This is a genomic window from Microbacterium mangrovi, assembly GCF_000802305.1.
GTDB classification, from domain to species: Bacteria; Actinomycetota; Actinomycetes; order Actinomycetales; family Microbacteriaceae; genus Microbacterium; species Microbacterium mangrovi.
This window is the reverse complement of record NZ_JTDK01000001.1, coordinates 169,526-227,196: the sequence shown is the minus strand read 5'-3', so window position 1 is coordinate 227,196 and position 57,671 is coordinate 169,526. Positions and strand designations below refer to the sequence as shown.

General features: G+C 70.7%; 49 protein-coding genes and 1 tRNA gene (2 of these 50 running past the window's edge). 21 read left to right on the top strand and 29 right to left on the bottom strand.

The features are described from left to right. On the bottom strand, nt 1–2,254 hold the 5' portion of the coding sequence (locus LK09_RS20445) for a VaFE repeat-containing surface-anchored protein (protein ID WP_197060938.1). Its footprint begins 602 nt before the window's first position; only the first 2,254 of its 2,856 coding nucleotides appear in the window; its start codon is at nt 2,252–2,254; its stop codon lies off the left edge, out of view. Between the two features lie 328 nt (nt 2,255–2,582). On the opposite strand from LK09_RS20445, the gene LK09_RS01040 reads away from it, so the two are divergent. Next, a complete protein-coding gene (locus LK09_RS01040; RefSeq protein ID WP_039394447.1) occupies nt 2,583–3,326 on the top strand; it encodes a sulfite exporter TauE/SafE family protein in 744 nt (247 codons plus the stop codon). Nucleotides 3,327–3,332: 6 nt separating this feature from the next. On the opposite strand, the gene LK09_RS01035 is transcribed toward LK09_RS01040, so the two are convergent. Continuing rightward, nucleotides 3,333–4,466, bottom strand: a complete 1,134-nt coding sequence (locus tag LK09_RS01035; RefSeq protein ID WP_039394444.1) for a peptidoglycan-binding domain-containing protein — start codon at nt 4,464–4,466, stop codon at nt 3,333–3,335. 127 nt (nt 4,467–4,593) lie between these two features. Here LK09_RS01035 and LK09_RS01030 point away from each other — a divergent pair, with 127 nt between their 5' ends. After that, on the top strand, nt 4,594–5,250 hold the full coding sequence (locus tag LK09_RS01030; RefSeq protein ID WP_039394441.1) for a DUF2461 domain-containing protein: 657 nt from the start codon (nt 4,594–4,596) through the stop codon (nt 5,248–5,250). A 75-nt stretch (nt 5,251–5,325) separates the two neighbouring features. Then, nucleotides 5,326–6,234, top strand: a complete 909-nt coding sequence (locus LK09_RS01025; protein WP_052226254.1) for an alpha/beta fold hydrolase — start codon at nt 5,326–5,328, stop codon at nt 6,232–6,234. 28 nt (nt 6,235–6,262) lie between these two features. Here the strand turns inward: LK09_RS01025 and LK09_RS01020 are convergent, their stop codons facing one another. Further along, nucleotides 6,263–7,108, bottom strand: coding sequence for an NAD-dependent epimerase/dehydratase family protein (locus tag LK09_RS01020; protein WP_039394436.1), 846 nt, complete (start codon nt 7,106–7,108; stop codon nt 6,263–6,265). Between the two features lie 100 nt (nt 7,109–7,208). On the opposite strand from LK09_RS01020, the gene LK09_RS01015 reads away from it, so the two are divergent. Beyond that, nucleotides 7,209–14,057, top strand: a complete 6,849-nt coding sequence (locus LK09_RS01015) for a hypothetical protein (protein ID WP_156138595.1) — start codon at nt 7,209–7,211, stop codon at nt 14,055–14,057. Then, entirely contained in the window at nt 14,057–17,773 is a 3,717-nt protein-coding gene (locus tag LK09_RS01010; protein ID WP_039394431.1) for a hypothetical protein, read from the top strand. Before LK09_RS01015 ends, LK09_RS01010 begins: the two co-directional genes overlap by 1 nt. Nucleotides 17,774–18,022: 249 nt before the next feature. Here LK09_RS01010 and LK09_RS01005 read toward each other — a convergent pair whose 3' ends face one another. Both LK09_RS01005 and LK09_RS01000 read right to left on the bottom strand, forming a co-directional pair. Beyond that, complete coding sequence (locus LK09_RS01005; RefSeq protein ID WP_039394426.1) at nt 18,023–18,667, bottom strand: SDR family oxidoreductase; 645 nt, start codon at nt 18,665–18,667, stop codon at nt 18,023–18,025. Nucleotides 18,668–18,705: 38 nt separating this feature from the next. Continuing rightward, nucleotides 18,706–19,020 (bottom strand): hypothetical protein, encoded by a 315-nt coding sequence (locus LK09_RS01000; protein WP_039394422.1) that lies wholly within the window; start codon nt 19,018–19,020, stop codon nt 18,706–18,708. A 255-nt stretch (nt 19,021–19,275) separates the two neighbouring features. Here LK09_RS01000 and LK09_RS00995 point away from each other — a divergent pair, with 255 nt between their 5' ends. Both LK09_RS00995 and LK09_RS00990 read left to right on the top strand, forming a co-directional pair. Further along, complete coding sequence (locus LK09_RS00995; protein WP_039394419.1) at nt 19,276–20,178, top strand: ABC transporter ATP-binding protein; 903 nt, start codon at nt 19,276–19,278, stop codon at nt 20,176–20,178. Next, a complete protein-coding gene (locus LK09_RS00990; RefSeq protein ID WP_052226253.1) occupies nt 20,175–20,894 on the top strand; it encodes a beta/alpha barrel domain-containing protein in 720 nt (239 codons plus the stop codon). The genes LK09_RS00995 and LK09_RS00990 overlap by 4 nt, the downstream gene beginning before the upstream one ends. Nucleotides 20,895–20,900: 6 nt before the next feature. Here LK09_RS00990 and LK09_RS22090 read toward each other — a convergent pair whose 3' ends face one another. From LK09_RS22090 to LK09_RS00965, 5 genes are all read right to left on the bottom strand, one after another. After that, nucleotides 20,901–21,734, bottom strand: coding sequence for a hypothetical protein (locus tag LK09_RS22090; protein ID WP_039394416.1), 834 nt, complete (start codon nt 21,732–21,734; stop codon nt 20,901–20,903). A 127-nt stretch (nt 21,735–21,861) separates the two neighbouring features. Further along, nucleotides 21,862–22,248 carry a group I truncated hemoglobin gene (locus tag LK09_RS00980; protein ID WP_039394413.1) on the bottom strand — a complete coding sequence of 129 codons (387 nt, stop codon included), beginning with the start codon at nt 22,246–22,248 and terminating at the stop codon, nt 21,862–21,864. A gap of 92 nt (nt 22,249–22,340) precedes the next feature. After that, nucleotides 22,341–22,958 (bottom strand): DivIVA domain-containing protein, encoded by a 618-nt coding sequence (locus LK09_RS00975; RefSeq protein WP_039394409.1) that lies wholly within the window; start codon nt 22,956–22,958, stop codon nt 22,341–22,343. Nucleotides 22,959–22,976: 18 nt separating this feature from the next. Further along, nucleotides 22,977–24,188, bottom strand: a complete 1,212-nt coding sequence (locus LK09_RS00970; protein ID WP_231562917.1) for a globin domain-containing protein — start codon at nt 24,186–24,188, stop codon at nt 22,977–22,979. Nucleotides 24,189–24,325: 137 nt separating this feature from the next. Continuing rightward, nucleotides 24,326–25,729 carry a GDSL-type esterase/lipase family protein gene (locus LK09_RS00965; RefSeq protein ID WP_052226252.1) on the bottom strand — a complete coding sequence of 468 codons (1,404 nt, stop codon included), beginning with the start codon at nt 25,727–25,729 and terminating at the stop codon, nt 24,326–24,328. 181 nt (nt 25,730–25,910) lie between these two features. Between LK09_RS00965 and LK09_RS00960 the strand changes: the two genes are divergently transcribed. From LK09_RS00960 to LK09_RS00950, 3 genes are all read left to right on the top strand, one after another. Then, nucleotides 25,911–26,318: a hypothetical protein gene (locus LK09_RS00960; protein WP_052226251.1), complete on the top strand. Its 408-nt coding sequence runs from the start codon at nt 25,911–25,913 to the stop codon at nt 26,316–26,318. Between the two features lie 122 nt (nt 26,319–26,440). Continuing rightward, the gene (gene aceB, locus LK09_RS00955) at nt 26,441–28,063 is read left to right on the top strand and encodes a malate synthase A (protein WP_039394405.1); all 1,623 of its coding nucleotides are present in this window, start codon (nt 26,441–26,443) and stop codon (nt 28,061–28,063) included. 71 nt (nt 28,064–28,134) lie between these two features. Continuing rightward, nucleotides 28,135–28,527 carry a YccF domain-containing protein gene (locus LK09_RS00950; protein ID WP_039394402.1) on the top strand — a complete coding sequence of 131 codons (393 nt, stop codon included), beginning with the start codon at nt 28,135–28,137 and terminating at the stop codon, nt 28,525–28,527. Between the two features lie 9 nt (nt 28,528–28,536). Here LK09_RS00950 and LK09_RS00945 read toward each other — a convergent pair whose 3' ends face one another. Further along, nucleotides 28,537–29,451, bottom strand: coding sequence for a hypothetical protein (locus LK09_RS00945; protein ID WP_156138594.1), 915 nt, complete (start codon nt 29,449–29,451; stop codon nt 28,537–28,539). 118 nt (nt 29,452–29,569) lie between these two features. Between LK09_RS00945 and LK09_RS21315 the strand changes: the two genes are divergently transcribed. Further along, nucleotides 29,570–29,645: transfer RNA gene (locus LK09_RS21315), tRNA-OTHER, on the top strand. A gap of 76 nt (nt 29,646–29,721) precedes the next feature. Here LK09_RS21315 and LK09_RS00940 read toward each other — a convergent pair. Continuing rightward, nucleotides 29,722–30,549, bottom strand: coding sequence for a carbon-nitrogen hydrolase family protein (locus LK09_RS00940; RefSeq protein WP_039394396.1), 828 nt, complete (start codon nt 30,547–30,549; stop codon nt 29,722–29,724). A 148-nt stretch (nt 30,550–30,697) separates the two neighbouring features. Here LK09_RS00940 and LK09_RS00935 point away from each other — a divergent pair, with 148 nt between their 5' ends. The 4 genes from LK09_RS00935 (at nt 30,698) to LK09_RS00920 (ending at nt 35,714) form a co-directional block, all read left to right on the top strand. Continuing rightward, nucleotides 30,698–31,690, top strand: coding sequence for a magnesium and cobalt transport protein CorA (locus LK09_RS00935; protein ID WP_039394389.1), 993 nt, complete (start codon nt 30,698–30,700; stop codon nt 31,688–31,690). A gap of 48 nt (nt 31,691–31,738) precedes the next feature. Further along, nucleotides 31,739–32,815, top strand: coding sequence for a HoxN/HupN/NixA family nickel/cobalt transporter (locus LK09_RS00930; RefSeq protein ID WP_231562915.1), 1,077 nt, complete (start codon nt 31,739–31,741; stop codon nt 32,813–32,815). Nucleotides 32,816–32,901: 86 nt separating this feature from the next. Then, complete coding sequence (locus tag LK09_RS00925) at nt 32,902–35,256, top strand: molybdopterin oxidoreductase family protein (protein WP_231562914.1); 2,355 nt, start codon at nt 32,902–32,904, stop codon at nt 35,254–35,256. Then, the gene (locus tag LK09_RS00920) at nt 35,253–35,714 is read left to right on the top strand and encodes a hypothetical protein (protein ID WP_039394386.1); all 462 of its coding nucleotides are present in this window, start codon (nt 35,253–35,255) and stop codon (nt 35,712–35,714) included. Before LK09_RS00925 ends, LK09_RS00920 begins: the two co-directional genes overlap by 4 nt. Nucleotides 35,715–35,808: 94 nt before the next feature. Here LK09_RS00920 and LK09_RS00915 read toward each other — a convergent pair whose 3' ends face one another. The 4 genes from LK09_RS00915 to LK09_RS00900 form a co-directional block, all read right to left on the bottom strand. After that, nucleotides 35,809–36,252, bottom strand: a complete 444-nt coding sequence (locus LK09_RS00915; RefSeq protein ID WP_039394381.1) for a GlcG/HbpS family heme-binding protein — start codon at nt 36,250–36,252, stop codon at nt 35,809–35,811. Further along, entirely contained in the window at nt 36,252–37,712 is a 1,461-nt protein-coding gene (locus tag LK09_RS00910) for an APC family permease (protein ID WP_039394379.1), read from the bottom strand. Before LK09_RS00910 ends, LK09_RS00915 begins: the two co-directional genes overlap by 1 nt. Nucleotides 37,713–37,893: 181 nt before the next feature. Next, a complete protein-coding gene (locus LK09_RS00905; RefSeq protein ID WP_039394376.1) occupies nt 37,894–38,364 on the bottom strand; it encodes a MarR family winged helix-turn-helix transcriptional regulator in 471 nt (156 codons plus the stop codon). 3 nt (nt 38,365–38,367) lie between these two features. Then, complete coding sequence (locus LK09_RS00900; RefSeq protein ID WP_039394373.1) at nt 38,368–39,234, bottom strand: MBL fold metallo-hydrolase; 867 nt, start codon at nt 39,232–39,234, stop codon at nt 38,368–38,370. 133 nt (nt 39,235–39,367) lie between these two features. On the opposite strand from LK09_RS00900, the gene LK09_RS00895 reads away from it, so the two are divergent. From LK09_RS00895 to LK09_RS00885, 3 genes are all read left to right on the top strand, one after another. Continuing rightward, nucleotides 39,368–39,892: a hypothetical protein gene (locus tag LK09_RS00895; RefSeq protein WP_039394370.1), complete on the top strand. Its 525-nt coding sequence runs from the start codon at nt 39,368–39,370 to the stop codon at nt 39,890–39,892. A 102-nt stretch (nt 39,893–39,994) separates the two neighbouring features. Next, complete coding sequence (locus LK09_RS00890; RefSeq protein ID WP_156138593.1) at nt 39,995–40,279, top strand: hypothetical protein; 285 nt, start codon at nt 39,995–39,997, stop codon at nt 40,277–40,279. 33 nt (nt 40,280–40,312) lie between these two features. Next, the gene (locus tag LK09_RS00885) at nt 40,313–40,942 is read left to right on the top strand and encodes a DUF1684 domain-containing protein (protein ID WP_039394365.1); all 630 of its coding nucleotides are present in this window, start codon (nt 40,313–40,315) and stop codon (nt 40,940–40,942) included. Between the two features lie 53 nt (nt 40,943–40,995). Here the strand turns inward: LK09_RS00885 and LK09_RS00880 are convergent, their stop codons facing one another. Next, nucleotides 40,996–43,011 carry a hypothetical protein gene (locus LK09_RS00880; RefSeq protein ID WP_156138592.1) on the bottom strand — a complete coding sequence of 672 codons (2,016 nt, stop codon included), beginning with the start codon at nt 43,009–43,011 and terminating at the stop codon, nt 40,996–40,998. A 281-nt stretch (nt 43,012–43,292) separates the two neighbouring features. Between LK09_RS00880 and LK09_RS00875 the strand changes: the two genes are divergently transcribed. Beyond that, nucleotides 43,293–45,104 (top strand): alkaline phosphatase family protein, encoded by a 1,812-nt coding sequence (locus LK09_RS00875; RefSeq protein WP_052226249.1) that lies wholly within the window; start codon nt 43,293–43,295, stop codon nt 45,102–45,104. A 135-nt stretch (nt 45,105–45,239) separates the two neighbouring features. Next, a complete protein-coding gene (locus LK09_RS00870; protein WP_052226248.1) occupies nt 45,240–46,142 on the top strand; it encodes a Rieske 2Fe-2S domain-containing protein in 903 nt (300 codons plus the stop codon). Between the two features lie 24 nt (nt 46,143–46,166). On the opposite strand, the gene LK09_RS00865 is transcribed toward LK09_RS00870, so the two are convergent. The 8 genes from LK09_RS00865 to LK09_RS00835 all read right to left on the bottom strand — a co-directional run bounded on the left by LK09_RS00865 (nt 46,167) and on the right by LK09_RS00835 (nt 52,178). Then, a complete protein-coding gene (locus LK09_RS00865; protein ID WP_052226247.1) occupies nt 46,167–46,667 on the bottom strand; it encodes a hypothetical protein in 501 nt (166 codons plus the stop codon). Between the two features lie 140 nt (nt 46,668–46,807). Then, nucleotides 46,808–47,983 carry a non-hydrolyzing UDP-N-acetylglucosamine 2-epimerase gene (gene wecB, locus LK09_RS00860; RefSeq protein WP_039394356.1) on the bottom strand — a complete coding sequence of 392 codons (1,176 nt, stop codon included), beginning with the start codon at nt 47,981–47,983 and terminating at the stop codon, nt 46,808–46,810. A gap of 48 nt (nt 47,984–48,031) precedes the next feature. Then, a complete protein-coding gene (locus LK09_RS00855; protein WP_156138591.1) occupies nt 48,032–48,712 on the bottom strand; it encodes a hypothetical protein in 681 nt (226 codons plus the stop codon). Further along, a complete protein-coding gene (locus tag LK09_RS00850; RefSeq protein WP_039394351.1) occupies nt 48,705–49,322 on the bottom strand; it encodes an exosortase/archaeosortase family protein in 618 nt (205 codons plus the stop codon). Before LK09_RS00850 ends, LK09_RS00855 begins: the two co-directional genes overlap by 8 nt. After that, the gene (locus LK09_RS00845) at nt 49,322–50,674 is read right to left on the bottom strand and encodes a glycosyltransferase family 2 protein (RefSeq protein WP_039394348.1); all 1,353 of its coding nucleotides are present in this window, start codon (nt 50,672–50,674) and stop codon (nt 49,322–49,324) included. Before LK09_RS00845 ends, LK09_RS00850 begins: the two co-directional genes overlap by 1 nt. A gap of 116 nt (nt 50,675–50,790) precedes the next feature. Then, the gene (locus LK09_RS21870; RefSeq protein WP_231562913.1) at nt 50,791–50,964 is read right to left on the bottom strand and encodes a hypothetical protein; all 174 of its coding nucleotides are present in this window, start codon (nt 50,962–50,964) and stop codon (nt 50,791–50,793) included. A 78-nt stretch (nt 50,965–51,042) separates the two neighbouring features. Continuing rightward, nucleotides 51,043–51,714, bottom strand: coding sequence for a hypothetical protein (locus tag LK09_RS00840; protein WP_039394345.1), 672 nt, complete (start codon nt 51,712–51,714; stop codon nt 51,043–51,045). Between the two features lie 167 nt (nt 51,715–51,881). Then, nucleotides 51,882–52,178 (bottom strand): hypothetical protein, encoded by a 297-nt coding sequence (locus tag LK09_RS00835; RefSeq protein WP_039394342.1) that lies wholly within the window; start codon nt 52,176–52,178, stop codon nt 51,882–51,884. A 323-nt stretch (nt 52,179–52,501) separates the two neighbouring features. Here LK09_RS00835 and LK09_RS00830 point away from each other — a divergent pair, with 323 nt between their 5' ends. After that, a complete protein-coding gene (locus LK09_RS00830; RefSeq protein ID WP_039394339.1) occupies nt 52,502–53,425 on the top strand; it encodes a hypothetical protein in 924 nt (307 codons plus the stop codon). Here LK09_RS00830 and LK09_RS20440 read toward each other — a convergent pair. From LK09_RS20440 to LK09_RS00805, 4 genes are all read right to left on the bottom strand, one after another. Further along, on the bottom strand, nt 53,422–55,944 hold the full coding sequence (locus LK09_RS20440; protein ID WP_231562924.1) for a helix-turn-helix transcriptional regulator: 2,523 nt from the start codon (nt 55,942–55,944) through the stop codon (nt 53,422–53,424). The two genes, LK09_RS00830 and LK09_RS20440, sit on opposite strands and share 4 nt — an antisense overlap. A gap of 89 nt (nt 55,945–56,033) precedes the next feature. Next, nucleotides 56,034–56,714 (bottom strand): class F sortase, encoded by a 681-nt coding sequence (locus LK09_RS00815; RefSeq protein WP_052226245.1) that lies wholly within the window; start codon nt 56,712–56,714, stop codon nt 56,034–56,036. Nucleotides 56,715–56,919: 205 nt separating this feature from the next. Next, entirely contained in the window at nt 56,920–57,171 is a 252-nt protein-coding gene (locus LK09_RS00810; protein ID WP_039394333.1) for a hypothetical protein, read from the bottom strand. 333 nt (nt 57,172–57,504) lie between these two features. Further along, a protein-coding gene (locus LK09_RS00805) for a transglycosylase domain-containing protein (RefSeq protein WP_082007960.1) crosses the window boundary here: on the bottom strand, nt 57,505–57,671 show its 3' portion. The gene runs 2,740 nt beyond the window's last position; only the last 167 of its 2,907 coding nucleotides appear in the window; its start codon lies beyond the right edge, outside the window; it ends in the stop codon at nt 57,505–57,507.

Genomic DNA, 57,671 nt, shown 5'->3' with positions numbered 1-57,671 from the left:
TCGCGTCCGAGATGTCCTGGAACGCGACCAGGTCCTTGTCCGCGTACCCGGCAGGAACCGTGAACTCGACAACCACCGAACCGTCAGCCTTGGTCGGGGTGAACGTGGTCGACCCCTTGATCCCGGTCGGCTTACCGGTGGCCTTGTCGACCTCTTCACCATTCGCGGTGTACTTCACACCCGGCGTCAGACCCGTGTACTCGATCAGGTCACCGACCACGCCACCACGGAAGTCGAGGGACTTGTCCCCATCAGCCTTGTCGGTCGCGTTCGTGTTCACCGTCGGGGTGGCGTTCACGTGCACCGTCTCGGCAGCATCGTTCACGTTCTCGTGCTTGGCGACGATCCCGTTGGCGTCCGAGATGTCCTGGAACGCGACCAGGTCCTTGTCCGCGTACCCGGCCGGAACCGTGAAGTCCACCTCAACCGAACCGTTGGCACTGGTCGGCGTGAAGGTCTTCGACCCCTTGATCCCGGTGCGCTTGCCAGTGGCCTTGTCGACCTCTTCACCGTTCGCGGTGTACTTCACACCCGGCGTCAGACCCGTGTACTCGATCAGGTCACCGACCACGCCACCACGGAAGTCGAGGGACTTGTCCCCATCAGCCTTGTCCGTCGCGTTCGTGTTCACCGTCGGAGCCGGGGCAGCATCCACATGCACCGTCTCGGCAGCATCGTTCACATCCTCATGCTTCACGACGATCCCGTTCGCGTCCGAGATGTCCTGGAACGCGACCAGGTCCTTGTCCGCGTACCCGGCCGGAACCGTGAAGTCCACCTCAACCGAACCGTTGGCACTGGTCGGGGTGAAGGTCTTCGACCCCTTGATCCCGGTGCGCTTGCCAGTGGCCTTGTCGACCTCTTCACCGTTCGCGGTGTACTTCACACCCGGCGTCAGACCCGTGTAGTTGATCACGTCACCGATCACGCCACCACCGGACGCCAGGTTCTTGTCACCGTCGGCCTTGTCCGTCGCGTTCGTGTTCACCGTCGGAGCCGGCGGCGTCGGCGCGGCATCCACGTGCACCGTCTCGGCGGCGTCGTTGATGTCTTCGTGCTTCACGACGATCCCGTTGGCGTCCGAGATGTCCTGGAACGCGACCAGGTCCTTGTCGGCGTACCCGGCAGGAACCGTGAAGTCCACCTCAACCGAACCGTCGGCACTGGTCGGCGTGAAGGTCTTCGACCCCTTGATCCCGGTGCGCTTGCCAGTGGCCTTGTCGACCTCTTCACCGTTCGCGGTGTACTTCACACCCGGCGTCAGGCCCGTGTAGTTGATCACGTCACCGATCACGCCACCACCGGACGCCAGGGTCTTATCCCCATCAGCCTTGTCCGTCGCGTTCGTGTTCACCGTCGGAGCCGGCGGAGCCGGGGTGTCATCGACGGTGATCGAGCCGTTGACCTCAGTGACCTTCTGATCCTGGGTTGAGACGGCCTGGCGCCCGGGGTGGGTGTTGTCCACCTGGAGGTTTCCGGACTGCTGCACGTTCACGCCATACGCGCTCAGCGTCGTCTTGCCACCGTTCGGTGTGTCCAACCACACCTGGTCACCGTTCTTCGCGTTCACCACCGCGTTGCCGGCTTGATCCACCACGGTGGCGCCGTTGGACGCCGACAGCGACACGACCGACACGTTCGTCGTGTGCACCACGAACGGCCCTGTCTTCCCGCCCGTGTTGTGAGCAAAACCAGCGGCCTTCGTGAACGACACCGCCCCACCCGGTGCATCCGACATCGGGCCGTCGTTCGCGTGATCGACGAGCCACGCGCCCAGGCCGCTCGGCTTCTGATCGGTGAAGCCCGACACGTACCAGAGCGCGATCTGCGTCCAGCCGGACAGGCCCTTGTCGTCGTACGGGCTCAGGTCGATGCCGGTGAGCTTGGACAACTGAGCGTTGGAGAGCGCGGGGAACGAATGTGCGAGGATCCACCCCTCCTTGGCAGTCACACCGCCTGACTTCTCCGTGTACTGGTCACCCGTGATCGGGCCACCATCGTTGTGAACGAGGCAGTACACGAGGCTGCCGTCGGACATCCGGAATGGTGCCTGCGCCTCGCCGTTGAAATCGAGTTCGGGGCTATAGGCACTGTCGACGACGTACCGGACCTGCCCGGTCGAAGCGTTGGCCGCCGCCGCACCGCCGAAGGCGGCGCCGGCGATCGCGACGACCGTCGCGGCTGCGATCACCGAGCGGCGGGCGCGCTTGTGGTTCTTGGTGCGCAGGCTGCATTCAGAAGCAGCAGCGCTCATGCTCTGACGCGGGTCTCGCGCCGACTTTCTTGCACTCATGTGGAGTCGTCCTTGCAGATCGGGGAATCGTAATCTCGGCGGGACTGGGACCGCCGTAGTCTCGGCGGGACTGGGACCGCGCCGACCGATTCACACTCTCGAACGAACACCACCTGGACCCGCTATCTTCGCGACATTGAGTAGTGACCGCAGCAAATTGAGTAGTGATCTGAAAAATCTGTGCACGGGCCCCTCGCCCGAAACGGCGATCGTGGCGGCCCCGCGCAACCGCGACCCGGGCGTCGCCGTAGGATCGATCCGAGGCACCGTCGAAAGGGCGAAGAGTGGCATGATCGACCTCGCCCCGTGGGCGTGGGTGCTGCTCGCCCTCGCCGCCGCCGTCATCGGCGTGTCCAAGACCGCACTGCCGGGCGCCAACACGCTCTCGATCGCGATCTTCGCGGCGTTCCTGCCGGCGCGCACCTCGACGGCGGCGATGCTGCTCCTCCTCATCGTGGGCGACATGTTCGCCCTGCTCACCTACCGCCGCCACGCGCACTGGCCGACCCTCATCCGGCTCGCCCCGGCCGTGATCGGCGGCCTCATCCTCGGTGCCGTGTTCCTCGCCTACGCCAGCAACGCGGTGGTGCGGCCGGTGATCGGCGGCATCCTGCTGGCGATGGTCGCGATCACCCTGTGGCGGCGCCGGTCGGCATCCTCCGACACGATCACCCACGCGCACCTCGGGGCGACGATCGGCTATGGCACACTCGGCGGGTTCACCACGATGGTCGCGAACGCGGGCGGCCCGGTGATGTCGATGTACCTCCTGGCGATGCGCACGCCCGTGAAGGTGTTCCTCGGCACGGCCGCGTGGTTCTTCGCGATCGTGAACCTGGTGAAGCTCCCGGTGCTCGCCGCGCTCGGGCTGTTCACCGTGCCGGTGCTGCTCATGGACCTCGTGCTCGTGCCGCTCGTGGTCGTCGGCGCCCTCGTGGGCCGGTGGCTGATCCCCCGCATCCACCAGCGGCTGTTCGACCGGATCGTGATGATCCTCACGATCGTCGGAGCCGCCTACCTGCTGATCCCGTAGCCCGGGTCAGGGGGTCGCGGACGGGGTGGGGGATGCCGTCGGCGTCGGCGCGGGGGTCGCCTGCCCCTGCTGGGCGATCGCCTTCTCGAACGCGCTGACCGTGGCGGCGTCCACGGCACCCGTCGCCGGGACGCCGAGCGCGGTCTGGAAGGCTATCACGGCATCCGTCAGCTCCGGCGTCCACACCCCGTCGACCGGGCCGTTCCAGAAGCCGGTGAGCTTGAGCGTCTGCTGGACGGCCGCGGTGGATGCCACGGAATCCTGCGCGGCGGCACCGCCGGTCGCAGCGACCTTCTTCTGCAGGGCGGCGGACGTCGCCTTGTCGACCGCGCCGGTCACCGGCAGCCCGGCCGCCTTCTGCAGGCTCTCCACGGCCGCGACGGTCTCGGGTCCGTACACGCCGTCGATGTCGCCGGCGTAGTACCCCGCCGTCGCGAGGTCCTTCTGCAGCGCCGTCGCGTAGGCGATCACGGCCTCCGCCGCCTTCTGCTTCTGCTGGTCGACCAGGCATCCGGCATCCGAATACAGGGCGAGCCAGGCCATCTCGACCGCGACGACGGCGCTGTTGAACTGCTCCGAGGCATCCTTCAGCGACGTCTGGTCGGTGATGCCCGCCTGGGCGTCGGCGAAATCGGACTCGGCCTGCTTCACGCGATCGACCGCCGTCGGCGAAGCGAGCGACGTGGCGGTCGGCTGCGGGGATGCCGGACTCGGCGAGCCGGACGACTGCGCCGCGGCGAGCGCAGCCTGCGCGTCGGCGAGCTCCTGCTGGGCGGTGACGAGCCGCTGCTGCGCGGCGACCGCGGCATCCGCACCGGCGAACGCCTCGTCCTTCGGGTCGGTGAGGTCTTTGCCCGCCGTGCGGACGTCCCCGACGGTGGGGGCGGTGGCGTGCAGCACGTCGCCATACCGGTCGAGGGCCTGGATGTACGTCTTGCTCGCCGAGCAGAACGCCTGGGATGCCGCATCGAACTCGGCCTGCGCCGACGACACCGCCTTCTCTTTGGCGGCGACCTCGGTCTGCGCCCGGTCGGCGGGGCTCATTCCGCCCGAGCATCCGGCCAGCAGCACGGCGGATGCCGCCGCCGCGGCGAGAAGGACACCGAGGCGCGCCGGCGCCTTCGCACGTGCAGCGTTCACGGTTCTCCCCGTTCGCAAGCCGATCTTGTGCGCCCATCCTGGCACCGCGCGAGCAGGGATGCCGCGAAACAGCGCACGGCGCGCCGGAGCGGTCGCGCGGCATCCGGCGGCGACCTAGAGTGGCGCCGTGGACAGCTCATTCTCCGGATGGCCGCAGGCCGCGCTGGACTTCTACGCCGGCCTCGAGGCCGACAACTCCAAGGCGTACTGGAGCGAGCACCGGGCCGTCTACGACGACCAGGTGCTCGCTCCGATGCACGCCCTGCTCGACGAGCTCGAACCGGAGTTCGGCGCCGGCAAGGTGTTCCGTCCGTACCGGGACGTGCGCTTCAGCGCCGACAAGTCGCCGTACAAGACCGAGATCGGCGCCGTGCTCGACGGCGGCGGCTACGTGCGACTCAATGCGACCGGCCTCGCGATCGGCGCCGGCGCGCACATGATGTCGCCCGGCCAGCTCGCGCGCTACCGGGCCGCCGTGGCCGACGAAGCCACCGGCGATGCCCTCGAGGCGGCGATCGCCGACCTCGCCGCGCACGGCGTCGAGATCTGGGTGGAGAACCGGCTGAAGACCCTGCCCCGCGGCTTCGGGCCGGATGCCGCGCACCCGGAGCTGCTGCGCAACAAGGACATCGCGGCCTGGAAGGCCTGGCCCGTGGAGCCGTGGCTGCACACCGCGGAGGCCGCCGGCCGGGTCGCGGAGGCGCTGCGCGCCACCCGCCCGCTCACCGACTGGCTCGACGCGCACGTCGGCGGCCACGACGGGGAGTCCGGCCGCCGCCGCTGACCCGGCATCCCTCGCCCGCTCGCCCCTGGTGCGACAGTGTTCCGCTGGGGTGCGGGGGTGCGGCAGACTGGGCGCATGAGTCGTGCGAAACCCGCTTCCGCGGCCCCGGGGCCGCGGAAGCTGCCACGCCGGCCCGCATCCGCCCTGGCCGAGAAGTGGACGCGGATCGACGGGGTCGACGTCTTCTACCGGGAGTCGCCGCGGCCGCCCGCCGATGCCCGGGTGATGGCGCATGTGCACGGCTTCGGACTGTCCGGCCGGTACCTTCTGCCCACCGCAGAAAGGCTCGCCGACGAGTTCCACACCTACGTGCCCGACCTGCCCGGCTTCGGCCGCAGCGGCAAGCGCCGCGACATGCTCGACATCCCTGACCTCGCCCGCGCCACCGCCGACTTCTTCGACGACCGCGGGGTCGAGAAGGCGACGCTCGTCGGCAACTCGATGGGATGCCCCGTCATCCTCGAATTCGCGCACCACTATCCGGAGCGCATCGACCGGGCCGTGCTCGTCTCGCCCGCCGGCGGCCTCTTCAACCAGCCGCTGCGCCGCGCCATCCGGCAGCTCACCACCGACGCCCCGCGCGAACCCGTCAAGATGGCCCGGGTCGCCGTTCCCGACTACGTGCGGTTCGGGGTGCCGAGCACCACGCGCATGTTCAAGGCGCTGGTGAGCTACCCATCGCTGGAGCGGCTGCTCGAACTGCGCATCCCCACCCTCGTGGTACTGGGCGAGCGCGACCCGCTGCTGCCCCACGCCCACCGCGTCGGCGAGATCGCGAGTCAGACCGACACCCACGTGCTCATCGTGCTGCTGGAGGGCGCCGCGCACGCGATCAACTTCAGCCACCCCGAACAGCTGGCCCACATCATCCGCACCTTCATGGACGACCTGCCGATGAAGAACGATCCGGCCTGGCCCGCCGACGTGCGCCTGTACGAGGTGCACCGCGGCGCGCACCACCCGCCCGCGAAGGATGCCGGCTGACCGCCGCCCGGTCCGACCGGCGCCCCGGTCAGACCGCGTCGCGCCAGCTGTGCGCCGGCGCGTAGCCGAGCATCCGGCGCGCCTTCTCGATCCCGAGGAGGGTCGTGTGCGCCTCGATGCCGGCCCGGCGCGGCACGTCCGGGAAGACCTCGGCGAGCAGCTCGTCGTTCGAGCGCGACATCACCGTGTCGGCGGCGGCGATGATGTACGCCTGGAATCCCGGAATCGCGGCATCCAGCGCGCGCTCCACCGCCTGGGCGCCGTCCCGCGCGTCGATGTAGCCCCACAGGTTCCACTTGCGGGCAAGGGCGTCGGCGTCGTACGACGGGAACTCGGCGTAGTCCTCCGGCCACATCACGTTCGAGAACCGCAGCGCCGAGATCGACAGGTCCGGATGCCAGCGCACCAGTTCGGTCGCGAGGCGCTCCTCGAGCACCTTCACCAGCGAGTACACGCTCTCCGGTCGCGGGGCGTACTCCTCGTCGACCGGCACGTACGGCGGCGGGACGTCGAACGGCAGGCCGAGCACGGTCTCGCTCGACGCGTACGCGATCTTGCGGATGCCCGTCCGCACCGCCGCCCAGAGCACGTTGAAGGTCACCGTCATGTTGTTGTGGAAGGTCGCGACGTCGGAGCGGATGCCGGGCGCCGGGATCGCGGCGAGGTGCGCGATCGCGTCGAATCCGTCGTGCCGGTCGCCGACCGCGGTGAGCGCGTCGACCACCTGGCCGTAGTCGGCGAGATCGACCTGGACGAACCCCGGCCCGCGCTCGCCGACGGCGTCGAAGCCGATCACGTCGTGGCCGTGAGCGCGCAGCTCGCGGACGACGACGGAGCCGAGTTTTCCTGATGATCCGGTGACGGCGATGCGCATGCATCCAGCCTGCCACTGTCCCCCTTGATGCGGGTCGAACCTGGGTATAACCTCTGAGGCGCAATAGCACACCCTCTACTGGCTGTCGAAGAGGCGCGCCGTGACTCAGTGGGACGATTTGCCGGATGCCGCGAGGAACGGCGGCGTCCTCACCGCGCTCGAGAACGCCCTGCAGGCGGGCGGTGCGACCGGGCCGACGCAGGACGGCGACTGGCGGGTCTGGACCAAGACCTACCGCGCCGACAGCCTCCTCCATCTCGACGGATTCGGCGGCGTGCCCGGCGGCGGCACGCCGATCGAGTTCCGCGACCCGAACATCCAGATCGACATCGGCCTGCACCAGACCGGCGGCACCGACGACGGCGGCTGGCGGGTGGTCGTCACGAGCCCCGTCGTCGCCGTGCACCTGCCGTTCCTGAGCCCCGCGCGCTACGACGTCGCCGGCGCGCGGCTCGTGCCCGACCCGACCATCGACCACGTGTCGATGGTCGTGGGCGGACTGAAGCTGCAGCTGTCGCAACTGTCCGGCCAGTCGGTGCAGTTCGACTTCCTGTCCGCCTCGACCACCGGGAACCCGGCCGACCACGTGTACGACCTGGTGCGCATGGAGCCGGCGTACGCGATCGTGGGGCCGCAGGCATCCCTCGGGTTCGGCTTCCGCGCCGCGGTGCTCGACCTCAGCTCGACGGCGGGCCCGACAGGGCTCCCCGCCGGGGCGCGGGCGATGCCGGATGCCTGGCAGGGCTTCTACCTGCCCGAGGTCCGCGTGTTCGTGCAGCCGCCGGGCACCGAGGACCTGTATGTCACCGCGGCCGCCCGCGACCTGTACATCGGGGTGGGGGCGAGCGCGGGGCTGACGGCGATCTTCGAGGCCGAGGTGGTCAATGCCGCGGAGCTCTCCGTCTCCGCGCACGTGCTCACCGCGGCCGGCACGTACATCCCCGTCACGATCGCGGATCCGACCTCCGATCCCGCACACGGCACCGCGACGGTGCCGGCGGACTGCACGCTGTTCGTGGACACGCACGGCGGCTCCGGCGCGAACGACGTCACCATCGCCCCGGGCAACGCGACGAGCGTGCACGGCACGCGCGCGCAGATCACGACGGATGCCGGCGGCACGACGATCCAGGTGACCGTGGTCGACGGGTCGGCGGGCCTCACCAAGCACCTGACGATCACCACGAGCCTCGACACGAGCGCGGCCGCCGGCGGCGGAGGCGGCGTCACCTCGCTCTCGGTCACCCCCACCGGCAGTCCGGGCCCGTACCGGATGACGACCTCGTCGATCGATCCGGCGGTGGTGCGCCTCGTGCCCGAACCGCCGCCGACGGCGACGATCGCCTGGACGAGCTCGACCGTGGCGATCGTGGGACCCACGGACGGCGCGTCGGTCACCCTCGACATCTCCGCGCTCACCGCGGCGAACCCGCTCTCGAGCGATCTCACCGCCACGGTCAGCGGCGCGGACGCGACGGTGAGCGACTGCTTCTTCCTGTTCGACCACCCCAAGCCCGCGGAGATGACCTCGCCGGGCTGGGCGCTCACCCCGGGGAACACGCGGGATCAGCCCTCGCCCGCGCACGACCAGCAGGCGGCATCCCGCAGCTACGTCACCGCGGCGCACGATCTGGCGACGTACCTCGACGTGAGCACCGTCTTCACGGTCGACGGGTACGCGTCGTACGAGACCGAGCAGACCGCGTACAACCAGCAGCTCAGCCAGCGCCGCATCGACGCGGCGGTCGCGATCCTGCACGACGCCGGCTTCACGCACGCGGTGGCCGGCACCGCGTTCGGCGCGGGCAACGCCCATACGGGGACGGCGCCGCGCACCGGCACCACCCCGCCTGTCACGCCGCCGCCGGCGCCGCCGGCCGAGACCGACGGGTTCTGGTGGCTCGCCCGGGCGTGGGCTCCCGCCGCCCCGCCGGCGACGGTCACAGCGACGCTCGCCGCGACCCGGGAGGACTTCGGCGGCCACAACGAGCAGAAGGACGTCACTCCGGCCAAGCCCCCGCAGCCGAGCTGCTTCCGCCGCATCGGAGTGCGCGTCGAGATCCTCCGCGACACCTTCATCCGCGCCGAGATCTGGGGCGAGTTCGACCTCTCGCAGGCGTCCGACCGCAGCGCTCCGGGCCTCGGCCTCACCGCCCAGCAGCACCAGGACAACCCTGCCGACGGCATCGTCGACTTCCTGCTGCGGCTGCGGATCAGCGAGGACCGCCAGTCGTGGGAGGTGGATGCCGAGTTCCGGGCCCACGACAGGGACAAGGACGGCGTGTATCAGCGCACGCGCGGCGACGGCATCCCGAACACCGTGATCGACTCGGTCGGCGCCCTCGCCGTGCTCGCACCGCTGACGGCCGCCGCGAGCAGCCTGTCGCCCGCAGCGGGCGGCGTCATCGCGCTCGGCGCGGTGGCGGTGGGCGCGGCCGGCGTGCTGGAGGCGCAGGTGCTCACCCTGCACGGCGGAGAACTGGTCGTCGCGGACGGGATCGTCAGCGCCGACGGCTCGACGGGGGATGCCGCAGCCGGATACCGCGTGGCGGTCTTCTTCGACGTCGAGACGAAGTTCGCGTTCGATCTGAAGATCATCCGCACCGCCGCCGGCAAGCCGATGAGCGCCCGCTACAAGGCGATCGGCGTGGAAGGCGCGTGGGGCGGCGCCGCCAACCCGGACTTCCGGCCGCTCGCGGTCTTCGACCCCGCGAAGGGCTACACGATCGATGCGCCCGACGGCTCGCTCGTCGCCACGCCCCCGCTCGACCAGATCCTGCGCATCTTCGGCTTCCGGGTCAGCCGCGACAACCCCATGTTCGTCGAGGTGCAGTTCGGGATCGGGCTCGAGATCGGCATCCTCACCATCGACACCGCCACCGTGCGGGCGGCCTTCTCGGGCGACGGCACCCCCGACATCAGCATCTCGCGCCTGTCGGCGACGCTCGACGTGCCCGGCGTGCTGCACGGCACCGGATACGTCGCGATCTCCGACACCCAGATCAGCGGCGGATTCGACGTGTCGGTGACGTCGGTGAACATCCGCATCGCGGCGACGCTCACGATCCACCCCGACCCCTCGGGCGGCCCGGCGATCGGCATCCTCTTCGGCGCCGCCGTCGAGTTCCCCGCGCCGATCCTGCTCGGCTCCTCGGGCCTGGGCATCTACGGGTTCCTCGGCGGCATGGGCATCAACTTCGCGCGCAGCTACGACGCCGCCGCGGAGCTTCCGGCCCTCGACTGGGCGATCCGGCACCTGCACGACGACGACCTGTTCACCGACCAGGCCTGGCACTACAACCGCGACGACTACTCGTTCGGCGCGGGCCTGGTGCTCGGCACCGTCGACGGCGGGTTCACCCTGAACCTCAAGGGCGTGCTGCTCATCTCGGTGCCCGGCCCCGAGATCACCCTGCTCGCCCTCGCGAACGTGCTCAGCCCGTCGCTTCCCGAACTCGGCGGCGACACCAGCGCCACCATCGTCGCCGTCATCGACCTCGACTTCGGCCGCGGCACGGTGCTGGTCGCGCTGCGCATCCAGTACGACGTCGGGTCGCTCCTGTCGGTCACGGTGCCGGTCACCGCGTTCTTCGACACCCGCAACACCGAGCACTGGTACGTCGAACTCGGCAACTACGCCCACCCCGCCACCGTGCGGGTCTTCGACACCATCACCGGCACCGGCTACCTGGAGGTGCACGGCGACGGCATCGCCCTCCCCACGAATCCCCCGCTGAGCTCGGACGGGCTCGTCTTCGCCACCGGATTCCACATCGAAGCGGTGCTCATGGGCAGCGAGTCGATCGGGCTCTACTTCAAGGCGGCGGCCGGCTTCGACGCGCTGTTCGCGCCCGACCCGCTCTTCATCGCCGGCATCTTCGAGGTCAGCGGCGAGCTGCGGCTGTGGATCATCAGCATCTCGGCGAGCGCCAAGCTCGACATCATCTACCGCGGGGCCACCGACGAGCTCTACGTGCACGGCGAGGTGCACGGCAAGGTCGACTTCTTCTTCTTCAGCGTCGAGGGATCCGTGGAGCTCACGATCGGCAGCCAGCCGGCGGCCGCTCCCCCGCCCGTGCAGAACCTCGTCACCGGTGTGGGGCTGGTGAACCGGACCGTCCACGTGCTCGTTGAGGGAACCGGGGTCGGCGAACCCGTGGACGGGGTGATCGCCAAGGCGACCGAGGCTGCTCCGTTCCCGGCGGACGTGCCGATCGACGCGATCCCGGTGATCTCGTTCCTCACACTGCCCAAGACGGATGCCGCGGACGTCCTCGGCGGGGTGCTCGGCTCGTACGCGGGGGCGCCGGCGAATCCGTGGATGCAGCTGGGCGACTACTGGTGGCGCTACGAGGTCACCGCGGTTCGTCTCACCGGCGGACCGCTCATCCCGCCGACCCCCGCCGGGTCGTCGGCGGCGAGCGTGTGGTGGGTGCAGACCGGCGGCACGCAGGCATCCTCGCTGCGGCTGGCCCTGCTGAACTGGACGCCCGACCCGCACCCGGCGGCCGTCCCGTACGGCGAGGCGCTGACGAACACCGTGGACCACCGCTGGGGAACGATCTGCGCCACCGCGGCCGCACCCGCCGCCGTGCTGTGGACGTTCGACGGGCAGCCGGTCGGACCGAGCGTCACGGGCTGGGCGCTCACCGGCATCCCCTGGCCGGACGACCCGGGAACGGTGCGCACCGCGCCGGTGCGCACCGGGATGACCGTCACCGAGCTGTGGCGCATCGCGCCCGCCGTCGACCCGCTGCAGGGCACCGACCCCGCCGTCGTGGTCGGGGATGCCGTCGCCTGCTACGACCGCGGGATCAGGGATCCGAAGACCGTGCCGGCGGCGTGGGCGAAAGGGCAGCCGGCCGGCTTCAGTGCCCGGGGCCTGCTCACCGGCGCGGCGGCCTTCGCCGCGCTCGACGCGAACGCGACCGCGGGCGGCTCGCTGTACGACTTCCCGGCGGCGCAGCAGGCGTCCGCGTGGGAACCCGCGACGGTGTCCGGCTTCGCCCGGGCCGCCGGCGCGACCCGCGGTCAGGTGGTCGTGAAGGGCGCCGGATGCTTCGGCGAGGTGCTCCGCTCCCCGGTGCGCGACCTCCCCGAACCCGCCCCGGGCGCCGACGACGTCACCCGCGGACTCGTCAAGGAGTCCTGGTCCGCCTCCGGGTTCCGGCCCGACGCCCTCGCCGACGCGGTCGCGTTCGACGTCGGCGGGCCCGGCGACGCCGACGGCTTCGAAGAGGTCGGCATCCTGATGCTCCTGCCGCGCATCGGCCTGGAGTACGGGCTCGTCGTCTCGGCGCGCGTCGCCGACGGATCGGAGGTGGTCTCGCACCGCGTCGACCCGTCCGACATCGTTCCGTCGCCGGCGACGATCCCGGCGACGTGGCTCGAACCCGGACGCCCCTGGGCGGACCCGGTGAGCCGGGCCGGGCACCTGGCGGCACGCCTCATGTCCACCGAGAAGCTGGTCGCCGTCTTCGTGCGCGTGGACGGTCTCGGCGGCAAGGTGCCGCGCGTCGTCGTCGGGTGGGACCGCAAGCGGTCTCAGGGTCCGTTCCCGGCCTTCTTCGTCGTCGCGGTCGAGGCGCTGCTCGGCTCCGAGACCCGGCGCGCGGACTGGGACACGACGACCCTCAACCAGGACCAGCAGGCCCTGAACACCGCGCTCACCCAGCCGGCCGGCAGCGAGCCGCTGCTCACCCCCGACACCCAGTACACGGTGGAGGTCGACTGGCAGGCGACGTTCGTGGCGGTGTCCGGCGACCCGCACAGCCCGCCGCAGGGGGTCGCACCCGCAGCGACCCTGATGCCCTCCGACCTGCCGGGAGCGAACACGTCCGCCACGACGCAGCGGTTCTCCTTCCACACGAAGGCACGGGCGAACGTGCCGTCGGACGTCGTCACCGACCTGTCGCCGTGGGTGCTCTCCACGATCCCCGCGAAGGAGGAGACGGGTGTCTTCACCCACGCCGGGGTGAGCCTGACGTTCTCGTCGCAGCGGGTCGCCGCACTTTTCGACGCCTACGACCTCGAGCTGTACGCGGTGGTGCACGCGTCGAGCGGCATCCACCCCCGCCTCGCCGACCAGCCGGACGATCCCGTGCCGCAGGTGCCCCTCGGCGGCGGATCGCCGTACGTGGTTGCGGGAGCGACCTCGCCGGTCACGTCGCCGTGGCGGGAGGCCGTCGAGCAGGTCGCGACCGAGGCGGGATGCCTGGACGCCTCGAAGTTCGACCACAGCACGTTCACCGTCACCCTGCCGTATGTCTTCGAACCGCTGACCGAGTACCTCCTCGACGTGCACGCCCGCAAGAAGGGCGACGCCGGCACCGGCGACATCGTCTACCGGGTCCCGTTCCGCACCGGCCGGTTCGCGGATGCCCCGGACCTCGCCGCGTTCGTCGGCAGTGCCCGGGCCGAGGGGCGCGGCATCCTGAACCCCGCGTCGCTCACGCCGCTCGTGGGTGAGGTCTCCGGCGTGATGATCGACGACGCGTTCGAGGCGGCCGGTCTCGGCGCGGCCGCGACGCCCGGGTTCCCCGCCGTGCAGGTGCTGTGGAGCACCGACCCGGTGCCGCAGCCGATCGCGGTGATCGTGGAGTCGAGCGAGCAGATCGTCCGGTCGCGGCCGATCCCGCAGCAGGTGCCGGCGGCGGCGACCGACCCGGACCCCACCCACCACTACTGGGCGAGCGTGCCGTGGCCGTGGCTGACGGTCGCCCCGTCGACGGGCCCGGCGGATCCGGGCCTGCCGGATGCCCCGGTCGCGCGGATCGCCACCGGTCCCGGGGGCACGCGGGCGATCGCGTTCCTCGGGGCGGGGGCGCGCGGCACGCGGCTGCGCCTGGACCTCGTCTCCGATCCGGACGGCCCGGGCGGGGCCGCGGGCACGCCCACCGCACTGCTGTCGGTTCCGCTCATCGCCGCACCGTGGGAGGAGGAGGACTGATGGCACGCATCGCGAACCCCTCGTACTTCCGCGCCGAAGCCGTCGGCATCGACTGGGCGGCGATCGCCAAGCTGCGCGGACAGCAGCTCGGCGACAAGGTCCCGACCCGCAGCATCCGCCTGGCGTGGGCGTGCCATGCCGACCTGGGCGTTCCGCACGGCGTGTTCACGGTGTGGCAGCGTCCGGTGTCGGGGCAGGATGCCGCACCCGTCGAAGCCACCACCGAGACCGCACCCGACGGCTCGCTGCGGCTCGACTGGGGGACCGCCGCCGGGCGGGTCGTGATCGACTGCACGGTGGCCGATCCCACGCAGCCGGTGGTGGTGCGGCTGTGCTGGCGGACGGGATCGAAGGAGTCGGTGACGGCGATGGGCACGGCCGGGCCGGGCATCCCGACCGCGCACGTCGAGCTGCGCACCCCTGGAGCGACGTGCGCGCTCGTGACGAACGCGGTGAATCCCGTGGCCCGGGTGGTTCCGCTGGACGACATCGTCAACGCGCCGGACTGGAAGCAGCTGGAGTTCGTGGGGCTGCCCGTGCTCCCCGGCGGGATCGGCGGCACCGACTACGACGGTGAGAAGCAGGGGCTGGTGTCGGCGCCGATGCCCGCGCGGGATGCCGCCCTCGACCGGCTCTCCCGCGGGGGGCCGCTCGTGGGCTGGCCGGCGACCCTCCCCTCCGGAGTGACGGCACCGCTCTGGCAGGCGCCGGACCCAGGGCGCTTCGTCGACCGGATCGACGCCGAACTGCTGGACCGGATCGCCCCGCTGTACGCGCCGGGCCTGCCCGAGAACCAGCAGGCGCAGCTGACGAACCGCGTGGGCGTGGACGGGCCGGATGCCGCGCACCCGGCATCCCTGGACGCGGCGCCGTGGCCGCTGCTCGCCGTGCCCGCCGTGACCGACCCGTTCGCCAACCTCGCCCTCGGCTTCGGAACCGCGTACCCGCTCGGCGGACGACAGGTCGTCATCGCGCAGCAGGCCGCGGTCGAGTTCCTGGTGACCGCCGACTACAGCGCCGGCCCGGTGTTCCGCGCCTCAGGCTCCGGGTGGAACGTCGAGGTGCCGCTCCCCGGCGGCGAGTACGCCGCCTACGCGCCGCCGGTCGCGCACCTGCAGACCCCGGCTCCGCTGCCGCTGACCGCGGCCCGCTACTCCCTCCAGCCGCCGGTCGCGATCGACGCCCCCTGGCGCGAGAACGTGCGCACGAGCTGGCCGCCGCTGTCGGCCGACGCGGGCATGGTGCGCGTCACCCAGTTCGCGACCGTGCGCACCCCCGCCGGGGCGGCATCCGCGACGGCGCTCTTCCCGTTCGAGACGGACGTGGACGGATGGCGCATCCCCAACGTCCCTCCGCTCGCACCCGGTGCCACCACGCTGAGCTCGACCGATCCGGTGACCGACATCCCGCTCGGCAGCGGAGGCCGCACCGAACTGTACGCGGCTGCGCTGTCGGACGTGTACGGCGTGTGGTCGGCGTGGAGCGAGGCGCTCTACAGCGGCACGGAGCCGCCCGCCCCGCCGCCGATGCTCGCGAACCTCAAGCTGCGGGCCACATATGCCGGAACGGCGCAATGCCCGGCGACCCTGGACGTCGACGTCCTCGTGGAGTGGCAGGAGCGCACCACCACGGGCGTGGAGTTCTCGGCCGTCTTCTTCCCGATGGCCGGTCAGTCGACGCCGCCGCCCGCGGGCATCGGGGCGGAGTCCGTGCCCGCCGGCGCCGTGCGCCAGAGCTTCTCGATCTCCTTCGCCGGCGACGTCCCGACCGGCGTCGGCTGCACGGTGACCCCGCTCGACGAGAACGGGGTGCCGGCGGCCGCCGCCGGGGCCGGGCAGGGCGAGCCGCGCCGGTTCGCGGTGCACGTGGATCTGGGACCCCTCGACTACGGCGTCACCGACCGCTGGGGCGTCGACGTGTGGGCGCGGCGGTCGCTCGCCGTCGGCCCGACGCCGACCGACTGGGCGCCGGACGATCCGGCCCGCGCGATGCTCGCGTCGGCGGGCAGCCCGGTGCCGGTCATCCCGGCCACGAGCCCGCTGCCGGGCGTGCCCCTGGCGAGCCTTCCGGACGCCGACGGCCGGTCGCACGTCCGTGTCGTGTGGGGTGCCGCGAGCGGCGCGGTGAAGACCTTCGTGGTGTGGCAGGCGAGCGAGGACTACCTGCGGGAGCGCTGCGGGGCGCCGGAGCCGGCCGCGTCGGACGTGCCCGGCGCCCGGCTGGTCGTGCTCCGCCAGCTGCTCGTCGACCATCCCGAGGAGTGCCGGCTCGCGTTCCGCCGGGTGGCCGATATGCCCCCCGACCGGCGCGAGGCCGACATCCCGCTCGCCCGCGGCGCGACCGGGATGCAGTTCTTCGTCGTGACGTCGACGACGCCGAGCGGGGTCGACTCGCCGTGGCCGTACAACACCGCCGGGCACGACTACACCCAGGTGTTCATCGCGCCGAAGGTGATGCAGCCCGCGCAGCCACTCGCGCGTCCGGCGATCACCGCCGCGGGCGCCGACGTCGATCTGGAGGTGGCCAGCACCGTGCCGGTCTCGCGGTTCCGGGTGTACAGCGCGCACAGCTTCGACGCGGCCCGGCGGGCCGACTCGATGGGGGCACCCGCCTTCGTGACCGCGACCGCGCCCGGGGCGGGGGACGTCGACCTGGTGACCGGGCAGCCGATCTTCCGGGGGCACTGGGCCGGGGCCCTGGCGCCCAGCTGGAAGACCTGGTACGTGCGCACCGTCGCCGAACCGGACACCAGCGGCATCCCGGAGCGCGCCTGGCGCGGCATCCTCTCGCCGGCTTCGGACATCACGACCGTGCGCGTGCCGCCGGCGACCCCCACCGACCTCGACCCGCTGGTGGTCGAGTCCGTGACGCCCGACCACAGCGTGCTGGTGGCCCGCACCTCCACCGCCGCGCCGGTGGCCGACACCGACTTCGGACCGCACCTGGTCGGAGCGGTGACGGCAGCGTCGCTCACCGGGGCGGATGCCGATGCGGCCGTGCTGACCGCGCTGTCGGCGGTCCCGGCGGATCCGCCTCTCACGGCGCCCGCGCCCGGCGTCGCCCTCGTGATCCGCGGCGACCGCGCCGCCGGGCGCACGCCGCTCGCGGTGTGGTTCTCCCGGGCGGATCCCACTCAGCCGGTGGATGTCGCGCTTCGCCTCGTCGACCCGCTCGGCCGCGCCGTGGTGCAGCTCGCCCACGTGGACGGGTGGATCACGGCGACGCCGCCGAACCTGGAGCTCGTCGCGGTGACCCGCGTGTCGCCCACCGCGGCGGTGGTGACCGTGTCGAGCACGGAGGACCGCACCGTCGTGCCGCCGTTCGTGCTGTCGGTGTCGGCGTCGCGCCGGGTGATCGTCCGCCCGCCCTTCGGGCCGCTGCCGGGGATCGGCGGGCCGCCCGGTCGGGGCGGCGGGATCGGGGAGGCCCCGATCGCCGGCCGCGGCATCCCGATCGTCCCCGGGCCGATCGTGCCCGGGCCGCTCGGTCCGACGCTGACCGCGTCGATCGACCTGCCGTCGATTCGTCCGGCCGGCGTCCTGCCGCCGCGCCCGTTCCCGCCGCGGCCACCGGTGAACGGCATCCGGTTCTCGTACCGCGACGAGCCGGGCGGAGCCCTGTACGACATCTACATCCCGCTCGCGACGCCGTTCGCCGCGACCGTGATGCTGACCTCCCCGCAGGGCCCGCACACCTCCGTCCGCGCCGCCGGCTGAGTCGGGGGCTGCGGCTTCCACCGACAACAATCGCGCCCCGCTGCCGCGATTCTTGTCGGCGCAACGGGATGTGAGATGCGCGAGCACCGCCGCGACTTCCACCGACAACAATGGCGCCCGGGCAGCGCAAATCTTGTCGGTTGAACGCGATGCCGGATGCTTCGACCGACAACAATCGCGCCCCGGCGGCGCAAATCTTGTCGGGTGAGTGAAGACGCGTCGCCGCGGAGCGCCGGTCCGTGCCCCGGCTCAGCCGCGGATCGCGTCGGCGATCGGAACAGTCCCCGTGTTGAACCGGATGGTGCGGCCGATCGTGGAGTCGTCCTCCAGCACCGCGGCGATCACGGCGGCGACATCCGCACGCGGCACCGAACCCGACGTGGTCGCGGCCGTGTCGATCAGCCCGGTGGGCGGGTCGAGGGTCAGCGCGCTCGGCGCGAGGATCGTCCAGTCGAGGGCCGTTCCGCGCAGGTGCGCGTCGGCGGCTGTCTTGGCCTCCGCGTACTCGTGGAAGGGGTTGTCCGGGCTGATGCCGTGGTCGGGCCCCGCCCCGAAGTACGAGACCATCACGTAACGCCGGATGCCGGCAGAGGCGGCGGCATCCATCGAGCGGATCGCGGCATCCCGATCGACCGCGCGCGTCCGCGCCGGGTTGCCTCCCCCGGCCCCGGCCGACCACACCACCGCGTCATGCCCGCGCATGCGGTCGGCGAGTTCGGCGGCATCCGCCGATTCGACGTCGGCGACGAGGGCGACCGCACCGGCCGCTTCGACGTCCGCGACCTGCGCCGGGTCGCGGATCACCGCGGTCACGGTGTCGCCGCGGGCGGCGAGCATCGGTTCGAGCAGGAGGGCGATCTTGCCGTGTCCGCCGATCAGAAGGATCCGAGCCATGCCCCGAGCCTATGCCGCGCAGGATGCCTCGTGTCCGACTATCCGAGGTGCCAGAGCCCGGCGATGCCGCCGATCAGGAACGGCAGCGAGAAGAACACGACCACCGCCCCGCCGATGACGGCGAGCAGTGCTCGGCTCGAACCAGCCCACCGCCGGTGTCTGCCCACCCGACGACGCGCCGACACGGCCAGGCCGATCGCGACGATCGCGAGCACCAGTCCGAGGAACGACCGGTGCACCACCGTCGCGAGCACGGCGGCCACCACGCACAGGTCGGCGATCCACGTCGTCCAGACCACGCGCCGGTCGACGTGGAGCGGTTCGGCACGACGGACCGGAGGGTTGCTCGACACAGATGCAGGCTACCCTGCCTCGTTCAGCGGTTCTCGTCCGTGCGTTCGTCCTTCCAGACGAGGGCGCTGTCGCCCGGGTGGTGCGGCAGTGCCATGCCGATTCCTCCTCCGGTGCGGGATGCCCGCACACCATCGCACAGGTTACTCGCGGCACTCGTCCCACGGTTCCGCGCGATCACCACTCAATTTCGCCTGTTCGGTACTCAAATTCGACGTTGGAACCTCCCCGCCCCGCGAGCGGCGCAACCCTGAAGGATGGCTGACGACGGAGAAGTGCGGTGGGACGACGTGCACAAGAAGTTCGGATCCGTCGCCGCGCTCGACGGGTTCTCGATGCACGCCGGGCCGGGCGTGCACTGCGTGCTGGGCGCGAACGGAGCCGGCAAGTCGACCGCCTTCGCGGTGCTGACGGGCGCTCGGCGCCCGGACACCGGCACCGTCACCGTCGGCGGAACGCCCGTGCGGCGCGGCGGCCCGGCGAGCAGGCTGATCGGGTTCGCCCCGCAGGCGATGTTCTTCCCGCTGACCGTGACCGTGCGCGAAGCCGTCGCGTTCGTCGCGGCGCACTATCCGAACCGCGCCGACGTGGACGAGGTGCTGGATGCCGTCGGGATGACGACGGAAGCGCGGCGACTGTGCGGCGGCCTCAGCGGCGGGCAGACGCGCCGGCTCGGCCTCGCGTGCGCCCTCGTCGGGCAGACCCCGGTGCTCGTGCTCGACGAGCCGGTCGCCGGGCTCGACCGTCCCGGGCAGAAGCTGCTCCACGCCCTCATCCGGCGCCTCGGCGACGAGGGCCGCACGGTGCTCGTCGCGTCCCACGACCTGGCGGAGGTGGACGAGATCGCCGACACCGTCACCCTCGTCGCGCGTGGCCGCGTGCTGCTCACCGACACGGCGGAAGGAGTGCGCAACCGGCTCGGGAGCGTGCGCGTCTCGTTCACCGCCGACGACGCCGCATTGCGGACGCTGACCACCCGATACCCCGGGCTCGAACCCGCCCTCGACGGAGAGGGCCGTCGCTCGGTCGTCACCGACCGGCCGGACGACATCGCCCGCGTCATCCTGAACGAGTGCGACGACCCGCACCTGCGAGTGCACGACCGCACACTCGCCGAGGCGCTCGACGCACTGCTCGACGAGGCGGGGGCACCCGCATGAACGTGGTCGCCGCGGGCATCCGGCTCTGCACCCTCGAACTCGTCCGGCAGCCCTCGTTCCTGCTGCCGCTCGCGATCTTCCCGACGCTGCTCTACCTCTTCTTCGGCACCCGCCAGGAGGGCGACCCAATCCTCCTCGTGCTCGGCTACTGCGCCTTCGCGATCCTCGGCACGATGATGTTCCAGTTCGGAGTCGGCATCGCGTCGACCCGAGACGACCCCTGGACCGGCTACACCTTCACCCTGCCGGGCGCGGCCTGGCAGCGCCTCGGCGCGACGCTGAGCACCGGCGGGCTGTTCTCGCTCGCGTTCTGCATCCCGGTCGTCGTCGCGGCCGGGCTGACCGGTGCGCTTCGACCGCTACCGGCGCAGACGATCGCCCTGGTGCTGGGTGCGCTCTGCGCTGGCGCCGTCGTCCATGGGCTCCTCGGGCTGACTCTGGGCTACTGGCTGCCCGCCCGCGGCGCGCTCGGCATCGCGAACCTCCTCTCCTTCGCCCTCGGCTACGTCGGCGGGATGTTCGGTCCCGTCACCGAAGGCATCCCGGGCCTCCTCCGTCCATGGACGCCCACGGGAGCGTGGATCGACCTGATCTACGCGGCCTCCTCGGGGCAGGATGCCGGGCGCCCCGTCCTGGTCAGCGTCGCGTATGCGGTCCTGTTCGCACTGGCAGCCGCCGCCGGCTACCGGCGCACGGAGCGCACCGTGCACCGGTGAGCCCGGTCAGGGCGGCAGCTGGGCGCGGGCGGCGCCCACCGCCTGCTCTGCCGCCGCGACGGCGGCGTCCGCGGTGGCCCGGCGCTCCCCGGCACCGTCGACCCGCGAGCGGGCGTCCTCCCGCTCCGCCCGGATGCGGGCGAGCTCCGCCTCGACCTCCTGCTCGCGGGCCGTGAGCTCGTCGAACCTGCGGGTGAGGTCGGCGACCTCGAGTTCGACCCGCGCGCGATCGCGCTGCGCCAGGTGCAGGTGCTGCTCCGCAGCGCGCACCGCCGCCTCCGCCCGCCTCCGCTCGGCGGCGGCACCTCGCTCGTCGGTCTTCGACGCGGCGGCGGGAGCGACCGGCTGGCCGTCCAGCGCCGCGATCGCATCCAGCGGGAACGCACCCGAGGACTCGAGCTCCCGCACGAGCCGGCCCGACGCGACGGCGGCCGCGGCATCCGGATCGAAGAACGCCGCCGTGATCGTCTGACGCACCGCCTCCGCGGTGGATGCCGACACCTTCCCGCCCCGGGCGGATGCCAGGGCCACGGCATCCTCGGCGAGCTTGCTGGTCAGCGCACGGCGCTGCCGTCCGAGCTGCGCGAGCGCCGCGGCATCCAGACTGGCCTGCGCCTCGCGCAGCGCTTCGGCCAGCTCAAGAGCCTCGGCGAGCTCCGCGGTGCGCTCGGACGCGAACACGTTCACCACCCAGGCGGCGACCGACGGCTTGCGCAGGGCGCGGATCTGCGCGGCGGCCTCGCGATCAGACGCCTCCGCCGCACGCGCGTTGCGCGTCGCGATGAACTGGTCCGGCGCCCCGGAGTACAACTCGGCGGCGATCTCAGCGAGCGACGGCATGGGCCGATCGTGCCACGAAACCCGGCTGAAAACAGGCAGATGGCCCAGAACCGGGCGATCCACGGGGAATCACCCTGTTCTGGGCCATCCGCCTGTTGTCGGCGAACCGGGCCGGCCGCCGCGAGCGTCAGGCGACGCTCGCCCCGGTCACGACCTGGGCGCGCAGCGGCATCAGGGCCCCTGCCACGACGCCGATCGTCTCGTCGTCCACGCCCGCCTCGGAGAGCGCGGTCGCCGCGTGACCGATGACCCGGTCGAAGTCGGCGTCGCTGATCCCGCGGCCCGCGTGCGCGGCGCCGAGGTCCATGCCCGTGTAGGCGTTGGGGCCGCCGGTCGCCGCGGCGAGGAACATCGCCATGTGCCCCTTCTGCTGCGGCAGCCGCGTGTCGACGAAGAACGGCGCCAGCGTGTCGTCGGCCATGATCAGCTCGTACAGGCGGTCGACGACGGCGGCGATGCCGGCTCCTTCCCCCAGCTGCTGGTAGAGGGTCTTCTCGTCGGCGGTGTCGGTCATACTCTTTGCTCCGATCGTCATTGGGGAGTGGCGGACGCACGGGTGAGCGCCGCCGGGCTTGGGGGCACCGGCTTGTGGGAACCGGCCGGGCCTCAGGAGTCGGACGGGCCGCCGGGGTTCTTGCCAAGCCGGGCGAGCTCGCGCTCGATCGACTCGAGCAGCGAGTGCGCCTGGGCGGCGGCCATCCGGGTGAACTGGCGTGCGCGCACCACTTCGCTCGGGCTGGCGGTGCCGGCGGCGTCCAGGTCGTCGGTCGCGAACGCCGCCGAGGGCGACTGGTCGGGCGACCAGCCCGGGGCGGCCGGCGCCGCAGCCACAGGAGCGGGAGCCGCGGCGGGGGCGGCATCCGCTGCGCCCCCGTGCCGTTCCATCTCGTGCGCGGTGTGCTGGGCGCGCTCGATGATCTCGCGGTACTGGTTGCGGGCGGTCTCGATGAGGTCGCGCGAGTACGCCTCGGCCTCCGCGACGGCGTCGTCGGCGATGCGCTGGGCGTTGCTGAGCAGGAGCACGGCGCGGCTGGAGATCTCTGTGTCGTCGGCGGTCATGCTCGCGGTGAGGTCGTTCTTCTCCCGCCAGGCCAGTTCGAGGGCGTCGGCGGCGGATGCCAGCAGCGCCCGTACCTCGCCGCGGTCGTAGCCGTCGCTTTCGCTGGAGAAGGTGGCCTCGCGCAGTCCTTCCGGCGAGATCGATACGGATTGGATCCCAGTCATTGGTCTTGCCTCTCCTCGCTAGCCGAGTCCCACGCCCGGCTGAATGGATTCCCGGGCGCGCACCCGGACACGTTTCTGGGGGATCTGCTCGGTGTACGGATCCTCGTACCGCTCGGCGCGGATGCGGTCGGGATCCATGCCGGATGCCTCCAGCGTCGCCGTGGTGTGGTCGACCATGCGCGGCGATCCGCACACCAGGGCCAGGCGTCCGGGCCACGGGCCGTCCGCGGCGGCGACGTCGCCGACCAGGCCGCGGGTGCCCGGGTACGACGGGTCGTCCGAGACGACGAAGCGCGTCTCGAGCCAGGAAGCGCCGGCGTAGCGGGCGAGTTCCGGCTTGGCGTAGAACGACCACGAGTGCCGCACGCCGTGGTACAGCGTCACGCGGGGACCGCGGCCGGTGGCGCGGTGCCGCTCGGCGACCTGGTCGAGCACGGCGAGCAGCGGGGCGAGCCCGGTGCCGCCGGCGACGAGCAGCAGGTCGGGCCAGTCCTCGTCTTCGGGGAGGGTCAGCAGGCGCCCGATGGGCGGCCCGAGCCGCACCCGGTCGCCGGCTGTGAGGTCGCGCAGCAGCGCGCCGGAGACCTGGCCGCCGGCGACGAGCTGCACGTGGAACGTGATGGTGCGATCCGCCGTCGGCCCCTGCGTGGGAGACAGGTACCGCCACTGCCGCGGCCGCTGCGGGATCTCCACGGCGAGAGACTGCCCGGGGCGGTATTCGAGGTCGTCGTCGAGCCGGATCGTCACGGTGCCGACATCCATCCCGCGGCGTTCGGTCGCGATGACCTCGGCATTCCACGTCGCCGGCTCGGACTCGGCGCCTTCGGCGGCGGTGATCATCGTCGTGGCGATCAGGTTGTACGCCTCGGCCCAGTCGCCGGCGAGCTCCGGTGTCCAGGCGTCGCCGAGGAAGTGCTTCAGCGTCGCGAGGAGGGATGCCCCGACGGCGGGATAGTGCCCGGCGATCGTGCCGAACTTGCGGTGGTCACGGCCCAGGTCTTCGATGTAGCCGACCACGTCGCCGATGCTGTCGACGTTGCTGACCATGCGGCCGAGCGCCGTGACGAGCCGGTCGCGCTGCGCCGCCATCGCGACCGGGAAGAGGTCGCGCGTCTCCGGGTGGGCGAGGAACAGGTGCGCATAGAAGTAGCCCGGAACGGCGTCTCCGTGAGCCGCCACCTGTTTCCAGGACTGCTTGAGCGCGACCGTATCCACCTGTTTGTTTCCCATCCATTGAAACTCGGGTACCGGCCGACGGTAGCGCGGGGTTCGGGCCTGCGACAAACTCAGGAGCCGGTCTTGAGAACGTTCTCACGCACTTCTCACATTCAGTATGCCGACGCATCGGCCCCGTCGGAAGAGCGGGATCACGGCAGCCGCAGCGCGTGCTCGTCGGCGAGCGCGATCGCCAGCGCGCCGCTCGGCGTCGGGTGGAACGGGGCCGGATCGGCGACGCCCTGCACGTACGGCTGCGAGCTGCACACGCCGTGGCCGGTGAAGTCGGGGCTCGCGGTCGCGAAGTCCGCCGTCTTCGCGCCCTCGGCGAGGATCGCGTTGAGCGCGGCGAGGTCGTCCTGCAGCGTCTTCTGCTTGTCCGGCGTGATGTTCTGCTTCGCCAGGCACGCGACGCTCCCCGGCACCGGGTCGTAGTAGAGGTTGATCACCACGAGCGGGTGCGAGGGCAGCAGCTGCAGCTGGTCGAGCAGCTGCAGGTAGTCGCTGCTGAAGGCCGCGAGCTGCTGCTGGAAGTACGCCTGTTCGGCGTTGTCCGAGCAGGATGCCGCCACCGCGCACAGCTCCAGCATCGACGTCCACTGCACGTCGTTGGCGCCGATGTTCACGATCACCGCCTGCGCTTTCGCGACCGCCGGCGACTTCAGCTGCGCCGGAATCGTGCGCGGTCCGATCAGCTGCGATCCGAGCAGGCCGCTGCGGATGGTGGCGCCGCTGCAGGCCAGGTTCGTGACCGACCACGAATTCACCTGAGCGAGGTCGACGGCGAAGGCATCCTGACTGCGCCCGCACCAGCGATCGTCCGTGGTCGCGTGCGCCACGCGCCGCAGACCGAGCCCCGCCGCCGTGGAGTCGCCGACCACGACGACGTCTTTGATCGTCTGCGCCGGACTCGTCGGGGCCGGGCGCAGGGTCGGCGCGGGTGAGCCGCCGACGAGATCCTGCAGCGAGCTGATCCCCTTCAGCTTCGCCGGCGTGCTGTACGCGGTGACCATGACGCCGCCGAGGTCGAGTGCGAGCGCCACGACGAGGGTGCCCGCGATGAGGATGCCGGTCTCCCGCCACCCGTGGCGCAGCCAGCCCGCGGCGGCACCGGACAGCACGAGCGCGGCGACGGCGACGATGACCAGCTGCCAGACGAAGAACCGCTGCCAGCCGCCGATCAGGGCTTCTTCGAGGTTCGCTGCGGCATCCTTCGTCGCGGCGAACTGGCTGAGCTGCTCGGACAGCGTGATGTGGGTCAGGGTGAGTCGCGGGCGGATCGGCCCGTCGAACTGGATCGTGGTCGGCAGCGACTGCCCGAACAGGTCGAGCTGCCCGGGTCCTGACACGCTCCACGACGGCGCGGTCACCCCGACCCCCACCGTCTGCCCCGCCGTGGACACCTCCTGCATGGGGGTGAGCCACAGCGAGAGGGCGATCGCTCCGGATGCGGCGGCGACGACGATAAGCGCGTCGACCAGCACGCGGCGCAGGGTCCATCGCGACCGGGCGGGCGCGGCTCGGTCGGCGGGGACGGTTCGGGTGCGTGTGCGCATGTGGGGTCGGGGTCCGGGGTGCGAGTTCCCCATCCTGCCACCTGGTGCCCGGCGCGGGGCCGGAGGCGCCCGGTACTTCGGGGAGAGTATGCGCAGGTACTCCGACCACCCCATGACAACGGGCGGGGACGGGAACACAATGGGGCGTGAACGGTGCGATCCGTCAACGAAAGGGGACGCCATGTCCACGCCGGTGCAGTCCACCGAAGCACTCGTCCGTCGATCCCGCGAAGCGCTCGGTGCGCTGGGCGCGCAATTCCTGCTGGGGATGGGCGCCAACCTCGTCGGCACGCCCCAGGAGAACTCCGGCGGCGCGCAGGTCGTCGCCGGCATCCTGCTCGGCCTCCACGCCCTCGTCGGGATCGGCCTGATCATCGTCTCGGTCCGGGTGTGGCTGGTCGCCCGCCGGGTCGGGGTCGCGCAGCGCGCCGCCCTGTGGGGGTTCATCGTGATCATCCTGACCTTCCTCGCCGGGGTGGGCACGATGATCACCGACAGCGGATGGCTGTCGTTCGCGATGTCGGTCGGCTTCGTCGCCGACGCGGCCCTCTACATCGCCGTCGGCGCGCGGGCCCTCAGCCGCGCGTAACATCATCGACTACCGGAAAACAGAAGAACGGGCAAACTTCCGCCCCCGAACCGACACAACCAGCCCCGATCCTCACACAGAGTGGAGGCAGACCACCCGCCACCGCCCTGAGGAGGACCGCCATGGACACCGACACCACCACCCGGGGAGCGATCGAGGTCGGCGGCCCGCTCCGGGCACGCTACGACGAGGTCCTCTCCCCCGCCGCGCTCGCGTTCCTGACCGAACTGCACGATCGTTTCGGCGTCCGCCGCAACGAGCTGCTCGCGGCGCGGGTGCGCCGGCGCGCTGAGATCGGCGCCGGCGCCGACTTCGGGTTCCGTGCCGACACCGCGCACATCCGCGACGACGCCCGGTGGCGGGTCGCCGGCGCGGGTCCCGGACTCGAGGACCGCCGCGTGGAGATCACCGGCCCCACCGATCCGAAGATGACGATCAACGCGCTCAACTCCGGGGCGCGGGTGTGGCTCGCCGACCAGGAGGATGCCACCAGCCCCACCTGGACCAACGTCATCGAGGGGCAGCTGAGCCTGTACGACGGGATCCGCGGGCAGCTCACCCACACGAACGCCGACGGCAAAGAGTATCGCGTCACCGCCGAGCGCACCCCGACGATCGTGATGCGCCCGCGCGGCTGGCACCTGCCCGAACAGCACGTGCAGCACATCTCCGCGGACGGACAGCGTGCTGCGGCATCCGGATCCCTCGTCGACTTCGGGCTGTACTTCTTCCACAACGCGGAGGCCCTCATCGCCGCCGGCCGCGGGCCCTACTTCTACCTGCCGAAGCTGGAGAGCTCGGAGGAGGCGAAGCTGTGGGACGACGTGTTCTCGTTCAGCGAGGAGTATGCCGGCATCCCGCACGGCACGATCCGCGCCACGGTGCTCATCGAGACCCTGCCGGCCGCGTTCGAGATGGAGGAGATCCTGTACGCGCTGCGCGACCACTGCGCGGGCCTGAACGCCGGACGCTGGGACTACATCTTCTCGATCATCAAGAACTACCGCGACCGCGGTGCCGCGTTCGTGCTGCCCGACCGCAGCGAGGTCACCATGACGGTGCCGTTCATGCGCGCGTACACGGAGCTGCTCGTCGCGACCTGCCACCGGCGGGGCGCGTTCGCGATCGGGGGCATGAGCGCCTTCATCCCGAACCGCCGCGACCCCGAGGTCACCGCCCGCGCGTTCGAGAAGGTGTCCGCCGACAAGCGCCGTGAGGCCGGCGACGGCTTCGACGGCACCTGGGTCGCGCACCCCGACCTCATCCCGGCCGCCCGTGCCGAGTTCGACGCCGTGCTCGGCGAGCGCCCCAACCAGGTCGACCGGCTGCGCGACGACGTGCACGTCGCCGCGGCGCAGCTGCTGGATGTCCGCATCGACCGCCCGATCACGTCGCGGGGCGTGCACGACAACGTGTCGGTGGCGATCCGCTACATCGAGGCATGGCTGCGCGGGCTCGGCGCCGTCGCGCTGGACAACCTCATGGAGGATGCCGCGACGGCCGAGATCGCCCGCTCGCAGGTGTGGCAGTGGGTCCGCCAGGGCAGCACCACCGAGGACGGCGCCCCGATCACCCGCGCCCGCATCGAGGCGCTCATCGCCGTGGTGGTGGACGAGGTCGACCGCTCGAGCGGTGACCGGTTCGATGACGCCGCCGAGGTGTTCCGCGAGGTCGCGCTCGCGGAGGACTTCCCCGCGTTCCTGACCCTGGTGGCGTACTCGCGGTTCCTGGTCGACGCCGAATAGGCGGATGCCCGGGGCGGGATCGGGGGGCTACCCCCGGTCCCGGTGTCGGAGCCCTCGACCAGAATGGAGGGGTGCGCACGCTGCTGAACATCATCTGGCTGGTCTTCGCCGGCTTCTGGCTCTTCCTCGCCTACCTGGTGGCGGGTGTTCTCCTGTGCATCCCGATCATCACGATCCCGTGGGCGATCGCGTCGTTCCGCAATGCCAACTACGCGCTGTGGCCGTTCGGCCGCACGATCGTGCCCAAGCCGGATGCCGGGGTCGGATCATTCCTCGGCAATGTGATCTGGGTCATCCTCGCCGGGTGGTGGCTCGCCCTTGCGCACATCGCGTCGGGGATCGCCCTGTGCATCACGATCATCGGCATCCCGCTCGGCATCGCCGATTTCAAGATGGTGCCGATCTCGCTCATGCCGCTGGGCAAAGACATCGTGCGCACCGACGACGCCCGCTGGGCGCAATAGCTCCGACGGCTAAAGCGCGGTGCGAGTGCGTTCGGGCAGGGCGAGCACCACGCCGACAAGACCCACCACCAGGCCCGAGAGCGCGAGCGACCACACCGCGGTCGTCACCGACCCGAGGAGGTTCGCGATCCCGATCATGCGCCCGAGGCCCCAGGGCAGCGGGCTGACGTGGTCGATCCAGCCTTCGAGCACCTGGGCCGGTCCGATGAGCGCGATCACGGCGCACGTCACCGTGAGCCCGGCGCCGGCGGCGGCCATCACGATGCCGATGCCGCGGCGCGGGCCGAACCGCGGAAAGAGCGACCACGCGGCGGCGACGAACGTCCAGAGGAAGCCCGCGGTCGACAGCGCCATGTAGATGCGCGTCACTGCCTCGCCGTACGGGAAGCCGAACGAGAGCGGCAGCAGGGTCAGGGTGCAGCGCAGCACCACGACGCCGGCGACGGCGGCGATGAGCGCCCACGGCGATCGCCCGCGCATCCACAGCTCGGCGACGACGACGAACACGACCCACCCGCCGAAGGTGACGACCAGCTGCGCGATGGACCCGGCCGACGACTGCAGCACGCGGGTGACGGCCAGCATCCCGCCGGGGATGACGAGCAGCAGCACGCGGTCGAGCTGCAGCATCCCGAGCGTCGACTCGCGGGCCCGCCAGGGACGGGATGCCGCGATCCACGATGCCCGGGCGGCGCTCGCACCCGGACGACCGACGAGGCTGGTGCGCGCCGAGATGATGCCGATGACGATCCAGGCGAGGGTGAGGACGAGGAGGATGCGGGCCGACCAGACGTGCGCGGCATCCGGCACGACTCCTGGTCCGACCGCGTACGGGGGCACCCGGACCGACACCCAGACACCCACCAGCAGCAGCGCTGCGAACACGATGATCGCGGTGACGCCCCGCCTCATCGCAATCGTCATCCGCTCAGCATAACGGCGCCGATCAGGTGGCAAGCGCGCCGTCATCCGCCGACACAGTGGGAAACCATCGGACGTTCACCGAGGTGTCATGGAATCCACACGGTAACGTGGCCTTCATCGCGGCGATCCGGGCGGTCCCGGGCTCCGGTTCATACCGGCCAGCGTTGCGGGTTCGACTCCCGCCGTCGCGTCCAAGTCTGGACGCCCGCACGCTCGGGCGAGCCATCGCCTCCAGAGTGCGCGACCGTCGACGCGGGCGCCCGGCAGCGCTCAGCCCTGCCGGGCCTTTGATGAGGAGATCGGCGGGAGTGCTCCGCGACGATCGTAGCTACCGAGGTTCGCGCGACGGTCGGTCCACATTCGCTGGTCGGCGCGTGTCCGCGTGATCACCGTGGGGTCGATGCTGGCTACTGCGAGACCCTCGCGAGCGGGAACGTGGGCGATGCGTCGACCGGCTGGGTCGAAGATGGCGGAGCCGCCGATGAACTCCTTCGTCCCCCCGACGAGTCCCCTGAACACGACATACATGCCGTTGTCGAGAGCTCGAGCTGCGTAGTGCAGGTCGCGACGGTGTTCTCCGCCCGGGAAGTAGGCGCCGCTGTTGATATACACGGATACGTTGTTCGCGGCTGCCGCAGCGGCATGTTCAGGAAAATTGGCGTCGTAGCAGACCGACAATCCCAACTCCATGCCGCTCACGGCTAGCGAGAACCCATGGTTCCCGGGACTGAAGATCGTCCGCTCGCTCTCGTAGAGGTGTTGCTTGTCATAAGCCAGAACCGGGAAGCCGCCGGGAAACACCACCACGTCAGTGAGGGTCCTGATGTCGTCGCGAGCGAGCGCGGTGTTGAGGACAACGGTCATGCCCGTCTCGTCGACGGCTTGCTGAACGGGGGCGAGCCAGCTCAACTCCCTTGATGACGGCAAAGGTCCGGCGAAGGCGTCGTCGTCGTAGCCCGTGACAAACGCCTCGGGAATCACGATGACGTCGACGAGCTCTGATGCTGCCTGACGGATGTAGCCGGCAGCCTTCAGGACGTTCTGTTCCACTTCGCCGGTTTGGGCTTCGGCCTGGACAGCGGCTATGCGGAGACTCACCCTGTCATCGTCACACACGAGCGTCTCGCCGCTGCTCGTCTGCGGCGCAAGGCCGCCGCCCGCAGCGCGAGTCCGAGGTCTTGCGCTGCGCGCCGCCGAGGGATGTGATGGGACGGCCTGGGAACAACAAGTTCAAAGGAGGTGCAGGATGATCGTCGATTGCGCACACTACGTGGACGGTCGCAGGCAAGGCGAGGGACAGCTTCTGCTGGACGAGGCCGCCGCCCTCTGCGAGACGGGTGGGTTCGCGTGGCTCGGCCTGTTCGAGCCGGGACCCGACGAACTCAGGCAGGTGCGCGACGTCTTCGGGCTGCACGAGCTGGCCGTGGAGGATGCCCAGACCTTCCACATGCGCCCCAAGTTCGAGACCTACAACGAGGATGTTCGCCTGGTCATCCTGCGCACCGCCCGCTACGACGACGCGGCCGAGGAGGTCGACTTCGGCGAGATCAGCGTGTTCCTGGCCCCGACCTTCGTCATCACCGTGCGCCAAGGCGTCGCCAGTGAACTGCACGACGCACGGCTGCGGTTGGAGCAGCGTCCCGAGCTCCTGGCCGCCGGCACCTCGGCGGTGCTGTGGGCCATCCTCGACCAGGTCGTGGACGGCTACGCGCCCGTCGTCGCGGGCCTCGAACACGACATCGACGAGATCGAGGCGACCGTCTTCTCGGGCAGTGCGGCCCCCACCGAGCGCATCTACTCGCTGCGACGCGAGGCCACCGACTTCTACCGCGCGGTGCATCCCCTGCTCAACGTCGTGTCGACGGTGGAGCGCGGATCCCTCGCCCCTGCGCTGCAGCCGTATCTGCGCGACGTCCAGGATCACCTCACGCTGATCAACGAGGAGGTGGCGGCGCAGCGCGACCTCCTCGGCACGGTGCTGGAGGCGAACCTGTCGGTGCTCTCCGTCGAGCAGACACGGGTCGGCGTCCGGCAGAACGCCACGATGGAGCGACTGACCGTGCTGGCGACGGTGTTCCTGCCGCTGACCTTCATCACCGGGTTCTTCGGTCAGAACTTCTCCTGGCTCGTCGAACACATGACCGGGGTCGTGCCTTTCATCGTGTACGGGATCGGAGGCCTCGTCATCCCGCTCGTGCTCCTCATGTGGTGGCTCCGACGCGAGGGCCGCGGGAGCTAGGCTGCAGAAATCGTTGAAAACTCCTGACCCGGAAGGACAGTGAGAGCAGTGGGATGGCCCGTCGCCCGGATGGCCGCCGCCATCGTGGTCCTGCACGTGGCCGGCGTCCTACTGCTGTTCAGCGCGCCCGATGCCGACGGCCATCCCATCGCGCTGGGGCTGGGGCTCACCGCCTACACGCTCGGGCTTCGGCACGCGTTCGACGCGGACCACATCGCTGCGATCGACAACACCACCCGCAAGCTGGTCGGCGACGGTCGCAGCCCGGTGTCGGTCGGATTCTGGTTCTCGCTGGGCCACTCGAGTGTCGTGTTCGGACTCACGGTCGCCCTCGCGCTCGGGGCGCGCGCCCTGATCGCACCGATCGAGGACGACTCGTCGACACTCCACCATGTCACGGGCCTCATCGGAACGGGCGTGTCGGGCCTGTTCCTCTACGCCATCGCGGCGATCAACCTGGTGCTTCTGGTCGCCGGCCTGCGCACCTTCCGGGCGGTGCGCGCAGGACGCGTCACCGCGCAGCAGGCCGATCAGGCTGCGCTCGGCGGGGGTCCGCTCGTGCGCCTGTTCGGCCGCGCGGTGCGGTCCATCCGCCGCCCGTGGCAGATGTATCCGCTGGGCGTCCTGTTCGGCTTCGGATTCGATACCGCGACCGAGATCGCCCTCCTCGTCGTGGCAGCCTCCAGCGCTGCGGCGGGCATGCCCTGGTACGCGATGCTGGCTTTGCCGATCCTGTTCGCCGCGGGGATGTCGCTCCTGGACACGGCCGACGGACTGGTGATGCGGTTCGCGTACGGCTGGGCGTTCGACAAGCCCGGGCGGCGCATGCGCTACAACCTGTCGGTGACGGCCCTGTCGGTGGCGGTCGCGCTGATCGTCGGCACACTCGAGTTCGCGAGTCTCCTCGGCGACCGGTTCCACCTGGATGGCGGATTCTGGGACTGGGTGGGAAGCATCGACCTGGGCACCGCGGGCATCGGGATCGTCGCGCTGTTGATCGCGGTGTGGGTCGCCGCGCTTGCGACGGCAAGCCTGCGTCGCCGTCGGCGTCCGAATGACATGAGCACGGAAGCGCCGGTCGTGTCCGCTGAGGCACCCGCGAGAGTCGGCGCGCCGACCCCGTAGTCACGTCTCGCCTCGATGGTATGGATGCCGTCGGCCGACTGTCAAGGCCCTCCCCGGGCATCGCGGCCGCACCGCACGATGCGCACATGGTGACGAAGACGATGCCGCAGCCTGATCGGACCGCCGACATCTGGGGTGGACGAAAGCCCTTCGGCCGGGGCGAACCGTGGCCGACCCGGGTGGACACGGCGCTCGCCGACGGTCTCAGCGAGCACGACGTCGACAGATGGGTGCGGTCGGCGTGCGTTCTGTGCAGCAGCGGATGCGGGTGCGACATCGCCGTGAAGGACGGCCGGATGGTCGGCATCCGCGGACGGGCGGACGACGCGATCAACCGGGGTCGGCTCGGCCCCAAGGGCCTCTACGCGAGCTGGCAGGGGATGCGGAACGCCGACCGGCTGACCACTCCCCTGGTCCGTGAGGGCGGGGAGCTGGTGCCGGCGAGCTGGGACGAGGCGATGGGCCGGATCGTCCGGCGCAGCCGTGCGCTCCTGGACGAGGTGGGCCCGCTGAGTCATGGCTTCTACACGAGCGGGCAGCTGTTCCTCGAGGAGTATTACGCTCTCGCGGTGCTGGGCAAGGCCGGGATCGGAACCCCGCACATGGACGGCAACACTCGCCTGTGCACGGCCACGGCCGCTTCGGCCTTGAAGGAGACGTTCGGCGCCGACGGCCAGCCCGCCTGCTACGAAGACGTCGACGAGTGCGAGGCCCTGTTCTTGTACGGACACAACATGGCCGCGACCCAGACCGTGCTGTGGTCGCGGGTGCTCGACCGGCTCGCCGGCCCAAACCCGCCCCGGATCGTCGTGGTCGACCCGCGGGAGACGCCCGTCGCCCGGGTCGCGGACGTCCACCTCGCGGTGCGGCCGGGAACGAACCTCGCCCTCATGCTCGCCCTCGTGCGCGAGGTGCTGCAGAACGACTGGGTCGACGAGCCGTATGTCGCCGCCCACACGCTCGGTCTCGACGAGTTGCGCGAGAATGCCGAGGAGTGGACGCCGGAGAGGGCTGCAGAGGTCTGCGGGGTGGACGCCGACGGCATCCGCCGCGCCGCGCGCATCTTCGGCACGGCCGAGCGCGTCCTCTCGACCGTGCTGCAGGGCTTCTACCAGTCGTCGCAGGCGACGGCATCCGCGTGTCAGGTGAACAACCTCCACCTGCTGCGAGGCATGCTCGGCAGGCCGGGTGCCGGCATCCTGCAGATGAACGGCCAGCCGACCGCGCAGAACAACCGGGAGTGCGGCGCCGACGGCGACCTGCCGGGATTCCGCAACTGGGAGAACCCGGACCACGTCGCGGAACTCGCCGCGCTGTGGGGCGTGGATCCGCTGAAGATCCCGCACTGGGCGGATCCGACGCACGCCCTGCAGTTGTTCCGCTACGTGGAGCAGGGATCGATCCGGTTCCTCTGGATCTCGGCCACGAACCCGGCGGTGTCGATGCCGCAGCTGGCCCGCATCCGCGACATCCTCCGCGCATCCGGAGCCTTCGTCGTGGTGCAGGACCTCTATCTGACCGAGACCGCGGAGCTGGCGGACGTGGTGCTGCCCGCGGCGGGGTGGGGTGAGAAGACCGGCACGTTCACGAACGCCACCCGCACCGTGCACCTGTCCGAGAAGGCCGTGGATCCGCCCGGCCAGGCACGCTCCGACCTCGCGATCTTCCTCGACTACGCACGGAGGATGGACTTCCGCCGCGACGACGGCCGCGAGCTTCTGCCGTGGGACGGCCCCGAAGACGTATACCGCGCGTGGCAGGAGTGCTCCCGCGGGCGGCCGTGCGACTACACCGGCATCTCCTACGACGACCTGCGATCGCACAGCGGCGTGCGCTGGCCACGCCGGGAGGGCGAGGAGCAGAGCGTCGACCGCCTCTACGCCGACGCCGTCTTCCCGACGCACGTCGACGACTGCGAGACGTACGGGCACGACCTGCTCACCGGGGCGAGCGTCGGCGAGCAGGCGTTCACAGCCCTCCGACCGGACGGCCGCGCACTGCTGAAGGCGGCGCCGTACGCCGGCCCGCACGAACCACCCGACGACGCATACCCCTTCCGGTTCACCACCGGGCGATCCGTCTACCACTTCCACACCCGGACGAAGACCGGTCGCGCCCCGGAGCTCGCGGATGCCGCCCCCGCGGTCTGGGTCGAGATCTCCCCGACGGATGCCGAAGCCCACGGATTCGAGGACGGCGAGCTCGTCGAGGTCCGCTCTCGACGCGGACGCATCGTGGCACCGCTCCGAGTCGCCGACATCGCCGCCGGCACGGTGTTCGCCCCCTTCCACTACGGCTACTGGGACGCCCCGGAAGGCGCCGAAGAACGGCATCCGACCGCTGCGAACGAACTCACCATCACCGAATGGGACCCGGTCTCCAAACAACCCGTGTTCAAGACCGCCGCCGTCCGGATCGACCACATCGGACCTGCGCGATGAAACTCCCGGTGTATCTGACGCTGCTGCTCGAGGCCGAGCGCACGCTCGCCCGATCGTTCCGCGAGGTCGCCCGCGGGCACGGCGACGAGCCCGACATCCACTTCCTCTGCCTCTCCCTCGCCGACCAGTGCGACGACCACGTCGAACGCCTGCGGCCCGCGCTCGACCGGTACGGAACCGCACCGGCCGATGACGAACCGGAGCAGCTCCACCACGGCGGCCTCGATGCGGCGCGGACGGGGCCCCTCGGACTGCTCCGCGACCTCCAGGACCTGTTCCTGCTCGCCACCATGGTCGACACGACCTGGACGATCATCACCCAGGTCGCCCAGGCCCTCCCCGACCGCGAACTGCTCGACGCGGCACAGACCTGCCAGAAGCAGACCACGGTCCAGTTGCAGTGGATCAGAACCCGGACGAAACAGGCCGCACCCCAAGCCCTGGTCGCCGCCCCCTGAACCAAGCGCATGTTGACGGCTGCCGTCGGGGGAAGGCGTGGATGCGTCGTCGGTCGCGTGTTCCGCTGTCCTGGACCGAACCGATCGCCGTCATTCAGGACAGCGGAACACCGGTGGGTGATCGCGCGAAAGCCGCGACGGCCGCGCGGGCGCAGGCCGTGTCATCCTCCACGGCCGCTCCGCTGACGCCCACTCCTCCGACGATGCGCCCGCCGTCCGCACCGTTCTCCCGAAGCGGGATGCCGCCGCCGAAGATCACGTAGCGTCCGCCGCCGTTCGCCTGCAGCCCGAACAGCGGGCCGCCGGGAGCGCAGAGCACCGCCAGCTCATCGGTCGGGGTGCTCTGCGCGACGGCGGTGTAGGCCTTGTCGACGGCGAGGGTGGGACCGGCCACCTCGGCGCCGTCCATACGGGCGAAGGCGACGAGATGGCCGCCGGCATCCACCACCGCCGCGCTGATCTGCACGTCGAGGGTCCGGGCGTGCGCGACGGCGGCCTCGACCAGCCGTTCCGCCGTCGATAGGTCGAGGCCGCCCATCAGCCGAGCTCGTCGATCTTGTCGGCCTGTCGCGCGTCGGCCTCGGCGAGTTCCTCTTCGGTCTCGCCGGCCGCCATCACGGTGCCGGCGCGCCGGAGCGTCTCGGGGTGCGTCTTGCCGATGCGCCACGCGATCACCGACATCACGACGATGAACAGCAGCACCAGGTAGGGGAACAGCGTCAGCGGCATCGCCGGCGCCGGGTACACCTGGCCGACGATCGGGATGATCAGCACCAGGATGCCGAGCACCGGGATGACGATGTGCTTGAAGACGTTCCGCTCCGCGCGGCGCGTCCGCGAGAAGTGCCGGATGCAGGCGACCGCGGTGAGGATGTACACCGGGATGATCGCGAGGGTGAGGATCGAACCGAGGTCGACGTAGGCGTTGAACGGGCCGGTGATGAGGCCGACACCGAAGGTGAGCACCACCGACACGGCGGCCACGAACCAGATCGCCACGGTCGGCGTCTTGTGCTCCGGGTGCACCTTGCTCAGGGGCTTGGGGAGGAGGCCTTCCCGGCCCATCGCGAAGATGATGCGCACCACGCCGTTGTTGGTGTTCATGGTCACGGCGAAGATCGACGAGATGCCGGCCAGACCGACGAGGATCTGCATCCACGGGGCGTACATCTTGGCGAGGGTGGTGAACGGCGCGCCGTCGCTGGTGAGCTTGTCGACGTTGTCGACCCCGAACCCGTTCATCTCCGCGAACGTGCAGAACAGGTAGATGAGACCGACGAACACCAGCGACAGGATGATGGCGCGCGGCACGTTGCGGTGCGGCTTGCGCACCTCCTCGCCGAGGGTCGTCGCCGCCTCGAATCCCACGAACGAGAGGATGCCGAAGGTCAGGCCCATCGCGATGCCGGCCAGGCCCGTGGGCGAGGACGCCGGGCTGAGCGGAGCGAACGTGATGCCGTCCGCACCGCCCTTGGCGAGCACGATGATGCTGAGCAGCACGATGATCGCCACCTCGATGGTGAAGAGCGTCGCGGCGGTGCGCAGCGATCCGGAGATGCCGCGCAGCGACAGGATGACCATGAGCACGGTGAACAGGGCCGAGACCACGACCCAGGAGATGTGGATGCCGTACCCCGCGAGCAGGTCGGTCGTGTAGTAGCCGATCAGCGCGAGTTCGGCGGGGACGAGCAGGGCGTACGCGACGAACATCAGCCCACCGGTGACGAACCCGCTCTTCGGGCCGATCCCGTTGGCCACGTAGGTGTAGAAGGAGCCCGCGCTCGGAAGGGCCCGCGCCATCTCCGAGATGCTGCCGGCGACGATGAGCATGATCACCATGGCCACGAGGAACGTGAACGGCATCGCCGCTCCGGCGCCGCCCGCCACCACCTGAGGGTTGAAGTACACGGAAACCGCCGGGCCCATCAGGGCGGCGGACATGATGACCGCTCCGCCGAGCCCGACGGCGTTGCTCTTGAGACGTGATGTGTCGCTCACGCCGACTCCTCTCTCTGCGCCGCTTTGCGCTCGGCCAGCATGGTGGCAACGTGAACACGGCGTCAACGACGTTCGAGTGCGTCCCGCCAAGACCCGACACTCCGCTCGCCCGGGTTCGCACATCCAGACGAACTGACGCACCGACCCCTTGCGCGCGGCGCGCGCAACTGTTCGTGCGTGATCAGGTCGCGGACTCCTCGGCGGCGAGCCGGCGGTCCAGGGCGTTGCCCGCGGGCGAGCCCTGCGTCACACCACGAAGGAACCGCACGAGCATCTCGGTGTCGACGCCGTCGAGTGCGCCGTCGATCGCATCGGAGAGCTCATCTTCGATGGCCCGCACGTGAGCCGCCCGGGACTCGCCCTGCGGCGTGATGGTGAGCCGCACCTGGCGCCGATCGTGCTCCCCGGGCGAGCGCTGCACAAGACCGGCGACGACCAGCCGATCCACGATCCGGCTCGGACTCGTGCCGCTGTCGCAGACCAGCATGTCGCCGAGCTGGTTCAGGGCGAGCGGGCCGTGGTCTTCGATGATGCGCAGCGCCTCGGACTGCGCCGGGGTGAGACCGATCGGTGCCAGGGCCGCAGCCAGCCGGCGGTTGCCCTCGCGCTGTGCGGCGAGGATCAGATACCGAAGCTCTTCCGCAGTTCTCACCGATCACTCCTCGTGCTGCAGCAGCGCCTCCGCGAGAACACCGGCGGCGGCCGGGTCGTGCGCTGCAAGAACAGGCATGCCAGGGTATCGCGCCACCAGCTCATTGACCCGCCGGCTCGTCGCGTGCAGCGCCGTGCGGTTGCCGACGCCGGGAACCCGATCGGCGGCCAGAAGCTCCGCGTCGTAGGTGAGGTCTCCGACGAACAGCATGGGCGGCATCCCCCCGCTGCGCAGGAGCAGGGAGGTCGATCCGGGCGTGTGGCCCGGCGTGGGCAGCAGCAGGAGCGACCCGTCGCCCATCACGTCGTGCGCGTGCGTGAACGGCGCGATGGTGTCGTCGCGGACGGGCTGCGGGTCGACCGCCACCCAGACGATGCCCGGCAGCCGGATGTGGTCGCGCATCAGCCCGTCGAGCACGGCGAACCGCCGGTCGACCGAGGCGAGCTCGCCGCCGTCCACCAGGACCTGCGCCGAGTCGGGGAGTTCGCGCAGGCCCCCGATGTGATCCTGGTGGAGGTGCGACAGGATCGCGACGCGCACGTCGGCGATGTCGTACCCGCGGGCGCTCAGCTGCGCGGTGAGGGTGGCGTCTTCCGGGATGTCGAACGTCGCCAGGCGCCGGTAGCTGCGCCCGACGAATCCGCCGGGAAAGTACGCGGGTTCGGTGACCGAGCGGCGATCCTGCCCGGTGTCGAACAGCACGAGGCCCTTCTCGTGCTCGATCACGTACACGTTGATCGGCCGCGGGTCGGTCCAGCGGCGCGACGTGTTCAACCACCACATCAGCGGGGTGCCGTTCGACTCGACGTGCTCCGGACGGATGCGGACGCTCCCGGTGCTGATCACCGAAACGCGCTTCACAGGGTTCATGACTCCTCCAATAGATGTTACGACATGCATGTCGTGACATTTATTGTGTGATGCGAAGGACGCGTTGTCAACCGACACCGGGCATCCAGCCCGGATCCAGGCAACGCCGATCCGGTGGACGCAGGATGGTCGCATGCCACCGACCCGCTCCGACCTGCGAGCTGATCCCCTCTCCCGTCACCGACGACGCGAGCGCCTCGCCTGGGCGATCGCCGGGGCATCCCTGGCCGTCACTCTGCTGATCTCCTGCTTCACCGTCGGCCTGCTGCAGGATCAGCGACCGGCGACGGCCGGCGGAACGCGGGTGGCCAGCACGATCACCGCCACGACGCCGGCCACGCGTGCGACCGACGTTCACCGCGCCTGGATGACGCTCGCTCAGTCGTTCGCGCGCGGCTACGCGGCGAACGACCGCTACGCCACCGGGATCTGCGGTCACGGCGACTGGTTCGGCTGGGAGGCCGGAGTGAAGAAGCCGAGCTACCTGCCGTTCACAGCCGTGCGAACCGTCGGCGCGAAGCCGGCGAGCGGCACCGACGACGGCTACTGGGTCTATGAGGTGCAGGGCAAAGACCGCGCGGGCACGATCGAGCACCTCGCCGTGGTCGTCGACATCACCGGCACCGCGCCGTGCGTCGCCTCGCTGTCGACGAACTGAGGAGGATCCCGGCAACCGGCCGGCACGGGCACACGCGGGCGTAGGGTGGGGCCGAGACGTCGATGCGAGGCGACGACCAAGCCCACGAGCGAGGGAGTGATGATGTCTGAATCCGAGCACCGCGAAGAGCCCGAAGAGCAGCCGACGTCGGCGGCGTCCGACGACGAGGTGCGAGACCACCTCGTTGGCAAGTACACCGAGGTCGACGGCGAAGGCCCCGAGGTGCGGCGGGTCGCCGGCGAGTACACCCGCACCGAGCGGACGACCGACGAGGAGGCCGGCGTCGGAGACTATGTCTCGACCGAGGAGAACCCCCAGCTCCACGATCCCTCCGAGCGGCCCGGCAAGTACACCCGCGCCGATCACGGCGAGCACCACGACGGCTGACCCCGACCGACCACGTGCGCGTAGCCTGGCCCGATGACACCACCGTCTGCCCGCACCGCCCTCGAGGTCGCCGACTGGCGGCGGCGCGTGTTCGCCCTTTACGCGAGGGTTCGTGAGGCGCGCAGCCCCGAAGCCGCGCACGACCTGTGGCGGGCAGGCCGGGACGACCTGATGGGGCGGCATCCCGCCACTCCCCTGCTCGCGCAGGACCGGGCCGGGTTCCGCGGGCTCGCCGTCGCGCCGTACGACCCGCAGTGGCGCTTCGAGACCCCGATCCTCCCGGCCGAACCGGGAGGCTTCGAGTTCGCCACCGGCACGGACGGCATCGTCCCCTTCGAGCGGATCGGCCGGGTGGACCTGCCGGAGGTCGGTTCCCTCGACGTCTGGCGCCTGGCGTCCTACGGCGGCGGGATCTTCATCCCCGTGCGCGACGCCCTCGCCGGAAGACCCGGCGGCACCTACGGCGGCGGACGCTACCTGATCGACACCATCAAGGGCGCCGACCTCGGGCTCGACGCTGAAGCCGGCACGATCGTGATCGACTTCAACTTCGCCTACAACCCGTCCTGTGCCTACGACCCCGCCTGGGCGTGCCCGCTCGCGCAACCCGGCAACGTGCTGACGACGCCGGTCCCCGTCGGCGAACTGTACCTCGGCGGATGACGCGACGGCGACGGGCCGCACTCACGAGAGCGCAGGCCCGTCGCCGTCCCGATCTACGGCACCGACAGGGTGCTGACCCCGGTCCCCCAGTTCGCGAACAGATCCCGCGTCCCGCCGCACGTGAAGTCCGACGCGAACTGCGTGCTCGTGCAGGACTGGCCGATCATCTCGCCCGCGAAGGTGATCGTGCTGCCGTGGGCGACGGCGGCGCCGTAGTCGCCCCAGCGCGGCGAGTACAGCCCGGTGCCGATGTCCTGGTACTCGCTGAATCCGTCCTGCGGACCGACGCCGGACCGGGCGACGTGCACGACGCTCCCGACCTGGTCACCGCTGCGGATGACCGTGTACGCCTGGCTCGGATAGTACGCGCTGCCGGTCAGCGTGTAGCCGATGACGCCCGCGCCGGATGCCGCGACCGCCACGCCCGGATAGACGGCGTTCGCCCCCGCCGGGGCGATGTACCCGGTGGTGACGCTGCCGGGCACGAGTCCCGTCGCACCCCAGACCGGCGTCGTGACGAAGTACGCGATGCCGCCCTGGACGAGCGCCGTGGAACCTGTTCGCGGCTGGTTCACCCCGGTGTTCAGCGCACCGAGCAGGGCGCCCGTGCTGGGGTCGACCGTGACCGATCCCATCCGGTCGTCGTTCGTCGCGATCCCGCCCTCGGGGAGCGGCGAGTTCTTCTTCGCGCCGTTGAGCCTGTTCCACACGAGCGCGAGCGGCACGGAGCCCGTCTTCTGCGCGACGGTCGGCAGGGGCGGGGCCGCATACTGCCCCGACGAGAGCGTCGTCTCGAAGATCTTCACCGAGCCGCCGTGATCGACCGCGCTCGTGTTCGTGTACGCCCACTCCGCGATGCGGTTGTCCCCCGCGTTCACGAAGTCCAGCGCGCTCAGCGCATAGGATGTCCCGCCGTTCGCGGTCGAGTAGCGCCCGTCGGGCGCCTGGGCCGGCGTCAGGGAGTACCAGGGCCCCGCTCCCGGCGCCGCGACCGTCGCACCGACCGCCGAGAACAGCGTCGACACCGACTTCGCTCCCGCCACCATCGCCGCCTTGCTCAGGAAGTACAGCCCTGCCTGGGCAGCCGGGTTCGAGCGGAACACGGAGTATTCGTTGGTCGAGATCTGCACGGATGCCCCGTCGACGCCGAGCAGCGGCTGGTCGCCGAGGCACGGGTTCGCGGAGGGGTCCGTCGGCGGCAGGTTGTTGCAGGTCGAGGTCCCCGTGGCGTTGTAGGCGTCCGGGACGAAGTAGTCGTTCCAGGTGCCGTTCGGGTCGCCGGACGTACTCACCGCCACGAACGTCCCCGCCCAGCCGTAGCCGGTCGCGTCGTTCTCGTCGAGCCACAGCTGGCTCGCGAACCAGCGGCCGGACTGCGCGTCGTAGAAGCAGCGCGGGTCACCCTGGATGGAGAAGCTGCCGTCGCCGGCGGCGCCGAAGACCTCCGGGGTCTTGAACAGGCTCTCGATCGGCGCCGCCTTGGTGCCGCCGGTGAGGTTCGCGGAGAACACGCGTGCGACCACGTTGTTGATCTCCATGACGTACCCGTTGCCGGCGCACACGCCCTGATCCGGCGGCTCGATGTCCACGCCGGGAAGCGACAGCGGATGCCCCGAGCTGTCGTAGACGGGGTGGGTGATGCCCTGGTCGAAGGCGTTCAGTCCGGCGACGCTCGCCGAGAGGTTCGCCGTCGCGCCGGCGACCGGCTGCCCGGCGACCGTCGGGTTGATCGGATTCGCCTTCATCCCGACCCGCGACACGGAGGCGTGCTTGGCCGTCGTGGCGGATGCCTTGTCACCCACGTCGGGCGTGTGCGGCATCCTGCTCGCCGGGATCGTCGCCGGCAGCTTCGTCGAACCGCTGACCGCCGAACCGCCGCCGGCCATGCCGCCGAAGTCCAGCCGCGTCGTTCCGACGAGGGTCGCCGTGACGGTGGGAGTCGCCTGTGCGACATAGCCGGTCGGCGGCGGCGACGGCGGTGCGGCATACGCACCCGCTCCGCCGATACCGGCCAGGACCAACCCGGCCGTCGTCGCTGCGGCGAGAAGAACGACTCGTCTCTGGAACATGTCTGTCCACCTTCCCCAAGCACGTGGGGTGCCGGTCTGGCGACCCCAGAACCGAGATTCAAGGTAGACCCGTGCGGCGGCGAATACCAGACGACCACCGCACGGGACACCCAGCAAACACCTCGGAAAGCACCGGTGGAGAACCAGCCCCGATTCGTCGGCCCGTCACCCGCGCGTCCGCCGGTGTTCACGTCCACTCACCAGGTTGGGCAGGGTGTGCGAGTGATCCCCCCAGGCGCCACCAGCGACGCCGTCACCCGTACCGAGAGGGAGAACCCCGAATGAGCGCAAAGACGAGGACTCGGGCGATCGTCACCGCCACGAGCATCGCGGCTCTGGTCGCCGCGGCCTTCGCCGGCGGAGTCGGCAGCGCGACGGCCGCCGTCCACCGGCCCACCGTCCGCCGGTCGTCGCACGTCCTGCTGATCTCGATCGACGGGATGCACCAGAGCGACCTGGACTGGTACGTCGCCCGGCATCCGCACTCGACGCTCGCGCGCCTGACCCGCCACGGCCGCGAGTACACGAATGCGCTGTCCGCCAACCCGTCGGACTCCGACCCGGGCGGCACGGCCATCATGACCGGCGGCAACCCGAAGACCACCGGCGTCTACTACGACGTCGAGTACAGCCACACCGTCGACGAGGCGGGAGCCGCCTGCACTCCCGGCCGGAAGGCCACCGGCGGCGACGTGATCTACGACTCCCCCGACGACGCGCTCGCGAGCGTTCCCGACCTCATCAGCACCTCGACGAGCACGTTCCCGTCGTTCGACGAGAACGGGTCGGTCTTCGCGAACGGCGCCGACACGAACCCGGCCGCGATCATGAAGCTGACCTTCGACCCGAAGACGTCGCTCGACCCGGCGACGTTCCCCGTGGACCCCGCGACCTGCCGGCCGATCACCCCCTGGGACTACCTCGGCGACAACACGCTCTTCCAGGTCGCGCACGCCGCGGGCCTGCGCACCGCCTGGTCGGACAAGCACGCGGTGTACGCCTCCTTCAACGGTCCCGGCTCCGACGGCCGGAGCATCGACGACCTCTTCGCGCCCGAGATCGACTCGCAGGCCGTCATGCCCGACGGCGTCCCGTACCCGCAGGACGACGACTGGGCGCACATCGACGCGGCCACCAAGCAGTACGACGGCTACAAGGTGCAGGCGGTCCTGAACGAGATCGCCGGCCGCGACCACTCCGGCGCGACCGAGGTCGGCACCCCGGCGATCTTCGGCATGAACTTCCAGACGGTCTCGGTCGCCCAGAAGATCCGCTCGACCCCGACCACCCTCATCAAGAAGGCCGACGGCAGCTACACCACGAGCGCGCCGCAGGCCGGCGGGTACGCGTGGGTGGACGGCGAGCTCGTTCCCGGTCCGGTGCTCTCCAGCGCCCTGGACTACGTCGACGCGCAGCTCGGCCGCATGGTGTCCGGCATCCACCGGGCGGGCCTCACGGGCTCGACCACGATCATCGTCACCGCCAAGCACGGGCAGTCGCCGCAGGACCCGAACAAGCTCGTGACGATCAAGGACGGCCCCATCGTCAGCGCGATCAACGCCGCCTGGGCGCAGACGCACCCCGGCAACCCCAGCCTGATCGTCGCCGGCACCGACGACGACCTGTGGCAGTCGTACCTGTCGGACACCTCGCAGGCGGCCGCCGACTTCGTCAAGACCTACCTGTGGGACCACACCGCCCAGGGCCTCGACGTGAACAAGCAGCCGGTCACCGTGCAGCACTCCGGTCTGGCGGAGATCTGGGCCGGGGCGGATGCCGCCGCATTCTTCGGAACGCCGGTGGATGACGGGCACCACCCGGACGTCTTCGGCAAGGTGCAGGAGGGCGTCGTCTACGCGGGACCGACCAAGCTCGCCGAGCACGGCGGCATGAACCCGGGCGACCGGCACGTGCTGATGCTCGTCGCCGGCCCGCACATCGCCGCGCACGTCGAGTCCGCCCCTGTGGAGACCACCCAGGTGGCGCCCACCGTGCTGTCGCTGCTGGGCCTGGACCCCCGTGAGCTGACCGCCGTGCAGAAGGAGGGCACGCAGGTGCTTCCGGGCATCGCCGGAGCGGCGCGCGGCCGCTGACCGTCGGGCCCCGATCCACTCGGACGGCCGGGATGCCCCGGGCGTCCGAGTGTCGTCCCCGTCACGCCTTGACCATTCGATCCGGCTGTGTCAACCCGGTGGCCGGCGAGCGCACGGCATCCTTACCGTCCGGCTATGACTTCTCTCGCACAATCGGCTCCCCGCCGCCTCGGCCGGGCCGTCACACGCGTCATGGATCGGATCGAGAACGCGGAGGTGCTCGACCGGGTCGCCGGCCCCGTGAGCGGCGCGGTGAACCGGTTCGTCCCGGCCGGTGCGTTCCGCGACCTGCTGCACGGCGTCCCCATCGGCCACCCCGCGCACCCGCTGCTCGTCCAGGTGCCGCTCGGAGCGTGGCTGTCGACGGTGATCCTCGATCATGTGCCGGGCGGGCGTCTGCCGAGCACGGTGCTCGCCGGCGTCGGCACCGCGGCGGCCCTGCCGGCCGCGGCCGCCGGGATCCTCGACTGGGCGAAGACCCATCAGCAGCAGCAACGCGTGGGCCTCGTGCACTGGGCGTCCAACACGATGGCGGTGGGGTTCTTCGCGGCATCCTTCGTGCAGCGGGTGCGCGGACGGCGGGTGAGTGCGACGCTCCTCGCCGAGCTCGGGCTGGCGAGCGCCACCGCCGGCGGGTTCCTGGGCGGTCACCTCGCCTACCGGCAGGCGGTCGGATCGAACCACGATGAGCGGGTCCCGTTCGTGCTGCCCGACGAGTGGTACGCGGTCGGACCCATCGACGAGGTGCCGGACCGCCGGATGACCCGCCGCATCGTGGATGCCGTTCCCGTCCTGGTCTACCGCGTGGGCGACCGGGTGTGGGCGATCGCCGACGAATGCTCGCACCTCGCGGGGCCGCTGAGCGACGGCGACCTCGTCGACGAGCCGGATGCCGGTCCCTGCGTCACCTGCCCGTGGCACGGCAGCGAGTTCTCCCTGACCGACGGCGCGGTCGTCCATGGCCCCGCGACGAGTCCGCAGCACGTCTTGCGCACACGGGTCCGGGACGGGCAGCTCGAGGTCAGCGCCGCGGGCTGACCTCGAGCGGCGGACGCCGGCCCCTCAGTTGTGGGGTGCGGCGTCGGGGTCGGCGGGCGGCGGAACGGGCCGTGCGGCCGGGTCGGCCGTCGGTGCCGGTGCGGCGCCGGGATCGCGCGTGGGCGCACCCGGGGTGGATGCCCCGCCCTGGGTGGCGGGATCGTTCGCGGCCCGCCGCCCGGCACGGGTGTCCACGTCGGGATCGATTCGCGCCGCGCGCTCGTTCTGGCGAGCGGCCTCGGCCTGGGCCTCCTCCGACGCGGAGCGACGCTCGGTCGCCTGCTCGCGCATCCGGGCAGCGTCGATCTCGGCCTGCTTGGCCGCGGCCTCGGCCCGGGTGGCATCCACCTCGTGCTGCTGGGCTGTGAGCTGCGCATCCCGGGACGCGTCACGCAGCTGCGCGGCCTTCTCCCGGTGTGCGGCGTCGCGGCGCCGGCGGGTGCCGATCATCACGAGAATCACCGCCAGGATGATCACGACGAGCACGATCACCACGATGAGCGCGGTTGTTGCTGCGGGTGACATGGGTTACCTCCTTCGGGCATCGTCTTGCGACGACGCCGTCAGTATCGGCATCCTCTGAGCCTCCCGCACAGGTGCTTGACGTTTGGCCGGGGATCTGGCACAAGCAGCGGCGCGGCGCGGCCGACTCCGCCGTCAGCAGGTCACGATGAGGCGCCCGCGCCGACGACGGTGCGCGGAGCGAAGTCGGGCATCTGCGGTCCGAGCCCGAAGAAGGCGCGGACGGCGGCGGTCGTCCGTTCGGCGGCGCGGCCGTCGCCGTACGGGTTGACCGCCCGCGCCATCCGCTCGTACGCGACGGCGTCGGTGAGCAGGGTCGACACCTCCTCGATGATGCGATGCGGATCGGTCCCGACGAGACGGACGGTGCCCGCCTCCACCCCTTCGGGGCGCTCCGTGTTCTCGCGCAGCACCAGGACCGGCTTGCCGAGCGCCGGGGCCTCCTCCTGGACGCCGCCGGAATCGGTCATGACCAGGTCGACCCGGGCCATCACGTGCGCCATCTCGGCGTACGACAGGGGGCTGGTGACGACGAGGTTCCGGATGCCGATCACCTCGGGCAGGAGGGACTCCGCGACGGCCGGGTGCGGGTGCGCAGGCAGCAGGAAGTCGTGATCGGGAAATCGCGCGGCCAGGGTGACCAGCGCGCGGCCGATGCGCCGCATCGGCGCTCCGTGGTTCTCCCGCCGGTGCGCCGTGACCAGCACGGTCGGGCGCGGCGCGCCGAAGATCGCGGCCACGCGGGCGTCGGTGAACTGCGGACGGGTGGACTCGAGGATCAGCTCGAGGGCGTCGACCACGGTGTTCCCGGTCGTCGCGATCGCCGCGTCGGGGATCCCGGACTCGATCAGGTGCTTCTTCGCGCGCGGCGTGGGTGCGAGATGGAGACTCGCGATCTGCCCGATCACGCGACGGTTCCCCTCTTCGGGGAACGGGCTGTGCAGGTCGCCGGAGCGCAGCCCGGCCTCGACGTGCACGACCGGCACCCGCCGGTTGAACGCCGCCAGCGCCGCCGCCATGGCGGAAGTCGTGTCTCCCTGCACGATCACGGCGTCGGGCGCGTGCCGGGCGATGGTGCGATCGAGCCCCTCGATCGTGCGCGCGATGACGTCGGCCGGTGACTGGCGGGCCGTCATGATGTCGAGGTCCTCGCACGGCCGGATCCCGAACTGCCTGTTGACCTGGTCCAGCATGTCGCGGTGCTGCCCGGTGACGACCGTCGCGACGGTGAATTCCGGATCGGCCGCGAACGACCTCACGAGCGGGGCCATCTTGATGGCTTCGGGGCGCGTGCCGTAGACGGGCATCAGCTTCTTCATGCGGAATCGGTCTCCTGGATCGTGGGGCGGGTGCGGCGCGGGGCGCGGTCAGGTCGCATTCGACCCCCTTCGCGGCGCACGCACGACGACGAGGAACCAGAACGACAGAACGAGTCCGAGACAGGCCGAGGCGAGCACCAGGATCGCGACCGAACCGAGAAGCGCGGGGCTCCACTGGTGAACCCCCTGCAGGAGGACGAGGCCGATGAGCCCCGCGACCACGGTCAGAGCCCGCATCGCGATTCCTGCGGAATTGCGCCGGACGAAGACGGAGAGGAGCAGCTCGACCGATCCGAGCGTCGCCCAGAACATGACGCCGAACGCCATGACCCACTGGAAGAAGTACGAGTCGGAAAGCATCGCCACGGCGGCGAGGACGACCATCGCGACGTCGCGGATCGCCTGGTAGGCGACCGTCTCGCCGTGCGGAAGCCGGATGCCCGCGACGGTGTCCCAGCGGGGCGGCGGCGCGGACGTGACGCTCACGCCGCGGATGCCGAGCAGCAGACCGGTCGCGAGCAGGAACTCGGTCACGCCCACCGAGTCGGGGTGAGCGAGCGTCGCCCCGGTCGGATTGAGCCACAGGGCCGTGGCGCCGACGAGCACGGCGGCCGTCTCGCTGAGCGACAATGCGGCGTTGAGCCGGATCGCCGGCCACACGCGGCCCGATCGGTTCTCGACGCGGCTCGTCCTCCTCGGGCCTCGGGCGCGGGTGACGGGGTCAGTCATGGGCGTGCTCCCGCCGCGTGCGGCGACCCCGTCCGATCAGCCGGGGGTCGAGGAGCGCCAGGGACAGCACGGCGAACGCCGCGAAGCCGATGATCCCGAACGCGGAGCCGACGAATCCGTGGCTCAGCGTGTAGCCGGGATCCATCCCCCACGCTGCCGTGCTCGCCGCGATCATCCACAGTCGGATCTGGTTGGTCAGGAGCATTCCGGCGACCCCGATCAGGGCCGCCGCACCCCACCGGGCCCAGCTCACGCGCGTCAGGCCCAGGATGAGGGCGAACAGCACCAGCAGCGGGACAACGGCGACGTACGACGCGCACTGCGCGGTGATCTCCAGGGCGACCCGGGCGGGCAGACCCTGGTGGGTGGGCTCGGGCAGCTGGAGGATCAGGCGCTCACCCCAGAGTTCGACCCCGTGCGGCACGGTCCGATCGAGCCAGCCCTCCGCGAGCCACGCCTCTGCCGCACGCGTCGCGCGTTCGTGGGCGAGCAGAACGCCGACGACGACGATCGTCGCCGTCGCACCGAGCAAGCGCAGGACGCGCCCGCCGGTGAGCCAGCGCGGCTGCCGCATCCGGGCCGCCCGCCGGGTGATGGGCTGCGCGGTCATCACGCCTCCTTCGCGACGACGCCGATGGAGTGCATCTCGGCATTGCGTCGTGTCTTGGCCCAGCCGTTGCGCCCGGTGATCACCCGGAAGAACGCGCGCGACAGGGAGACGTAGAGATAGAAGACGAACAGCCACATCCCGATCCCCCAAAGGATGCCCGCCCAGAAGGGCCGATCGGGTTCGCACTGCCGGCGGTAGATCGGCCCCCAGATGAAGAACGGCCCGATGCCGAAGACCAGGAGCATGGGCAGCGCGGCCCAGTTCGCGACGAGCCAGTGGCCGGCGGCGTCCGGCACCTGGGCGAATCCGACGACGGTCGCCGCGAGCAGGAAGATCCAGGTGATGAAGCCGACGACCTGGATGAACGGAAGGACCAGGTAGTAGGAGCTCTCGAGTACGCCCACGTTGTCGAAGTGCCGCGACATCACGATGTCCTTGATGTAGCGGGCGCACTGGATGTTGCCCTGAGACCACCGCGTGCGCTGGGTCGTGAACCGCCGGAAGTTCACCAGCGCCTCCTGGCTCACATGGGTGTCGTGCACGTGCCGGTTCTCGTATCCGGCCAGCAGCACATGGACGCCCAGCTCATAGTCTTCGAGGAGGGATCCGTGCCACGGCTCGCCGTAGCGGTGCTCGATCTCGTCCAGCGTGCTCAGGCGCGTGAACTGGCCGTTGCCGCCGAGGCCGACGGTGCGCGTCCGCTCCCGCAGCGACTGCATCGCCGCGATCATCGTCCGGAACTCGATGTCCTGCATCCGGATGAGGTACCTCGCGCACAGATTGACGAAGCGCCCCCGGTGCGGGAGGGGGTTGCGGTCGTTGCGGTTCTTCATCCACACGGTGATCTGCGCCGCGCCGACCTTCGGGTCGGCGAACACGTCTCTGCCTGCGACCTGTGCGAGGGCGTTCGGGGCGAGCTCGCCGTCGGCATCCACGACGCACACGATGACCGCCGAGCGGTCGGTGTCCGCGGGCAGGTATTCGTCGAGGGCGGCGTACGCGGCATTGAGCGCATCACCCTTGCCGGTGCGCGCGTCCGGGCGCCGGCGCTGCACGAGGTGGACGTGCGGGTCGCACACGGTTCGCTCGGCGACGAGACGGCCCGTCGCATCGTCGCTGTCGTCGTCGATCACCCAGACGTGCGCGTCAGGAAAGGTCTCGCGCAGGCGTCCCATGGTCGTCTCGATGACAGCCTCCTCGTCACGGCATGGCACGAAGATGTGCCAGTCGAAGTCGGCGGCATCACCGGGGGGCTGCGTGGGTCGGCGCAGGAACGGGATCAGGATCGACGCGACGTACGCGCAGAACGACACGACGAGCGCAGTCGAGAGGGCGCTGAAGACGAGAAACACGGATCGGATCCTTGAGGGGTGGTCGAGGTGGTGGCGCTCCGGCGGAGCACCCGGGTGGTTCGTGGTCGGGAACCGTCGTGGCGCGGGGTCGGCTCGCCCGCGCCACGACCGGGGGCTCAGCCGTCGTGCGACCGGTGCTCGGTGCTCCGCAGCAGCAGCTTCGTCCGCAGGATCAGCGCGGCGGCGATCACCGCCGCGAGCCCCGCGATCGCGAAGCCTACCGCCGGGTATCCGGCGGATGCGACGACGCCTCCGGTGGCGACGCTCGCGCCTGGCAGGTTGCCGTACATCTGGGATTCCTTTCTGTGGGCGCCGCGGCGGAGCGTGCATCGGCCGATGGGACGCTCCGCCGTGGCGCAGTCAGTGGCTCAGTCCGCCTGGGGCTGCTTGCGCCGGCGGACGACGAACATCGTGCCGATCCCCGCGGCGGCGACAGCGGCCGCACCACCGGCGACCGCGAGGCCGCCCGGCTCGACGACGGGAGCGCCCGCCGCGGCGATGATGTTGACGTCGAGCGTGCCGTCGTCGATCGTGTACGTGCCGCCCGCGGCGGTGAGCGTCACGTCCGCCGCCGCGCTATACGTGCCGGCGGCCGCGTCATCCGCCACGACGACCTTCGGGTCGAAGCGGAAGATGACGTCGGCGGGCCAGTTCCAGCCGCCGGGAACCTGACACGTCAGCGTCGCGTTCGCGTCGGACAGCGTGCAGCCGGAGAGGTTCTGCGCGGCGGGGGTCAGGATGCCTCCGTTCTTCGCGTACTCGGTCTTGACCGAGCTCTGGGTCACGAAGCTCGTTCCCTTGGGCGCGTGGAACACGGCCTGTCCGCCGGTGATCCCGGAGATGTCCGAGCTCCCGGCGTTCCAGTAGCTCCAGTGCAGCGTCACCTGGTCACCGGGCGACGCGTCCACCTTGCTGTCCGCGACGTTGTAGCCGGGGAACGCGGTGGCCGCCATCGCGGGGGCGGCGAGTGCGACGGATCCGGCGACCAGTGCCGCAGCGGTGCCGGCGACGCGCAGCCGCGTGCGGGTCTTTTCCTTCATTTCATGATTCCTTTGCAGTGAATGGCGTGCATGCATCCATGAGCCGTGCGGCCCGCACACACCAGTCGACGGTCACACCGGTTCGACGCCCCAGAACGCGAATTCGGCGGAGTTGAGCGGTGTTTTCGGCTTTTTGAGTACCGATCCGGCAAAACCGGGGAAGCGCGTCACTCCGTGACGATGCACGAGGACGAGCCGGCCATGAGGTCGCATCCGGCCGTCCGGATGAACGGCGACACGTTCTGCGTCAGGATGATCGACGCGGCGAGCGCGAGCACCGCCACGCCCAGCGCGATGCCGACCACCCACCGCCAGTTGACGCGGGGACTGTCGGCGTCGTCGAGCGTGTTCACGACGGGCGCGAGGTCGCGCGCGGCGAGGATCTCAGCCAGTTGCGAGACGCCCGTGGGCGGATCGACCCGCCCGGTCATGGCACCGTCGATCGCGTCAGGGCGGGATTCCATCCGCGCACTCCGTTCGTCCCCAGGGCCGGTTCGCTCTCCGACCGGCCCTTCCAGGACAGCATCCGGGCGCCTCCTGCGACGCCCGCATCCGTGTTGTTGAGTATCGGATCCGCACCATTGAGTACCGAAATGCCCGATTTGAGTAGTGTTCGCGCTTTTTCGTGCAGCGGGCAGGGATTGCCCGTCCGGGGACACGCGGACCGCGACTCCCGCCGCCACCCCTCTCCCCGGTTTCGCGCGTTTCGCACTCAATTCCGGGCGCCGACCACTCATCTCTCGCCGGAATCGCGTTCGGTGCCCACGCCGCTCAATAGTTTCGGGGTATGACCGCTCACAAAGGACTGGACCGGGCGACGGTTGTTCCCACACCCCACGGGTACGCGCTGCTCGGGAGCCTCTCGGTCGGCGACCTCGTCTTCGGCGGGTCGGGCGCGCCGGTGGCGATCACCGAGGTCTCGGACACCGCCCGCGACGGGCTCTGCTTCGAGCTGGCCTTCTCGACCGGAGAGCGGACCGTCGTGGGCGCCCTGCACCCGTGGACGACCGAGACGCTGGCCGATCGTCTGCTGTCCGAAAGCGCAAGGGAGCACCGGGCAGCGCCCGGCCTCCATAGCAGCACGAGGTCGACGACGGACATCCTCAAGACCCTGAGCGTGCACGGCGTGAGCAACCACTCACTCGCTCCGACGCCCGGGCTCGTGCTGGACGACGCGACCTTGCCGGTGGCGCCCTATCCCATGGGGACGTGGCTGGGCTCCGACCCGCCCGAGGGCGGACGCGCATCCGTCCTCCTGGGTGTCGACGGATCAGGGAACATCCCCGTCCGATATCTGCGAAGCTCCACGCGTCAGCGGCGCGAGCTCCTCTCCGGTGTCATCGACGTGGCCGGCACGGTCGACGCCTGCGGCCAGGTGACCGTCTCCATCGAGGACGTCGGACTGGCCCGCGACGTCCACGAATTGATCTGCAGTCTCGGCCACCCGGCACGCATCGGCCCCCGCACGGGGCGCGCCCCCGCACGCCTTGCCGGGAGGCGATGGGCGGTGTCGTTCGCGCCCGGTGCGCGCGTCTTCGGACGGGGCCCCATCCGCCACGAGTTCCGGCCCGACGCCGAACAGCGACGGCCCGTCCGGCTCATCTCGAGAGTGCGTCCGGCCGCGCCTCGTCCTCTTCGGGCGGTGCGGACGACGAGTGCGGACGATCTGCTGCTGGTCGGCCGGTCCTTCGTCGTCGTCCGCGGTTGCTAGCGCAGGTTGCCGGCCCGCATGTATTCGCGCAGCGCCTCGCGGCGGTCGAGACCCGTCTTGCGGAGGATCCGGTGGATGTGATTCTCGACGGTGCGCGTGCTGAGGGTGAACCTCTGCGCGATCTGCTGGTTGGAGAGGCCGTGCGCTGCCAGCTCGGCGATCTCGATCTCGCGCCTGCTCAGGCGGGGCGCGGACTGCCGGAAGTTCATCACGTCCGACAGCGAGGGCGAGAGCCGCAGGTCGGTGGCGATCTGCTGCAGGTCGTTCTTCAGATCTTCCTCGACTTCGCCCGTCCGCATCTTCTGGACCAGTTTCAAGGCCGCATAGGCGCGTCCGGGCGTGCCGACGTCGGTCAGCGCCGGAACGGCATCGAGAAGGGCGGCCTCTTCACCGGACGCGACCGCGACCGCGTAGTCGAGCTGCACCGAGAACATCCGAGACCGGAGGGAACTGACGTAGCGCGTGAGCTCCCGCAGCCGCTCTTCGCTGAAGGCCAGCTCGAGCGAACCGAACATGTCGAGCACCCCGCGAAGACGCGCCCCGTTCGACCATTGCTGGACGCCGCTGCGCCACAGCATCGCACCCGCCGCATCGTCTTCGTCGGCGTTGACGGCCTTCTGCGCTTCCGGCCACTCGGTCAGCGGAAGCATTCCGGCCTGATCGATCCCGATACGGCGTCTCTGCGCGAGCATCACAGTCGCGGTCTCGTCATCCCCGCGACGCCGCGCGAGCAGGCCCCCCGCACTGAGGATCGCCATGTGCATGATCTGCGGCACCAGCGGAGGCTTGCCGAGCGACAGCGCGAGGTCGATCAGGGTCCGTGCCTCCGCGTAGCGGCCGCTGAGGATGAGGGCGAGGGCGCCCAGGTAGGTGAACGACCGCAGCGACCGCCCGTCGAGCGCCTCCCGCGCCGTCTCGATCGACGAGTACGCGAGGTCGAGGGCCTCGCCCGGCTCGCCGTCGAACAGGGCGACCAGTCCCCGGAGGAAGCCGGGCACGTACGTCCCGGTGAATCCTTCGGAGATCTCGGGGAGGACGATCCGTGCGAGATCGAAGCGCCCCCAGCTCACGTAGGTCGCCAGCATGGACTCATTGAGCTTGTCCTTGACCGCCTGCGGCAGGTCGGCGTCGATGCGCAGCAGTTCTTCGGCGTCTTCCGGCACCGCACGGAAGTTCGAGAGCAGATCGACCGTCGCGGCATCCATCAGACGCTCGAAGCGGCCCAGGCCGCTCCGGGACTCCTCCAGGTGGGCGAGCGCCGCATCGAGGTCGTCGTCGAACGACGCGATCCACCAGGCGCGCAGCACCTGCAGCTGCGCTCTGCTGGACGGGTCTCCGCTGGCGGCGTCGGTCTCATCGAACACCGCGACGATCTCCCGCGGGTCGGCGTGTTCCTCGTTGAGCACCCGGAGATACCGGAGTGAGGTCAGCGTCGTCGGGTTGTTCACCCACTCCGCCCGCGCGGCGCTCCGCTTCGCCCGCATGTGCTCGCCCATCGCGCGCACGAAGACGCCGTCGGACTGCCGCCAGGCGGGGTCGTCGTCGAACTGATCGGCGGCCGGGTCAAGGCCCGGGATCTGTGTCAGCAGCCCGGCGAGGCGGGCACGTCTGGTCTCATGGACCTCCCGACGCAGGAATTCGGTCACCATCGGCGGGATCACCGCGACCAGCTGTCGCGCCCCGACGGAGTGGATCCGCACGAGGGCCTTGTCTTCGAGCCGCTCGATCGGCTCCCAGCCGACCAGTTGCACGGCGGCGCGGAGTTCGATCTCGCTGGCCATGGACAGCAGTTCGAGGGCGTCCAGCTCGGCGGGGCCGACATCGGCGAGGTAGGCCTCGGCGATCCGCGTCAGGGTGGGCGTCCAGAGCGCCTCTTTCGCGATCCACACCCCGTCCTCCTTCTGGAGGATGCCTTCGGCACGGCAGGCGTCGACGATGCTGACGGCCAGACCCACGACCCCGCCCGACTTCGCGAGCACGCGGGCGAGGGTCGGGCTGTCGACCGGTCCTTCCAGATAGGTGGTGAGTACTCGCTCGAGCTCATCGATGCGCATCGGCTGCAGATCCACGAGGAACGAGTGCGGTGCACGGGGCGACGTCTCCGCGGAGGATGCCGGGGTCCATCGCCGCAGGCTCGATCGCGCGATCGGGAAGTTCGCCCGTTGCTGAGCGGCGAGGAGAACTCCCGCGCTCGCCTCGTCCATGGTGTCCCAATCGTCGATGATGGCGACGAACCGCTTGTTCTCGGCCATGTTCAGCACCCCGTCGAAGGCGGTGCGCAAGGCGGATCGGCCGCGTGTCTGCCCGTCCATCAGGCCGGCGAGGTCGAGCGCCGCCGGGCCGGACGACTGCACCGCGGCATTCCCCGGCACCCAGAGCACGCGCCACGCCTCATTCTCGAGCGCCGCGGCCACCCCGCGCAGGAAGTGTGTTCTTCCGGCGAACCGGCGACCGACCACATCGATCGACCAGCCTGACCTCAACCGCTCGACAGCCGCCTGCAGCGCCTGCGCTCTCATCGACACGTGAGCCCCCCTCCACGTTTACATAGGCAACACCCAGAGTATGCCAACCGCGCAGCGCGCGACAGGCGTGCGTCGCCCATCGGTCAGCGGGCGGTCTGCGGTGTGGGTGCCGATGCGAGCTCGGCGGTCACGACCAGGTTGTCGGTCGACGGCGAACCATCCGGGTGCTCCAGGCAGGTGATCAGCACGAGGCGACCCGGGGTGTTCTTCCACACCGAGGCGGACTGGGCGATCTTGTTCTTGCGGATCAGCTGTGATCCGGTGACGGTGTACTTGACCCCGTCGACGTCGACGGCCGCACCCTCGGCGACCTTGCTCCGCTGGCGTTCGATGTCGGTGAGGTAGTTGCCCGGACCCATTCCGCCGTTGCGCAGGGCGTGCATGACGACGTAGACCGTGCCGGACTTCGCGGCACTGAGAGGGACACCCACATTGCGCACCCAGTACGCCGAGGTGAATCCGGGGGGCACGATCGAGCCGTTGACCGCCGACAGGGAGCCGAGGGGCACGTTCAGGCCCACCGACGCGACGATGAGGCGCCCGCCGTCGTCGGGTCGGGCGGATGCCGACGGCTCGGGCGTGGCTCCCGGGTCGAGCTGTACCGTGTTGCCGCGCATGTCCTTCGCCGTGTACCCGCGCGGCGCGCTGGACTGGGACACGAACCCGATGACCCCGATCGCGATGAAGATCGCCGCGAGACCGGCGAGCACGATCAGGATGACGCGCCCGCGGTTGGAGCGCTGCGGATCGGTTGATGTTGACATTCTCGTTCTCCCCCTGTGGCATACGGCAGCTCGTGGCGTCCTGCGCATCGCCGGGGTTCACGCGCGGCACGCAGGCCGCGCCGCCTGAATCATCCTCGACCGCCCACGTCGTGCGTTTCGGCGATTCCGGCGTCCTTGAGTGGTCTTTCGGCCGAATTGAGTAGTGTCTCGAAAAATCTGTGCAGCGCCCGCGGGGGCCGACCGGCTACTCGTCCTCCGCGGATGACGACATCAGCGCGTGTTCGGCCTGCTCGCAGAGGCGACGGGCGCGAGAAGCCCAATCGCGGAGGATGCCGACGTGCGCCTGGGGGACGTCGGCATCCTGCCAGCGGGCCTCCTCGTGCGCCTGGGCTGCGGCATCCGTCGCGAAGGCGTCCAGCGCGGCGATGAGGACCCGCACGTCATCCCAGTCGCGCACCCGGAGCGCCGTCGAGGCGTCTCCTCGGTCGCGGTTCACTGTCTGCTGGTTCCCGTCTGCCCGATGCGGGGCGCGCCCCGGGTGCTCCCGGTGGGCGTCTCGCAGTCGGGGAGATTGGATGAGACGCCCACCGGGCCGGCACAGAACACCAGTGAGGGGTGACGACCGTCGAAGCCGTCGAGCCTCGTGCCTTGCCCGGTGAGGTTCACGCGGGCGTCGCCAACGCTAGGCGGTGAAGCGGGCGCGTGCTCGCCGAATCGTGCGATTGAGTGGTGAACCTCGCCTTTTTGAGTAGTGATCCGGCTCGATCGGGCGATTTTCGCGCTCGCCCGTGCAACGGGGTCGGCGGAACCCCCCGCGCCACGGACCCGGTCATCCCGCATCGACGGAGCCGTTGCTGGGTCGGATGGTGATGCGGGTGCCCGGGCGCGCCGAGTGCGCCCCCGGGGACTGCTTCACGATGGTTCCGGCGAGCAGGTCGGAGTCGACGGACGGGCCGATCGCGTACGTGAATCCGGCGTGGAGAAGCGCATTGATCG

Bases quoted from the DNA above. Each gene is read 5' to 3' on its own strand.
- LK09_RS00970 (WP_231562917.1), bottom strand. From the start codon at position 24,188: ATGGGAAACAAACAGGTGGATACGGTCGCGCTCAAGCAGTCCTGGAAA.
- LK09_RS01005 (WP_039394426.1), bottom strand. From the start codon at position 18,667: ATGGCTCGGATCCTTCTGATCGGCGGACACGGCAAGATCGCCCTCCTG.
- LK09_RS00855 (WP_156138591.1), bottom strand. From the start codon at position 48,712: ATGACTGACCCCGTCACCCGCGCCCGAGGCCCGAGGAGGACGAGCCGC.
- LK09_RS00945 (WP_156138594.1), bottom strand. From the start codon at position 29,451: ATGACGATTGCGATGAGGCGGGGCGTCACCGCGATCATCGTGTTCGCA.
- LK09_RS01010 (WP_039394431.1), top strand. From the start codon at position 14,057: ATGGCACGCATCGCGAACCCCTCGTACTTCCGCGCCGAAGCCGTCGGC.
- LK09_RS00865 (WP_052226247.1), bottom strand. From the start codon at position 46,667: ATGTCACCCGCAGCAACAACCGCGCTCATCGTGGTGATCGTGCTCGTC.
- LK09_RS00895 (WP_039394370.1), top strand. From the start codon at position 39,368: ATGCCACCGACCCGCTCCGACCTGCGAGCTGATCCCCTCTCCCGTCAC.
- LK09_RS00975 (WP_039394409.1), bottom strand. From the start codon at position 22,958: ATGACTGGGATCCAATCCGTATCGATCTCGCCGGAAGGACTGCGCGAG.
- LK09_RS00815 (WP_052226245.1), bottom strand. From the start codon at position 56,714: ATGTCAACATCAACCGATCCGCAGCGCTCCAACCGCGGGCGCGTCATC.
- LK09_RS20440 (WP_231562924.1), bottom strand. From the start codon at position 55,944: ATGAGAGCGCAGGCGCTGCAGGCGGCTGTCGAGCGGTTGAGGTCAGGC.
- LK09_RS00935 (WP_039394389.1), top strand. From the start codon at position 30,698: ATGATCGTCGATTGCGCACACTACGTGGACGGTCGCAGGCAAGGCGAG.
- LK09_RS00965 (WP_052226252.1), bottom strand. From the start codon at position 25,729: ATGCGCACACGCACCCGAACCGTCCCCGCCGACCGAGCCGCGCCCGCC.
- LK09_RS01025 (WP_052226254.1), top strand. From the start codon at position 5,326: ATGAGTCGTGCGAAACCCGCTTCCGCGGCCCCGGGGCCGCGGAAGCTG.
- LK09_RS00890 (WP_156138593.1), top strand. From the start codon at position 39,995: ATGTCTGAATCCGAGCACCGCGAAGAGCCCGAAGAGCAGCCGACGTCG.
- LK09_RS00885 (WP_039394365.1), top strand. From the start codon at position 40,313: ATGACACCACCGTCTGCCCGCACCGCCCTCGAGGTCGCCGACTGGCGG.
- aceB (WP_039394405.1), top strand. From the start codon at position 26,441: ATGGACACCGACACCACCACCCGGGGAGCGATCGAGGTCGGCGGCCCG.
- LK09_RS00875 (WP_052226249.1), top strand. From the start codon at position 43,293: ATGAGCGCAAAGACGAGGACTCGGGCGATCGTCACCGCCACGAGCATC.
- wecB (WP_039394356.1), bottom strand. From the start codon at position 47,983: ATGAAGAAGCTGATGCCCGTCTACGGCACGCGCCCCGAAGCCATCAAG.
- LK09_RS00840 (WP_039394345.1), bottom strand. From the start codon at position 51,714: ATGAAGGAAAAGACCCGCACGCGGCTGCGCGTCGCCGGCACCGCTGCG.
- LK09_RS01040 (WP_039394447.1), top strand. From the start codon at position 2,583: ATGATCGACCTCGCCCCGTGGGCGTGGGTGCTGCTCGCCCTCGCCGCC.
- LK09_RS00995 (WP_039394419.1), top strand. From the start codon at position 19,276: ATGGCTGACGACGGAGAAGTGCGGTGGGACGACGTGCACAAGAAGTTC.
- LK09_RS00850 (WP_039394351.1), bottom strand. From the start codon at position 49,322: ATGACCGCGCAGCCCATCACCCGGCGGGCGGCCCGGATGCGGCAGCCG.
- LK09_RS01020 (WP_039394436.1), bottom strand. From the start codon at position 7,108: ATGCGCATCGCCGTCACCGGATCATCAGGAAAACTCGGCTCCGTCGTC.
- LK09_RS00960 (WP_052226251.1), top strand. From the start codon at position 25,911: ATGTCCACGCCGGTGCAGTCCACCGAAGCACTCGTCCGTCGATCCCGC.
- LK09_RS00915 (WP_039394381.1), bottom strand. From the start codon at position 36,252: ATGGGCGGCCTCGACCTATCGACGGCGGAACGGCTGGTCGAGGCCGCC.
- LK09_RS22090 (WP_039394416.1), bottom strand. From the start codon at position 21,734: ATGCCGTCGCTCGCTGAGATCGCCGCCGAGTTGTACTCCGGGGCGCCG.
- LK09_RS21870 (WP_231562913.1), bottom strand. From the start codon at position 50,964: ATGTACGGCAACCTGCCAGGCGCGAGCGTCGCCACCGGAGGCGTCGTC.
- LK09_RS00900 (WP_039394373.1), bottom strand. From the start codon at position 39,234: ATGAACCCTGTGAAGCGCGTTTCGGTGATCAGCACCGGGAGCGTCCGC.
- LK09_RS00835 (WP_039394342.1), bottom strand. From the start codon at position 52,178: ATGGAATCCCGCCCTGACGCGATCGACGGTGCCATGACCGGGCGGGTC.
- LK09_RS00830 (WP_039394339.1), top strand. From the start codon at position 52,502: ATGACCGCTCACAAAGGACTGGACCGGGCGACGGTTGTTCCCACACCC.
- LK09_RS00980 (WP_039394413.1), bottom strand. From the start codon at position 22,248: ATGACCGACACCGCCGACGAGAAGACCCTCTACCAGCAGCTGGGGGAA.
- LK09_RS00990 (WP_052226253.1), top strand. From the start codon at position 20,175: ATGAACGTGGTCGCCGCGGGCATCCGGCTCTGCACCCTCGAACTCGTC.
- LK09_RS00880 (WP_156138592.1), bottom strand. From the start codon at position 43,011: ATGTTCCAGAGACGAGTCGTTCTTCTCGCCGCAGCGACGACGGCCGGG.
- LK09_RS00870 (WP_052226248.1), top strand. From the start codon at position 45,240: ATGACTTCTCTCGCACAATCGGCTCCCCGCCGCCTCGGCCGGGCCGTC.
- LK09_RS00925 (WP_231562914.1), top strand. From the start codon at position 32,902: ATGGTGACGAAGACGATGCCGCAGCCTGATCGGACCGCCGACATCTGG.
- LK09_RS00920 (WP_039394386.1), top strand. From the start codon at position 35,253: ATGAAACTCCCGGTGTATCTGACGCTGCTGCTCGAGGCCGAGCGCACG.